Annotated in this window: 55 protein-coding genes and 2 pseudogenes (1 of these 57 only partly in view); 20 read left to right on the top strand and 37 right to left on the bottom strand. The window is 66.7% G+C overall.

The genetic code is table 11. The features are described from left to right. From modB to moaA, 18 genes are all read right to left on the bottom strand, one after another. Positions 1-74: the 5' portion of a molybdate ABC transporter permease subunit gene (modB, locus tag ACTXG9_RS00285; protein WP_021204216.1), read on the bottom strand. Its footprint begins 610 nt before the window's first position; 74 of the gene's 684 nt are visible here — the first part of the coding sequence; it begins with the start codon at positions 72-74; the stop codon falls past the left edge of the window. A gap of 3 nt (positions 75-77) precedes the next feature. Then, a complete protein-coding gene (gene modA / locus ACTXG9_RS00280; RefSeq protein WP_329866582.1) occupies positions 78-821 on the bottom strand; it encodes a molybdate ABC transporter substrate-binding protein in 744 nt (247 codons plus the stop codon). A 19-nt stretch (positions 822-840) separates the two neighbouring features. Further along, complete coding sequence (locus ACTXG9_RS00275) at positions 841-1,617, bottom strand: helix-turn-helix domain-containing protein (RefSeq protein WP_005416832.1); 777 nt, start codon at positions 1,615-1,617, stop codon at positions 841-843. Between the two features lie 11 nt (positions 1,618-1,628). Then, entirely contained in the window at positions 1,629-2,843 is a 1,215-nt protein-coding gene (locus tag ACTXG9_RS00270) for an oxygen-independent coproporphyrinogen III oxidase (RefSeq protein ID WP_111098107.1), read from the bottom strand. 195 nt (positions 2,844-3,038) lie between these two features. After that, positions 3,039-4,370 (bottom strand): MFS transporter, encoded by a 1,332-nt coding sequence (locus ACTXG9_RS00265; protein WP_456115698.1) that lies wholly within the window; start codon positions 4,368-4,370, stop codon positions 3,039-3,041. Positions 4,371-4,393: 23 nt separating this feature from the next. After that, on the bottom strand, positions 4,394-5,293 hold the full coding sequence (locus ACTXG9_RS00260) for a peptidylprolyl isomerase (RefSeq protein WP_005416838.1): 900 nt from the start codon (positions 5,291-5,293) through the stop codon (positions 4,394-4,396). Between the two features lie 3 nt (positions 5,294-5,296). Continuing rightward, positions 5,297-6,004 carry a respiratory nitrate reductase subunit gamma gene (gene narI / locus ACTXG9_RS00255; protein WP_005416840.1) on the bottom strand — a complete coding sequence of 236 codons (708 nt, stop codon included), beginning with the start codon at positions 6,002-6,004 and terminating at the stop codon, positions 5,297-5,299. After that, complete coding sequence (narJ, locus tag ACTXG9_RS00250) at positions 6,001-6,681, bottom strand: nitrate reductase molybdenum cofactor assembly chaperone (protein ID WP_005416842.1); 681 nt, start codon at positions 6,679-6,681, stop codon at positions 6,001-6,003. Before narJ ends, narI begins: the two co-directional genes overlap by 4 nt. Then, the gene (narH, locus tag ACTXG9_RS00245; RefSeq protein WP_005416844.1) at positions 6,681-8,225 is read right to left on the bottom strand and encodes a nitrate reductase subunit beta; all 1,545 of its coding nucleotides are present in this window, start codon (positions 8,223-8,225) and stop codon (positions 6,681-6,683) included. Before narH ends, narJ begins: the two co-directional genes overlap by 1 nt. After that, positions 8,225-11,968 carry a nitrate reductase subunit alpha gene (locus tag ACTXG9_RS00240; protein ID WP_111098106.1) on the bottom strand — a complete coding sequence of 1,248 codons (3,744 nt, stop codon included), beginning with the start codon at positions 11,966-11,968 and terminating at the stop codon, positions 8,225-8,227. Before ACTXG9_RS00240 ends, narH begins: the two co-directional genes overlap by 1 nt. 72 nt (positions 11,969-12,040) lie before the next feature. Further along, a complete protein-coding gene (locus tag ACTXG9_RS00235; RefSeq protein ID WP_329866578.1) occupies positions 12,041-13,459 on the bottom strand; it encodes a NarK family nitrate/nitrite MFS transporter in 1,419 nt (472 codons plus the stop codon). 144 nt (positions 13,460-13,603) lie between these two features. Continuing rightward, a complete protein-coding gene (locus ACTXG9_RS00230) occupies positions 13,604-13,969 on the bottom strand; it encodes a hypothetical protein (protein ID WP_053499740.1) in 366 nt (121 codons plus the stop codon). Next, positions 13,966-14,508: a molybdenum cofactor guanylyltransferase gene (gene mobA / locus ACTXG9_RS00225; RefSeq protein ID WP_069138367.1), complete on the bottom strand. Its 543-nt coding sequence runs from the start codon at positions 14,506-14,508 to the stop codon at positions 13,966-13,968. Before mobA ends, ACTXG9_RS00230 begins: the two co-directional genes overlap by 4 nt. Before the next feature lie 36 nt (positions 14,509-14,544). Further along, a complete protein-coding gene (locus ACTXG9_RS00220) occupies positions 14,545-15,045 on the bottom strand; it encodes a molybdenum cofactor biosynthesis protein MoaE (protein WP_005416853.1) in 501 nt (166 codons plus the stop codon). A 3-nt stretch (positions 15,046-15,048) separates the two neighbouring features. Then, the gene (locus ACTXG9_RS00215) at positions 15,049-15,309 is read right to left on the bottom strand and encodes a MoaD/ThiS family protein (RefSeq protein WP_005416856.1); all 261 of its coding nucleotides are present in this window, start codon (positions 15,307-15,309) and stop codon (positions 15,049-15,051) included. Next, positions 15,309-16,562, bottom strand: a complete 1,254-nt coding sequence (locus ACTXG9_RS00210) for a molybdopterin molybdotransferase MoeA (protein ID WP_111098104.1) — start codon at positions 16,560-16,562, stop codon at positions 15,309-15,311. Before ACTXG9_RS00210 ends, ACTXG9_RS00215 begins: the two co-directional genes overlap by 1 nt. Continuing rightward, on the bottom strand, positions 16,562-17,557 hold the full coding sequence (gene moaCB, locus ACTXG9_RS00205) for a bifunctional molybdenum cofactor biosynthesis protein MoaC/MoaB (RefSeq protein ID WP_111098103.1): 996 nt from the start codon (positions 17,555-17,557) through the stop codon (positions 16,562-16,564). The genes ACTXG9_RS00210 and moaCB overlap by 1 nt, the downstream gene beginning before the upstream one ends. A gap of 8 nt (positions 17,558-17,565) precedes the next feature. Then, on the bottom strand, positions 17,566-18,546 hold the full coding sequence (moaA, locus tag ACTXG9_RS00200) for a GTP 3',8-cyclase MoaA (protein WP_111098102.1): 981 nt from the start codon (positions 18,544-18,546) through the stop codon (positions 17,566-17,568). Between the two features lie 194 nt (positions 18,547-18,740). On the opposite strand from moaA, the gene ACTXG9_RS00195 reads away from it, so the two are divergent. Next, positions 18,741-19,145 carry a hypothetical protein gene (locus ACTXG9_RS00195; RefSeq protein ID WP_032954242.1) on the top strand — a complete coding sequence of 135 codons (405 nt, stop codon included), beginning with the start codon at positions 18,741-18,743 and terminating at the stop codon, positions 19,143-19,145. On the opposite strand, the gene ACTXG9_RS00190 is transcribed toward ACTXG9_RS00195, so the two are convergent. Beyond that, positions 19,139-19,468, bottom strand: a complete 330-nt coding sequence (locus tag ACTXG9_RS00190) for a hypothetical protein (protein WP_005416862.1) — start codon at positions 19,466-19,468, stop codon at positions 19,139-19,141. The two genes, ACTXG9_RS00195 and ACTXG9_RS00190, sit on opposite strands and share 7 nt — an antisense overlap. A gap of 573 nt (positions 19,469-20,041) precedes the next feature. On the opposite strand from ACTXG9_RS00190, the gene ACTXG9_RS00185 reads away from it, so the two are divergent. Next, positions 20,042-20,416, top strand: coding sequence for a hypothetical protein (locus ACTXG9_RS00185; protein ID WP_188250255.1), 375 nt, complete (start codon positions 20,042-20,044; stop codon positions 20,414-20,416). Between the two features lie 19 nt (positions 20,417-20,435). Here the strand turns inward: ACTXG9_RS00185 and ACTXG9_RS00180 are convergent, their stop codons facing one another. The 6 genes and pseudogenes from ACTXG9_RS00180 to ACTXG9_RS00155 form a co-directional block, all read right to left on the bottom strand. Further along, entirely contained in the window at positions 20,436-20,822 is a 387-nt protein-coding gene (locus ACTXG9_RS00180) for a hypothetical protein (protein WP_188250254.1), read from the bottom strand. 241 nt (positions 20,823-21,063) lie between these two features. After that, the gene (locus ACTXG9_RS00175) at positions 21,064-21,453 is read right to left on the bottom strand and encodes a hypothetical protein (protein ID WP_329859125.1); all 390 of its coding nucleotides are present in this window, start codon (positions 21,451-21,453) and stop codon (positions 21,064-21,066) included. Between the two features lie 487 nt (positions 21,454-21,940). Next, positions 21,941-22,264: a hypothetical protein gene (locus ACTXG9_RS00170; RefSeq protein WP_188250252.1), complete on the bottom strand. Its 324-nt coding sequence runs from the start codon at positions 22,262-22,264 to the stop codon at positions 21,941-21,943. Positions 22,265-22,582: 318 nt separating this feature from the next. Then, the gene (locus ACTXG9_RS00165) at positions 22,583-23,023 is read right to left on the bottom strand and encodes a hypothetical protein (RefSeq protein WP_188250251.1); all 441 of its coding nucleotides are present in this window, start codon (positions 23,021-23,023) and stop codon (positions 22,583-22,585) included. A 175-nt stretch (positions 23,024-23,198) separates the two neighbouring features. Beyond that, positions 23,199-23,819 (bottom strand): annotated as a pseudogene (locus ACTXG9_RS00160) (RHS repeat-associated core domain-containing protein); the annotation flags it as partial. A 42-nt stretch (positions 23,820-23,861) separates the two neighbouring features. After that, a complete protein-coding gene (locus ACTXG9_RS00155; RefSeq protein WP_134955521.1) occupies positions 23,862-24,248 on the bottom strand; it encodes a hypothetical protein in 387 nt (128 codons plus the stop codon). Positions 24,249-24,394: 146 nt separating this feature from the next. Here ACTXG9_RS00155 and ACTXG9_RS00150 point away from each other — a divergent pair, with 146 nt between their 5' ends. Then, positions 24,395-25,216 carry an alpha/beta fold hydrolase gene (locus ACTXG9_RS00150; protein WP_188250250.1) on the top strand — a complete coding sequence of 274 codons (822 nt, stop codon included), beginning with the start codon at positions 24,395-24,397 and terminating at the stop codon, positions 25,214-25,216. 35 nt (positions 25,217-25,251) lie between these two features. Here ACTXG9_RS00150 and ACTXG9_RS00145 read toward each other — a convergent pair whose 3' ends face one another. After that, on the bottom strand, positions 25,252-26,046 hold the full coding sequence (locus tag ACTXG9_RS00145) for an AraC family transcriptional regulator (protein WP_188250261.1): 795 nt from the start codon (positions 26,044-26,046) through the stop codon (positions 25,252-25,254). A gap of 166 nt (positions 26,047-26,212) precedes the next feature. On the opposite strand from ACTXG9_RS00145, the gene ACTXG9_RS00140 reads away from it, so the two are divergent. The 11 genes and pseudogenes from ACTXG9_RS00140 to ACTXG9_RS00090 all read left to right on the top strand — a co-directional run bounded on the left by ACTXG9_RS00140 (position 26,213) and on the right by ACTXG9_RS00090 (position 36,127). After that, entirely contained in the window at positions 26,213-28,087 is a 1,875-nt protein-coding gene (locus ACTXG9_RS00140; protein WP_457654772.1) for an FUSC family protein, read from the top strand. 4 nt (positions 28,088-28,091) lie between these two features. Next, positions 28,092-28,301 (top strand): DUF1656 domain-containing protein, encoded by a 210-nt coding sequence (locus ACTXG9_RS00135; RefSeq protein WP_111098097.1) that lies wholly within the window; start codon positions 28,092-28,094, stop codon positions 28,299-28,301. Position 28,302: 1 nt separating this feature from the next. Then, positions 28,303-29,187 carry an efflux RND transporter periplasmic adaptor subunit gene (locus tag ACTXG9_RS00130; protein ID WP_021204233.1) on the top strand — a complete coding sequence of 295 codons (885 nt, stop codon included), beginning with the start codon at positions 28,303-28,305 and terminating at the stop codon, positions 29,185-29,187. Continuing rightward, a complete protein-coding gene (locus tag ACTXG9_RS00125) occupies positions 29,184-30,620 on the top strand; it encodes an efflux transporter outer membrane subunit (protein WP_456115696.1) in 1,437 nt (478 codons plus the stop codon). Before ACTXG9_RS00130 ends, ACTXG9_RS00125 begins: the two co-directional genes overlap by 4 nt. Before the next feature lie 134 nt (positions 30,621-30,754). Continuing rightward, entirely contained in the window at positions 30,755-31,102 is a 348-nt protein-coding gene (locus ACTXG9_RS00120) for an RcnB family protein (protein ID WP_021204235.1), read from the top strand. A 72-nt stretch (positions 31,103-31,174) separates the two neighbouring features. After that, positions 31,175-31,396 (top strand): annotated as a pseudogene (locus ACTXG9_RS00115) (nuclear transport factor 2 family protein); the annotation flags it as partial. 117 nt (positions 31,397-31,513) lie between these two features. Continuing rightward, positions 31,514-32,188: a response regulator transcription factor gene (locus ACTXG9_RS00110; protein ID WP_019659910.1), complete on the top strand. Its 675-nt coding sequence runs from the start codon at positions 31,514-31,516 to the stop codon at positions 32,186-32,188. Beyond that, positions 32,185-33,417: a HAMP domain-containing sensor histidine kinase gene (locus tag ACTXG9_RS00105; protein ID WP_021204237.1), complete on the top strand. Its 1,233-nt coding sequence runs from the start codon at positions 32,185-32,187 to the stop codon at positions 33,415-33,417. Before ACTXG9_RS00110 ends, ACTXG9_RS00105 begins: the two co-directional genes overlap by 4 nt. A 59-nt stretch (positions 33,418-33,476) precedes the next feature. Further along, on the top strand, positions 33,477-33,863 hold the full coding sequence (locus ACTXG9_RS00100) for a diacylglycerol kinase (protein WP_021204238.1): 387 nt from the start codon (positions 33,477-33,479) through the stop codon (positions 33,861-33,863). Between the two features lie 73 nt (positions 33,864-33,936). Beyond that, positions 33,937-35,763 carry a phosphoethanolamine transferase EptA gene (gene eptA, locus ACTXG9_RS00095; protein ID WP_456115695.1) on the top strand — a complete coding sequence of 609 codons (1,827 nt, stop codon included), beginning with the start codon at positions 33,937-33,939 and terminating at the stop codon, positions 35,761-35,763. 61 nt (positions 35,764-35,824) lie between these two features. Next, positions 35,825-36,127, top strand: a complete 303-nt coding sequence (locus ACTXG9_RS00090; protein ID WP_227853028.1) for a hypothetical protein — start codon at positions 35,825-35,827, stop codon at positions 36,125-36,127. Between the two features lie 18 nt (positions 36,128-36,145). On the opposite strand, the gene ACTXG9_RS00085 is transcribed toward ACTXG9_RS00090, so the two are convergent. Continuing rightward, positions 36,146-37,066 (bottom strand): M14 family metallopeptidase, encoded by a 921-nt coding sequence (locus ACTXG9_RS00085; RefSeq protein WP_456115694.1) that lies wholly within the window; start codon positions 37,064-37,066, stop codon positions 36,146-36,148. A 146-nt stretch (positions 37,067-37,212) separates the two neighbouring features. On the opposite strand from ACTXG9_RS00085, the gene ACTXG9_RS00080 reads away from it, so the two are divergent. From ACTXG9_RS00080 to ACTXG9_RS00065, 4 genes are read left to right on the top strand one after another with little or no spacing between them, the layout of a single operon-like run. Then, a complete protein-coding gene (locus ACTXG9_RS00080; RefSeq protein ID WP_134732382.1) occupies positions 37,213-37,866 on the top strand; it encodes a DUF3348 family protein in 654 nt (217 codons plus the stop codon). Positions 37,867-37,876: 10 nt separating this feature from the next. Next, positions 37,877-40,141: a DUF802 domain-containing protein gene (locus ACTXG9_RS00075; RefSeq protein ID WP_456115693.1), complete on the top strand. Its 2,265-nt coding sequence runs from the start codon at positions 37,877-37,879 to the stop codon at positions 40,139-40,141. Next, a complete protein-coding gene (locus ACTXG9_RS00070) occupies positions 40,138-40,776 on the top strand; it encodes an OmpA family protein (RefSeq protein ID WP_019659917.1) in 639 nt (212 codons plus the stop codon). Before ACTXG9_RS00075 ends, ACTXG9_RS00070 begins: the two co-directional genes overlap by 4 nt. Then, positions 40,766-41,134, top strand: coding sequence for a DUF2894 domain-containing protein (locus ACTXG9_RS00065; protein ID WP_111102400.1), 369 nt, complete (start codon positions 40,766-40,768; stop codon positions 41,132-41,134). Before ACTXG9_RS00070 ends, ACTXG9_RS00065 begins: the two co-directional genes overlap by 11 nt. A 480-nt stretch (positions 41,135-41,614) precedes the next feature. Here the strand turns inward: ACTXG9_RS00065 and ACTXG9_RS00060 are convergent, their stop codons facing one another. From ACTXG9_RS00060 to ACTXG9_RS00015, 10 genes are all read right to left on the bottom strand, one after another. Next, positions 41,615-42,061 carry an REP-associated tyrosine transposase gene (locus ACTXG9_RS00060; protein ID WP_111102401.1) on the bottom strand — a complete coding sequence of 149 codons (447 nt, stop codon included), beginning with the start codon at positions 42,059-42,061 and terminating at the stop codon, positions 41,615-41,617. A gap of 169 nt (positions 42,062-42,230) precedes the next feature. Beyond that, positions 42,231-42,989: a 2,3-dihydro-2,3-dihydroxybenzoate dehydrogenase gene (locus tag ACTXG9_RS00055; RefSeq protein ID WP_206621426.1), complete on the bottom strand. Its 759-nt coding sequence runs from the start codon at positions 42,987-42,989 to the stop codon at positions 42,231-42,233. Further along, positions 42,980-46,870: an amino acid adenylation domain-containing protein gene (locus tag ACTXG9_RS00050; protein ID WP_456115692.1), complete on the bottom strand. Its 3,891-nt coding sequence runs from the start codon at positions 46,868-46,870 to the stop codon at positions 42,980-42,982. The genes ACTXG9_RS00055 and ACTXG9_RS00050 overlap by 10 nt, the downstream gene beginning before the upstream one ends. Further along, entirely contained in the window at positions 46,867-47,124 is a 258-nt protein-coding gene (locus ACTXG9_RS00045; protein ID WP_019659922.1) for a phosphopantetheine-binding protein, read from the bottom strand. Before ACTXG9_RS00045 ends, ACTXG9_RS00050 begins: the two co-directional genes overlap by 4 nt. Beyond that, entirely contained in the window at positions 47,124-47,756 is a 633-nt protein-coding gene (locus ACTXG9_RS00040; RefSeq protein ID WP_206621424.1) for an isochorismatase family protein, read from the bottom strand. Before ACTXG9_RS00040 ends, ACTXG9_RS00045 begins: the two co-directional genes overlap by 1 nt. After that, on the bottom strand, positions 47,756-49,408 hold the full coding sequence (locus ACTXG9_RS00035; RefSeq protein ID WP_206621423.1) for an AMP-binding protein: 1,653 nt from the start codon (positions 49,406-49,408) through the stop codon (positions 47,756-47,758). Before ACTXG9_RS00035 ends, ACTXG9_RS00040 begins: the two co-directional genes overlap by 1 nt. After that, on the bottom strand, positions 49,405-50,598 hold the full coding sequence (locus ACTXG9_RS00030) for an isochorismate synthase (RefSeq protein WP_206621422.1): 1,194 nt from the start codon (positions 50,596-50,598) through the stop codon (positions 49,405-49,407). The genes ACTXG9_RS00035 and ACTXG9_RS00030 overlap by 4 nt, the downstream gene beginning before the upstream one ends. Beyond that, positions 50,595-51,791: an MFS transporter gene (locus tag ACTXG9_RS00025; RefSeq protein WP_021204252.1), complete on the bottom strand. Its 1,197-nt coding sequence runs from the start codon at positions 51,789-51,791 to the stop codon at positions 50,595-50,597. Before ACTXG9_RS00025 ends, ACTXG9_RS00030 begins: the two co-directional genes overlap by 4 nt. Positions 51,792-51,945: 154 nt before the next feature. Next, entirely contained in the window at positions 51,946-52,257 is a 312-nt protein-coding gene (locus tag ACTXG9_RS00020; RefSeq protein WP_206621436.1) for a DUF3817 domain-containing protein, read from the bottom strand. A gap of 145 nt (positions 52,258-52,402) precedes the next feature. After that, positions 52,403-53,338 (bottom strand): TIGR03571 family LLM class oxidoreductase, encoded by a 936-nt coding sequence (locus tag ACTXG9_RS00015; protein ID WP_021204254.1) that lies wholly within the window; start codon positions 53,336-53,338, stop codon positions 52,403-52,405. A gap of 66 nt (positions 53,339-53,404) precedes the next feature. Here ACTXG9_RS00015 and ACTXG9_RS00010 point away from each other — a divergent pair, with 66 nt between their 5' ends. Both ACTXG9_RS00010 and ACTXG9_RS00005 read left to right on the top strand, forming a co-directional pair. Further along, entirely contained in the window at positions 53,405-53,854 is a 450-nt protein-coding gene (locus ACTXG9_RS00010) for a GNAT family N-acetyltransferase (protein ID WP_206621421.1), read from the top strand. Positions 53,855-53,973: 119 nt separating this feature from the next. Next, on the top strand, positions 53,974-55,494 hold the full coding sequence (locus ACTXG9_RS00005; RefSeq protein ID WP_111098082.1) for a thioredoxin family protein: 1,521 nt from the start codon (positions 53,974-53,976) through the stop codon (positions 55,492-55,494). Positions 55,495-55,725 lie beyond the last annotated feature (231 nt).

The following is a 55,725-nucleotide window of genomic DNA, read 5'->3' as shown; positions in this document are numbered from 1 at the left end:
AGCACCAGATTGATCGCGGTCGCCCAGCCGGCCACCTTCAGCGACAACCACAGCGCGCTCCAGTCTAGATCCATGCGTCAGGGCTTGCCGAATCCGTGTTTGGCCAGAATCGCCTGGCCCTGCGGCGAACGCACGAAGGCAGCGAAGCGCCGTGCCTCTGCCGGCTGCGTACTGCCCCTGGTCACCGCCAGCGGATACGCGATGCGCCCGGGCACCGGCACCGCGAAGGCACGGCGCACCCGGTCGGGCATTGCCTGTGCATCGGTGGCATAGACGAAGCCGGCATCCACTTCACCGCGCGCCACGTAATCCAGCGACTGGCGCACGTTCTGCGTCGTGATGATCCTGCCCTGCACCGACGGCCACAGGCCCGCCGCTTCCAGCGCACCCTTGGCATAGCGGCCGACCGGCACGCTGTCCGGGTTGCCCAGTGCGATGCGCTGCACACCGGCACCGGCCAGGTCCTTCAAGGTACGCGGCGCCGCCTTGGCCTGCGGCGGCACCACCACCCACAGCGCGTTCACTGCAAACACCTCGCGGGTGCCGGCCGCCAGCAGATCCTGCTGCTGGGCCTGGTCCATCGTGGTTTCGTCGGCCGAGGCGAACACATCCACCGGCGCACCGCGGCTGATCTGTTGCAGCAACACGCCGGACGCGGCGAAGTTGAAATCAATCTTGGTGCCCGGGTGTGCCTTCTCATAGGCATTGCCCAGTTCGCGGAAGCTCTCGGTCAGGCTCGATGCCGCCGAAACGGTCAGCGTGGCCGCCCAGGCCGGCACCGTGGCCAGCAGGCCCAGCAACAACAGTCCAGCTCGCTTCATCGTCGGCTCCCGGCCAGGTTCAGTTCGGATCGGATTCGTCGGCCACCGCCAGCGCGGCCAGGCGCTCGGGCTGCAGCAGCAGGATCTCACGCTGCTTCACCGCGATGATCCCATCATCGCTCAGGCGGCGCAGCACGCGGCTGGCGGTTTCCGGCGCCATCCGCAGGTAGTTGGCGATCTCGGTACGCGCCATCGTCAGGTTGAAGCGCGTGGCAGAAAAACCGCGCCGCGCGTAGCGCTCGGACATGTCCAGCAGGAATGCGGCCATGCGCTCTTCGGTACGGTGGTTGGCGGCCAGCGTGGCGACCTTGCCGATCTCCGCACTGAGCAGGCTGAACAGCTTGGCCTGCAGCCCGGGCATGCGCGTGGCCAGCGAGCTCAGCTTTGGGAACGAGATGCGGCACAGATGCACCGTATCCAGCGCCACCGCATTGCAGGGGAAGCGCGAACCGTGGATCGCATTCAGGCCGATCACTTCGCCCGGCAGGCTGAAGCCCAGCACCTGCTCGTTGCCCTGGCTGTCGTCGACGAAGGTCTTGACCATGCCGGCGCGCACCGCAGCAATCGAATCAAACGACTCGCCAGCGCGGAAGATGTAGTCACCCGCATGGAACGGACCGACGTGGTCGACCAGCACGTGCAGATCGCCCAATGCGGTCTTGTCGTAGCCCTGCGACATGCAGGCGTCGGAAAACGCGCAGGTGCTGCAGAAGTGCAGCGCGTCGCCGTCATCGGCGGCGGCGGGGTTCGGGGTGGCCTGTCCAAGGCGGCCGTGCGAAGGCGGATTCGAAGACATCTGGGCAAGACTCAAGCGATGGCGGCCGCCGGCCGGAAGCATGCGGCCATCATACGCCACAGCAGGCGCCCTTCTTCGGCCAGCCGCAGCACGCGCGCATCCCAGTGCGCCCAGCCGCGCGCCAGCAACGGTGCCAATGCTGGCAGCTGCCCGGCGAAGCATTCTTCGAACGGTTCATCGTTGCGCCATTCGAAGGCAACCGCATCGAGCGCGTGATCGCAGGCGATACTCTGCGCCACCTCGGCCGCCAGTCGCTCGTCTTCGGACAGGATCAATCCGGCAGACACACCCATATGCCCGGCCTGCAGCCGCGCACGCCATTCGCCCAGTTCGTCCTCCAGGCGGTAGAACACCTCGCCGATCTGGCTGCAGGCGGACAGGCCAAGCCCGATGAAATCGCTGCGGTCGCGGCGTGGCACGCCGGCCAGGTCACAATGACGCTGGCCATCGCCCGGGCCATGCGGGATCGGCAGGTCGCCGCGCTGGTAGTGGTCACCACCGATCGGTTCGTAGCCGGCTGCGCGCAGCAGGCGCCAACTCTGCAGCCATCGTGCCGCCGAGGGATGCTCTGGCAGCGCGCAAGGCGCCGGCAGCAGGATGCGCTCGGGCGCTTCGGCCAGCACCTCATGCAGTCGTTCGATGAAGCCGGTATCCGCGCTGCCGGGCACCCGCAACTGGTAGTAGCGCGCGGTAAAGCCCACCTGTCGCGCATGCGCCAGCAGCGTCGGCCCGGGTGCATCGGCGCGATCGATCACGTTCAGGCGGGTGCAGCCCACCGCACGCAGTTGTGCCGGCGCCAGCGCGCTGCCCGCGTCCAGCCGCACCTCCACCTGTGGCCGCGCCACGGTGCGCAAGTACTGCGGCACGGCATCCAGCAGCTGGCCCAGCTGTGGTGGCGGCAGCGTCTCGGCCAGCCCCAACTGCAGCACCATTGCCACCACCTCGCGATCTTCAGCCAGCGCGCCGGCCTGCAGGCGCAGCGCCAGCAGCAGGGTGTCCAGATACGCCTGCGGTGGCACGTCGCGCCCGCCACGACCCGCCTGGAAGCCGAGCGTCAAACCACGCGGGATCAGGTGCTCGTTGCTGGCGCGCACGGCGGCGCGCCACCCGCTTTCGCCAAAGCCGGTACTGAACTGGTCAGCCGGCGGAAACAGCACGTGCCGTGGCTGCCGCAGCAATGCCGCCTGCAGCGCAGTGTCCCCGCTCTCGTCAACGTGGAAGCTCATGGCAGACATCTTCGGGCGTTCCTCTTCGCGTGGCCCTGATTGAAATCAAGCGTGGCGCATCTGATGGTTCCTGCCGGCCAGCGGCCGGTACTACCCTTTCACCCACCACTCGGTCGTGCCGGCCGCTGGTCGGCATCACCCCTTCACCCGCCGCGTATCGTCCTGGTAGTGCCGGCCGCTGGCCGGCAGCACCCTTCACCCGCCGCGCACCCGCTCGGCGGCGGCCGCGTCGATGGCTTCGGGCAGGTCGGTTTCGCGGTCGATCTGCGGGAAGTGGCGACGTTCCATGCGGCGGATCGCGAAATGCATCCACGCCAGTGCAGCCGCCACCAGCACGAACAGCAGCATGAAGCAGCTGCTCCAGATGCCCACCGCATCGTTCAACGCGCCAAACACGATCGGCAGGACGAAGCCACCCAGGCCGCCGATCATGCCGACCACGCCGCCCACCGCGCCCACATGCCTGGGGTAATACACCGGAATGTGCTTGTAGACCGCGGCCTTGCCCAGCGACATGAAGAAGCCCAGCACGAACACCAGCACGGTGAACATCACCACGCCGATGGCCAGATGGAAATGGAGCGGGCCGTGGATACCCTTCACCACATACTCGGTATCCGGGTAGGCCAGCAGGAAGGTGCAGATGGCCGACACGCCGAAGGTCCAGTACATCACCCGGCGCGCGCCCATCCGGTCCGACATCCAGCCACCGACCACGCGGAACAGGCTGGCCGGGATCGAATAGCACGCCGCCAGCATGCCGGCGTGGCCCACGTCCATGCCATAGGCGCCAACCAGGTAGTGCGGCAGCCACAACGCCAGCGCCACGAAGCCGCCGAAGACGAAGAAGTAGTACAGCGAGAACCGCCATACCTGCAGGTTCTTCAGTGGTGCCATCTGCTCGGCGAACGGCACCGGCTTCACGCCTTCGCGGCGGCGCTGTTCCAGAGACGGGTCTTCCTTGCTGAAGAAGAAGAACAGCACCGCAGTGACCGCCAGCGCGACGGCCCAGACCTTGGCAACCATGGTCCAACCGGCCGCCACCATCACCAGCGGCGCCAGCAGCTTGGTCACCGCCGAACCGATGTTGCCCGCACCGAAGATGCCCAGCGCAGTGCCCTGCTTGCTGGCCGGGAACCACTTCGAGACGTAGGCCACGCCCACCGAGAAGTTGCCGCCGGCGATACCCACGCACAGCGCGGCAACCAGGAACTGGCTGTAGGTCTGTGCGTAGGTCAGCATCCAAGTAGCGACTGCACCACACAGCATCACCAGCACCATCACCTTGCGGCCACCGAACTGGTCGGACCAGATACCGAGGAAGACGCGGCTGACCGAGCCGGTCAGCACCGGCGTGGCGATCAACAGGCCGAACTGGGTGTCATTCAAGCCGAGCTGTTGACTGATCTGGATACCAATGATCGAGAAGATCATCCACACCGCAAAGCACACGGTGAAGGCGAACGTGCTCAGCCACAGCGCACGTTGCTGCTGCCCGGCACTGGCGGGGGCAAGGGCCTGGTTCATGAATTCTCCTCGTTCAAAGGGGTTCAGCCGATATCCGCTTCGGCTTCGATCTCATCCAGCCCGCGCACTGGGTAGCGTTCCTGCAACTGCAGCAGGTAGGCCTGCACCTCGCGCTGCCGCACCTGCAACTCCAGGTAGTCACGCAGCTGCGGCAGCACGGCCTCGAACGGCTGCGGCTGGCCTTCCTCGCGGGCATCGACGCAGACCACGTGGTAGCCCCAGCGCGATTCCACCGGGAAACCGGCCAGGCCTTCGCGCAGGCGGAACACCTGTCGGTCGAACTCCGGCGTGGTCTGCCCACGTTGCAGCCAGCCCAGGTCACCGCCTTCGCTGCTGGACGGGCAGCGTGAATGACGCAGGGCGAAATCGGCGAACAGGTGCGGCGACTCCTTCAGCAGTCCGACCAGCCGCTCGCCCTCGGTGCGTGCAGCGAAGCGCCCGGCCACGTCGTCGGCCGGTGCGGCCAGCAGGATATGGCGCAGGCGCACACGGTCGGGGGAGCGGAAGCGCTCCGGGTTCTGCTCGAAGTAGCGCCGGCAGTCTTCATCGGTCGGCACGCGGTCTTCGATCGCGTCTTCCAGCAGCTGCTGGATCAGCACTTCCTCGTCACTTACCCGGTTACCCTCCGGCGCCTGCAGGCCCAGCCGCTGCGCTTCCAGGCGCAGCAGTTCGCGCACCACCAGTGCACGTGCCGCTTCGGCACGTGACTGTTCCGGGCGCATCGCCCGGTGGTGCTGCATCTCGCGGGCGATGTCGGCCTCGCTGATCGCGGTCTCGTCCACGAACAGCCGGCACGGTGCCGGCTGCCCGAGCGAACGCGGCCCCTGCGCCGCCGCGTCATGGTGGTGCGAATGCGCCTCGGCGGGAACCGGTGCCGCGGAGTCGATCACGGTAATCGGCAGGAATTTCGGCAGGCTGCGCATGGTTTACTCCCGCGGCCCATAGCGCAGCGTGGCCTGACGGCGGCGCACCACCTGGTAGGGCCGCCACAGGTAACTGATCGGAATGCTCCATACGTGCACCAGGCGGGTGAACGGCGCGATCAGGAACAGGGTCAGGCCCAGGAAGATATGCATCTTGTAGACCCAGCTGACGCCCTCGATGTAATCAGCGGCACCGGCACGGAAGGTCACGATGTGCTGCGCCCACTCGGCCAGCTGCACCATCACCCCGCCGTCCAGGTGACCGGACGAGACGCGGATGCTGTACAGGCCCAGGCACAGCTGCGCGAACAGCAGCACCAGCACCAGGGTGTCACCGAAGCTGCCGGTAGCCCGAACACGCGCATTGAACAGGCGGCGTACCAGCAGGATGCTGATGCCGATGAAGCACAGTGCGCCGAACACACCACCGACCACCATCGCCAGCATCTGCTTCTGCGAGGAGGTGATGAAGTGCTCGTACACCGCGTGCGGCGTCAGCAGCCCGACCAGGTGGCCGCCGAGGATGGCCAGGATGCCGATGTGGAAGCAGTTGCTGCCGAGCCGCATGCCCTTGTCCGACAGCATCTGACTGGAGCCGGTGCGCCAGGTGTACATGGCCTTGTCATAGCGGGCCCAGCTGCCGATCAGCAGCACTGCCACGGCGATGTACGGGTAGTACTGGAAGGCGAATTGATGCAGGGAGTAACTCATGGCTGGACCTCACGATGCGAAGGACGGGCCGGCGAACGCACGGGCGGCTTGCAGTCTTCGGCAGGGGCTTCGGCGCCGAAGCGCACCGCCTCCTCCTCCCACAAGCGGTCCATGGCCTCGGCGGTATCGTCGCGGACTTCCTCGCTGGCACGCTGGCGCAGCGCCTGCAGATCGGCCTTGCCGTCACCGGCTTCGACCAGGATCTCGAACAGCACCCGGTGCGGCAGCTCACGCTCGGCGGCACGCGCGGCCAGCATCCCGGCGATATGGCCGATGTGGTGCAGCCACTCGCGGGCCTCGCTACCGGGGCGGTGGGCCAGGAACTCCAGCAGCAACGGCAGGTAATCCGGCAGCTCGCGGGCATCCAGTTCGAAGCCGTTGCGGCGGTAGGTTTCGACCAGATCGACCATGGCCTGGCCGCGGTCGCGCGACTCGCCATGGATGTGTTCGAAAAGCAACAGGCTCATCGAACGGCCGCGGTCGAAACTGGCCAGCCACGCCGCCTGTGCATCCAGCGCATCGGTGGCCAGCAGCTGCTGCACGAAGCTGCGCAGCTGCTGGCGGCGGGCGGGGTTCAGCGCCGGGTCGTCACAGGCGGCGAGCAGCTCCTCGCCGTGCTCCCACAGTTCCTCGCGGGGGTAGTCCAGCAACACCCCGACCAGCTTGAGCACGCTCATCACACCACCTCCTTGCGGCGCTGGTTCGGGCCCTTGTCCACCACGAAGGTGGTGGTCTTGCGCTGCCCGAACAGGTCCGCCGGGCTGTCACCATTGCAGCCGTTTCCGAAGGTGAAGCCGCAGCCGCCGCGCTCACCGAAGGCGTCGTTGGCGTACTCGCGGTGGCCGGTCGGAATCACGAAACGGTCCTCGTAGTTGGCAATGGCCAGATAGCGGTACATCTCTTCCACCTGGGCGATGCTCAGCCCGGTCTGTTCCAGCACGGCGGTGTCTTCCACGCCGTCCACGTTCTTGGCCCGGCGCCAGGCACGCATCGCCATCAGCCGCTCCAGCGCGCGTACCACCGGCGCCTCGTCACCGGCCGTCAGCAGGTTGGCCAAATAGCGCATCGGGATGCGCAGCGACGCCACGTCCGGCAGCTCGCCGCTCATGCCCACGCGGCCACGCTCGGCGGCGGACTGGATCGGCGACAGCGGCGGCACATACCAGACCATCGGCAGCGTGCGGTATTCCGGGTGCAGCGGCAGCGCCAGCTTCCAGTCGATCGCCAGCTTGTACACCGGCGACTGCTTGGCCGCATCCAGCCAGCTGTCCGGGATGCCTTCCTTGCGCGCGGCGGCGATCACTGCCGGATCGTTCGGGTCCAGGAAGATGTCCAGGTGGGCCTGGTACAGGTCCTTCTCGGCGGCTACCGAAGCGGCCTCGGCGATGCGGTCGGCGTCGTACAGCATCACGCCCAGGTAGCGGATGCGGCCCACGCAGGTTTCCGAGCACACGGTTGGCTCACCCATCTCGATGCGCGGGTAGCAGAAGATGCACTTCTCCGACTTGCCGCTCTTCCAGTTGTAGTAGATCTTCTTGTACGGGCACGCCGACACGCACATGCGCCAGCCGCGGCACTTGTCCTGGTCGATCAGCACGATGCCGTCTTCCTCGCGCTTGTAGATCGCGCCCGAGGGGCACGCCGAGACGCACGCCGGGTTCAGGCAGTGCTCGCAGAGGCGCGGCAGGTACATCATGAAGGTCTTTTCGAAGGCGCCGTAGATCTCCTTCTGCACCTGGTCGAAGTTGTAGTCGCGTGAGCGCTTGCTGAACTCCGAACCGAGGATCTCCTCCCAGTTCGGGCCCCACTCGATCTTCTGCATGCGCTCGCCACTGATCAGCGAACGCGGGCGTGCGGTGGGCTGGTGCTGGCTGTCCTTGGCGGTGTGCAGGTTCTGGTAGTCGAAATCGAACGGCTCGTAGTAGTCGTCGATCTGCGGCAGGTCCGGGTTGGCGAAGATCTTGGCCAGCATGCGCCAGCGGCCACCTGCGCGTGGCACCAGCTTGCCGGCGCGGCTGCGCACCCAGCCGCCGTTCCACTTGTCCTGGTTCTCCCATTCCTTCGGGTAGCCGATGCCCGGCTTGGTTTCCACGTTGTTGAACCAGGCGTACTCGACGCCCTCGCGCGAGGTCCAGACGTTCTTGCAGGTGATCGAGCAGGTATGGCAGCCGATGCACTTGTCCAGGTTCAGCACCATCGCGATCTGTGCACGGACCTTCATCACACCACCTCCTTTACAGCTGCAGGTACTGCCTCATCGTCCAGCCAATCGATCTTGTCCATCTTTCGCACGATCACGAACTCGTCGCGGTTGGTTCCGCAGGTGCCGTAGTAGTTGAAGCCATAGGCCAGCTGCGCGTAGCCGCCGATCATGTGGGTCGGCTTGAGCACGATGCGGGTCACCGAGTTGTGGATGCCGCCGCGGGTGCCGGAAATCTCCGAGCCCGGGACGTTGATGATGCGCTCCTGCGCGTGGTACATCATCGCCATGCCCGGCATCACGCGCTGGCTGACCACCGCACGCGCGGCGATCGCACCGTTGACGTTGAACAGCTCGATCCAGTCGTTGTCGACGATGCCGGCACTGCGCGCGTCGTCCTCGCTGATCCACACGATCGGACCACCGCGCGACAGCGTCTGCATGATCAGGTTGTCGCTGTAGGTGCTGTGGATGCCCCACTTCTGGTGCGGGGTGATCCAGTTCAGCACGATCTCCTTGTTGCCGTTCGGGCGCTGGTTCAGCAGCGGCTCCACCGTGCGCGTGTTGACGGGCGGGCGATAGCTCATGAAGGCCTCGCCGAAGTCGATCATCCATTCGTGGTCCTGGTAGAACTGCTGGCGACCGGTCACCGTGCGCCACGGAATCAGCTCGTGCACGTTGGTATAGCCGGCGTTGTAGCTGACGTTGTCGTCTTCCAGTCCCGACCAGATCGGCGAAGAGATGATCTTGCGCGGCTGCGCCTGGATGTCACGGAAGCGGATCGCCTCGTGCTCCTTGCCCACCGCCAGATGCGTATGCTCGCGACCGGTGAAGGCGCCCAGCGATTCCCAGGCCTTCACCGCCACATGGCCGTTGGTTTCCGGCGCCAGGTGCAGGATTACTTCGGCCGCGTCGATCGCGGTCGAGATGGCCGGGCGCCCCTGGCTTATGCCTTCTTCGTGCACGGTGTGGTTCAACTTGCCGAGGAACTCGACCTCGTGCTTCGTGTCCCAGCTCATGCCCTTGCCGCCGTTGCCCTGCGTGTCCAGCAGTGGGCCGAGCGAGGTGAACTTGCGGTACAGGTTCGGGTAGTCACGCTCCACCACCGTCATCGACGGCATGGTCTGGCCCGGAATGGCCTCGCACTCGCCCTTCTTCCAGTCGGCTACGCCGAACGGCATGCCCAGCTCGTTGGGGGTGTCGTGCAGGGTCGGCATCAGCACCAGGTCCTTCTCCACGCCCAGCACGCCCGGCGCCATCTCGCTCACGGTGCGGGCCACCTCCTTGAAGATGTCCCAGTCGCTGCGCGATTCCCACGCAGGGTCCACCGCCTTGGACAGCGGGTGGATGAACGGGTGCATGTCCGAGGTGTTGAGGTCGTCCTTCTCGTACCAGGTTGCCGTCGGCAGCACGATGTCCGAGTACAGCGCGGTGGTGCACATGCGGAAGTCGAGCGTGACCAGCAGGTCCAGCTTGCCTTCCGGCGCGTCGTCGCGCCACTTCACCTCCTGCGGCTTCACTGCGCCCATTTCGCCCAGGTCCTTGCCCTGCAGCCCGTGGCGCGTACCCAGCAGGTGCCGCAGCATGTACTCGTGGCCCTTGCCCGAGGAACCGAGCAGGTTCGAGCGCCAGATGAACATCATGCGCGGGTGGTTCTGGCTGGCGTCCGGGTCGGCGAAGGCGAAGTCCAGCGAGCCATCCTTGAACTTGCCCAGCGCGTAGTCCGCCGGGGCCACGCCGGCCGCTTCGGCCTCGCGTACCAGCTGCAGCGGGTTGCGGTCCAGCTGCGGGGTGCTCGGCAGCCAGCCCATGCGCACCGCGCGCAGGTTCAGGTCGGCCAGGCTGCCGCTGTACTTGCGGGCATCGGCCAGCGGCGACAGCAGCTCGTCCACCCGCAGCTTCTCGTAACGCCACTGCCCGGTGTTGAAATAGAAGAACGAGGTGCCGTTCATGTGGCGCGGCGGCTTGCTCCAGTCCAGGCCGAACGCGAGCGGCTGCCAGCCGGTCTGCGGGCGCAGCTTCTCCTGGCCCACGTAATGCGCCCAGCCGCCGCCGGTCTGGCCCACGCAACCACACATGATCAGCATGTTGATCAGGCCGCGGTAGTTCATGTCGTTGTGGAACCAGTGGTTCATGCCCGCGCCGACGATGATCATCGAGCGGCCGTGGGTCTTGTCGGCGGTACGCGCGAACTCGCGGGCGATCTCGATCACCTCGGCGCGCGACACGCCGGTGATGCGCTCCTGCCACGCCGGCGTGCCCGGCACCCTGTCATCGAAGCTCGATGCCACGTTGCCGCCGCCAAAGCCACGGTCCACGCCGTACTGGGCCAGCAGCAGATCGTAGACCGTGGCCACCAGCGTCTCGCCGCCGTCGACCGTGGCCAGGCGGCGCACCGGAATGTTGCGGTCCAGTACGTCTTCGGCCGGTGCGGCGGTCCAGCCGTCGCTTTCAATGCCACCGAAGTACGGGAAGCTCACCGCCTCGATGCCGTCGTTGGCGTCGGACAAGCTCAGGCGCAGGCGCGTGTCGGCGCCATTGCTGGCCTTCTCTTCGATGTTCCAGCGGCCCTTTTCACCCCAGCGGAAACCGATCGAGCCATTGGGCACCACGATCTGGCCGCTGTTCTCGTCGTAGGCCAGGGTCTTCCAGTCCGGGTTGTTGGCTTCACCCAGCCCGCCCAGCTCACTGGCGCGCAGGAAGCGGCCCGCCACCAGGCGGCCATCGTCGCGGCGCTCCAGGCGCACCAGCATCGGCATGTCCGAGTACTGGCGGCAGTAGTCCTGGAAATACTGCGAGGGCGAATCGACATGGAACTCACGCAGGATCACATGGCCGAACGCAAACGCCAGCGCAGCGTCGGTGCCCTGCTTGGGGTGCAGCCAGTGGTCGGTCAGCTTGGCCAGCTCGGAATAGTCCGGGCAGATCGCCACCGTCTTGGTGCCGTTGTAGCGCGCTTCGGTGAAGAAGTGCGCATCGGGCGTACGCGTCTGCGGCACGTTCGAGCCCCAGGCGATGATGTAGCGGCTGTTGTACCAGTCGGCCGATTCGGGCACGTCGGTCTGCTCGCCCCAGATCTGCGGCGAGGCCGGCGGCAGATCGCAGTACCAGTCGTAGAACGACAGGCAGGCGCCGCCCAGCAGCGACAGGTAACGCGCGCCGGCGGCGTAGGACACCATCGACATCGCCGGAATCGGCGAGAAGCCGACCACGCGGTCCGGGCCGTACTGCTTCACCGTGTACAGATTGGAAGCGGCGATGATCTCGTTGGCCTCTTCCCACTGCAGGCGCACGAAGCCGCCCATGCCGCGGCGGGTCTTGTACGAACGCGCCTTCTCCTTGTCTTCAACAATGCTGGCCCAGGCATCGACCGGGGCCTTGCTCCTGCGCGCTTCGCGCCACAGGCGCAGCAGCGTGCCGCGGATCAGCGGGTACTTCAGCCGGTTGGCGCTGTACAGGTACCAGGAGTAGCTGGCGCCACGCGGGCAGCCACGCGGTTCATGGTTGGGCAGGTCCGGACGCGTGCGCGGGTAATCGGTCTGCTGGGTTTCCCAGGTGACCAGGCCGTTCTTGACGTAGATCTTCCAGCTGCAGGAGCCGGTGCAGTTCACCCCATGGGTGGACCGCACGATCTTGTCGTACTGCCAGCGGGCGCGGTAACTGTTTTCCCAGTCGCGGCCCTCGCTCTTGGCAAATCCATGGCCATCGGCAAAGGTCTGGGGGTCACGCTTGAAGAACTGCAAGCGATCGAGGAAATAACTCATCGGGGATCTCCCTTTGCGGACATCGGCATCGTGGCTGTGTGTGTCATCTGGCTGCGGTGCGTTTTCATGTCGTCAGCAGGGTGTCTCGGCACCGCGCCGGTAGTACCACCACCAGGTCACCGCCAGGCAGGTGACATAGAAAACAACGAATCCGTACAGCGCCATGTCGGGGCTGCCGGTCAACGTAATGGACGAGCCGTAGCTCTTGGGAATGAAGAAGCCGCCGTAGGCGCCGATCGCACCGGAAAAGCCGACCACCGCAGCCGACTCGATGCTGGCCTGGTGCGCGGCGGTAGCCTTGCCCTCGGCGTTGTCGTTGGCCGACCAGCGCTCATGCAGCGTGCGGAAGATCACCGGGATCATGCGGAAGGTCGTGCCGTTGCCGATGCCACTGAGCACGAACAGCGCCATGAAGCTGAGCAGGAAGCCATGGAAGTTGCCGCCCTGGCCATCGCTGGGCAGGAAGTGCAACACACCGAACACCGCGGCGATCATCAGCGCGAATACCCAGAAGGTCAGGCGTGCGCCACCCCAGCGGTCGGCCATGCTGCCACCCACCGAGCGCATCAGTGCGCCCAGCAGCGGGCCGATGAAGGCGTAGGCCAGCGGGTCCACGTCCGGGAACTGGCTCTTCACCAGCATCGGGAAGCCGGCCGAGAAACCGATGTAGGAACCGAAGGTACCGATGTACAACCAGCACATCAGCCAGTTGTGCTTGCGGCGGAAGATCACCGCCTGCTCGGAGAACGACGAGCGGGCGCTGGTCAGGTCGTTCATGCCGAACCAGGCCGCGATGGCGCACAGCGCGATGGCCGGCACCCAGATGAAGCCGGCGTTCTGCAGGAACAGTGATGCCCCACCCTCCACCGTGGGCTGCGGTGCACCACCCAGCGCACCGAACACGCCTACGGTGATGACTAGCGGGATCACCGCCTGCGCCACCGACACGCCCACATTGCCCAGGCCAGCGTTCAGGCCCAGCGCCAGGCCCTGCTTCTGCTTGGGATAGAAGAAGGAGATGTTGGACATCGACGATGAGAAGTTCGCGCCACCGAAGCCGCACAGGATCGCGATGGCCACGAACACCCAGTACGGCGTGGCCGGGTCCTGCACCGCAAAGCCGAGCCAGAGCGTCGGCGCCAGCAGCGAGGCGGTCGACAGCGCGGTCCAGCGGCGGCCGCCGAAGATCGGGATCACGAACGAATAGAAGATGCGCAGGGTCGCGCCGGACAGGCTGGGCAGCGCCACCAGCCAGAACAGCTGGTCGGTGCTGAAGTTGAAGCCGATCTTCGGCAGGCTGATCGACACCGCCGAGAACAGCACCCAGACCGAGAAGGCCAGCAGCAGCGAGGGGATCGAGATGACCAGGTTGCGGGTGGCAACCCGCTTGCCGGTGCGCTCCCAATAGCCGGGGTCCTCCGGCGTCCAGTCGCTGATGACGCGACCCGGACGGGCAGTGCTGCGGACAACAGGATCGCTACCGACGGTCATACATGGCTCCAAGGCTGTGGAATGACGTGGGTATTGCTTTCAAGTTGTGACCCGTCGTCGTGCAGCCATTAGGCCGTGCGGCAACTACGACGGGGTTGATCTGGATCAATCAGGGGCCGGTTTTCACCCTGCCCCTGACAAATGTCAAACCGATGAAGCGGTATTGCGGCGCGTGACTCCGCGCTGGCGCACGCTGTCGCGCACGTCCACATCGAACTGCAGCTGAAGCCGGCTGCCATCTTCCAGGGCAATGTCGAATGGCAGGCCATCCCGGCACGGCAGCCGCGCCGCCAAGGCCTCAACCGCCGGGCGCGGCAGCACCAGGCGGCAGAAGGTGCCACCATCGAGCAGCACCGGCCGCTCGCCGCCATGCAGCGACACCGCCATGCCCCAACCCTCGATACCGCCGAAGCGGGTCATGTTCTCGACCGATTCACCGGCCAGCAGGCGCGCCAGTTCGGCCTCGTCCAGGCGAAGCCGTACCGATTGGTCCTGCAACTGCACTTTCATGACGCAACATCCTCCCATTGTTCGGGGGTATTGCAGTTGACCAGCCCGGCCTCGTCAATCGGCGCCAGGGCCACGGAATTCACGCCAAGACGGCGCTGCAGGGCCTGCAGCGAGCGCGGGCCGTCCGGGTCATCCAGCATCGATCCAAGTACGTTGCGGCAAGCATCGTCTATATCCACCAGCATGGGCAGGGGGTGGCCCGCAAAGATCGTGCATGGACCGCGATGGCCGTCACGCAATTGCTGTAGCAATCGCGGCGGCAGCAGCGGTGTATCCACCGGCACCACCCAGGCCGGGCCATCGGGCATGCGCGTCGCCACGCTGTAGAGCCCGCCCAGCGGCCCGCAACGTGCCACGCGGTCCGGTATGCCGCCGAACGCCGGGTAATTTCCGCTGACCCAGACCTCGCGTGCGCCAGCCTGCATCAACAGGCCCCGCATGTGTTCCAGCAGCGTGCGCCCCTGCCACGGCAGCAGCGCCTTGTCGCGGCCCATCCGGGTGGACAGCCCACCGGCCAGCACGATGCCGGTGATGCTCATCGCAGTAGAGCCACGCCATGCGTGGCTGCGCCGGCATCAATGTTGATGATCGTGCGCATGGTCATGGGCATGTGCAGGTTCACTGTCCGCGTGGCAGAGGCTGCAGCCCTCGCTCCACGCGCTGTCGCCGTCTTCGTAATGTTCCTGCTTCCAGATCGGGCACTGGTGCTTGACCACCTCGATCAATTGCCGGCAGGCCCGGAATGCCTCGTCACGGTGCGGGCTGCCGGCGGCCACCACCACCGCCACATCACCAATGCCCAACCGGCCCTTGGCATGGGCCACATACAGCTTCAGCTTCGGGCCAAACGTCGCCTCGACCTCGGCGGCCAACCGCTTGAACTCGTTCAACACCAGCGGCTCGAACAGGTCGTAGGTGATCCCGGTCACCGGCCGGCCGATGTTTACATCGCGCACCTTGCCGATGAACACATCGATGCCACCGAAGCCCGGATCGGAGACCGCCGCGATGCCCTCGGCCGGATCGATCGCCGCCTGCGCGCGGTCCACCACCTTGGCAATGATCGTCTCGCTCATCGCTCAGCCCCCGCTCACCGGCGGCAGGATCGCCACCCGGCCATCGTCGGGCAGCGCCTCGTGGTCGCGCAGCACGCGTTGCTGATCGGCGAATGCCGAGTAATCCAGCAGGCCGGCACGGAAACCCGGCCAACGCAGTGGCAGCAGCTCGCGCAGCGCCTGGCGCAGATCGGCCACGGTGCCACCGGCCACCTCCACGGCAATCTCGCGGCTGGCATCCAGATCGGAGAACGCACCGAACAACTGCAGATTTACCTGTTTCATCATGACTCCTGGCTCACCAGCTGCACCGGTTCGTGGTGACCCCAGCCCTGCACCCGCACATAGGTGCCCGCGCTGGCCAGGTCTCCCTCGGACTCCAACACCACCCAGGCGTTGGCCTGCAGCATGGACATCAAACGGAATGATTCCTGCCCGGACAGCACGCGCGCACTCAGGCGACCCTGCGCGTCCACTTCCACCCGCGCCCGCGCGTGGAAGCGCAGGCCCGGCGGCGTGCGCACGTCGGCCTGCAGCGGCAACGTCAGCACCGGCTCTGGTGCCAGCCCCAGCAGGCGGCGCAGCACCGGCTCGACGAAGAAGCGCTGGCCCACGGCAGCGGAGACCGGGTTGCCCGGCAGGCCGAAATACAGCGCGCCATTGGGCAGCACCGCGAACAGCAACGGCTTGCCGGGGCGGATCGCCACCTTGTGGAACACGATGCGCGCACCCCGGCCGCGCAGCGCGTCGGGAACGAAATCGTAGCGGCCGGCCGACACCGCGCCGGTGCTGATCAACAGCTGCGCACCCGCGTCCAGCGCTTCATCCAGCACGGCATTGAAGGCGGCCACGTCGTCGCCCACCGTGCCCTGCCAGACCACCTCGGCACCGGCGGCCTGCAGGCGGCCAACCAGGTACGGCCGGTTGCTGTCACGAATCTGCCCGGACGCCAGCGTCTGCGCCGCCTCGGTCACCAGCTCCTTGCCGGTGGCGATCACCGCGGCCCTTGGCCTTGCCACCACCGCCACCTCGCCCACGCCGATCGCATGCAGCAGGGTGCGCGCGTTGATATCCAGCACCTGCCCGGCCCGCAGCACGCGCTCGCCGTCGCTTACATCCTCGCCGCGCAGGCGCACGTTCTGGCCCGGCTTCACCAATGCCTTCAGGGCAATGCGGGTCGGGCGGCCGTCCTCGCTGGCGAGGATCTCCACGTTCTCGACCGGTACCACCGTATCCAACCCGGCCGGCATGCGCGCACCGGTCATGACTTCCCAGGCACCCTCGCCGCCTTCGGCGCCAGCATCGCCGGCCGCCTGCCAGCCCTGCACCCCGAATTCGGTACCGGCCTCGAACGTCGCGCCGTCGGCGCGCAGCGCGAAGCCGTCCATCGCCGAATTGTCGAACGGCGGCAACGACTGCCCACTGATGATGTCACTGGCCAGAGTGCGGCCGCCGGCCTCATGCAGCGGCAGATGTTCAGCCGGCAGCGGCATGGCCGCGTCCAGCAGGTTCTGCAAGGCTTCGCTATAGGCAATCATCAGTGGCCACCACCCTCGACCATTGCCAGTGCGTGGCCCAGTACCGGCGCCAGGATGTCCAGGCACTGCGCCGCCGCCTTCGGGCTGCCCGGCAATGCAAACACCAGCATGTTGCCCAGCTGCACCACCTCGGCGCGGCTCAGCCAGGCCATCGGCGTGTGCTGTGCACTCAGTGCACGCACCATCTGCGCCAGGCCATGCACCGGCCGCGCGTTCAAGGAACGCAACGCCTCCGGGGTCAGGTCTCGCGGGCCCAGCCCGGTCCCGCCGGTACACAGGCACAGGCGCACGCCCTCGGCGGCCAAGGCCTGCAGGCGGCCCGCCAACGGCTCGATGCCATCGGGCAGTACCTCGGCGGCTACCACCTCGCCCCCCAGCTTCTTCAGCCCGGTCACCAGGGTTGGGCCAGAGATATCCTCATAGGTGCCTTCGCTGGCGCGATCGCTCAGCGTGATCACCGCGCAGGCCGCCCCCTGCAGCCCCTTCGGCGCACGCGGCTTGAACCTCTCACGCTCGGCCTCGTCCATGCCATCCGGGTGCAACCAGACACCGCGCTTGCCGCCTTCCTTGAACAGCAGGCGGATACCTTCGATGCGCAGCGCCGGTTCCACCGGCTTGCTCAGGTCGTACAGGGTCAGCAGCGCGGCGTTGACGCCGGCCAGCGCCTCCATCTCCACACCGGTGCGCGCCTCGCTGGCGCACTCGCACCACACGCGGATCGCCTGCCGCTCCGGCACCGCCGCGCAGAACACCTGCACCAGTTCCAGCGGCAGCGGATGGCATAGCGGCATCAGCATCGACGCCATCTTGGCGCCCTGCAGGCCGGCAATCTCGGCCATCACCAGCGCATCACCCTTGGGCAGGCGGCGCTCGACGATCAGCGGATACGCCACCGGACCGGCATGCAACTCGCCCACCGCCACCGCACGGCGGCGGGTGATGCGCTTGTCACGGACATCGGCCATATGGAAGGCCGCATTCAATTCCCCACTCATCGTGTTGCTCATCCTCCGATGGAGGCCAGGTGCGGGGTCAGCCCGGTCTGGCCCTGGTGCAGTCCATGCCCGGCCGCTTTCAGGCCAAGCTGGGTGGTGATGCGTGCCAGCAGCGCGTCATGGTCATCGTCGCGCTGCAGCAGCGGGCGTAGCGGCACGCCGAACTCGCCAAACAGGCACAGCCGCAGGTCGCCCCTGGCGGTCACCCGCAGGCGGTTGCAGCCCTTGCAGAAGTCACGCGAATACGGCGCGATGATGCCGATGCTGCCGCGATGGTCGGGGTGGCCGAACTCGCGCGCCGGGCCGGCATCGGCCGCGCGCGGGCGCTCGTGCCAGCCCGCGACCAGCAGCTGCTCGATCACCCGATCGGCGCGCAGGTGGTGGCGCTGGAAATAAGCTTCGTTGTCGCCGGTGCGCATCAGCTCGATGAAGCGCACGCTGAAGGGGCGGTCGCGCAGGTAGTCCATCCACTGCGGCAGCTCGTCGTCGTTCAGGCCACGCAGCAGCACCGCGTTGAGCTTGATCGCCGGCAGGCCCAACGCCTGCGCCAGGGCCAGGCCCTGCTGGATCTCCGGCAGGCGGTCATGGCCGGTGATGGTCTTGAAGCGTTCGCGCTGCAGGCTGTCCATGCTCACGTTCAGCGCAGTCAGGCCTGCCCGGTGCCAGCCCGGCAGGCGCCGCGGCAGCAGCGTGCCGTTGGTAGTGATGGCCACCTTGCGGATGCCCGGCACCGCCGCCACGGTGGCGATGATCTCGTCCAGGTCCTTGCGCAGGCTGGGCTCACCGCCGGTCAGGCGGATCTTGCTCATCCCCAGCGCCGCAAAGGCCCGCACCAGGCGGCCGATCTCCTCCACCTGCAGGAAGCGCGGGCGGCCATCGGCCTGGTAACCGTCGGGCAGGCAGTAGCTGCACCGGAAGTTGCAGGCTTCGGTCAGCGACAGGCGCAGGTACGGAAAGCTGCGTCCGAAACCGTCGGTGAGTTGGCTCATGGCTGGTCCACCTTGTTGCTCCACCGTCTTGCCTGTGCCCGGAACGGCCCGGATACCCTCGCCTGCTGGAACGATTGCCAGAGTACGCGGCCTTCAGTTCCATCGGCATGACTTAAATCAATCGCGTTCGGCCCCGCGCGGCAGGCGTTGTGGCAGCATGCGGCTTTCCGTGCAGCGGGCGTGTGACAACCCTCATGATGATGAACGATTTCCAGCAACTGCTGCACGCCGCCGGCGAGCAGGCTGAACCGCAACGCCTGCTGTTCGTATTCGTGCGCGCCGAGCTGCCCGAATCGCCCACCAGCGACCAGCGCGACCGTCATGACCGCCGCGAGGGCGGCACCCTGTCGCCGGTGCTGTGCGTGGACAAGCTGCCGGCCGAGGTGCCCAGCTTCCAGGCGCTGGCGGCCGAATCGACCACCACCGGCATCGACTGGGACCTGGTGTTCGTAGCGGCGCTGGATGGCCGTGGCGGTTTCGCGCCGAACAGCGACGAAGCCGCGCGCCCGTTGCGGCTGATGGTCAACGCCATCCATGACGGTCAGATCGGCCGCTTCGCCGCCTTCGACCGTGGCGGCGAGCCCGTTCAGTTCTATTGAGCCACCAGCTGCAGGGTCAGGAAGAAGATCACCAGCACGGTGTTCAGCCCCCAGGCCACGGTCAGCCCGCGCGCCGCCACGCCCAGGTTGGGGTTGTGCGCGGTGGGCGCCGCCCGCCAGACCGCCGGGATGATCCAGCCGGTATAGAGCAGCAGCACGGCAAATACCCCCAGCAGCAGCGTGGTGCGCTGGTTGGCCAGCGCCCAGAGGGCCACCGCCCACAGAATGTTGCTGGGAATGACGCCCTGCAGCCAGAACACACTCCACAGGCGGGAACGGCCTTGGGTGTCGGGGGTGGGGTGCAGCGAAGCGGTGGCGGTCATAAGTCTCCTTCTGTTTAGGAAACGTGCTGAGCAAGCCTGCGCTTGGTGGCTGGGAACGTCAACCCGAGTCGCACGTCACGCTTTGGCACCCGTAGACGCGGGCCGAGCTCGACACAGGTCGCTCCCCGCAGAGCCTGTCGTCATCGCCCCTCCCCCCTTGTTCCCTAACGCCCCCCAACCTCGACATCTGTCGCAGATTGCACGGTGCGGGCGGACCGCCGCGCCAGCCAGCGCTGGCAGTGCTTAACAGCATGGGAGAATGCCGAAAGCGTCTCCAATCGAGTGATGTTTACAACTCTTCTGATTGGCATTGCACAGCGCCAGGGGCTCAGATGGCGTGCCACCGGAAAAGGGTGGCCGGGCTTCGAACACCCGAGTTGATGTTGATGTATGCGCTTGCCAGCCGGCGCCACCTCAGCGTGGCGCCGGCTGGCAATCCGTCTGCCGGCTATGGCGGGCGGTGCGTGGGGGCCTTCGGGCCCGCCGGACTGACATCAACCCGGTGTTCGAACCACGTACCGTCCGCCACTTTTATGGGTGGCGGCTACCGATTGCCCTGCACGGAGCCTTGCCATGAATGAATCGGACTTCCCGCATCTGCACGCCTACCGCGGCACCGCCGGCGACGACGGTTCGCCACAAGCTGCGCCCGCAGTAGACAGGAACACCTTCATTGCCAACCTCCACCGCATCGGCTCCGGTGCGGCGGCCGACGGGCAACCCTGGCCGGAGCGTCACCAGCTGCCCGGTCGCTGCCTGGCCCTCGCCGATGCCGATTGCGCGCTGAGCGGGTTGCGGGTGGTGCTGGAAATGCTGCTGGCGGCGGAGCGCACCCGGCAGAATGGCGAACCCGGGCAGTACGTGGGCGACCGGGTGATGGAGGGGTTGGTCATGGCCTGCCAGTCGTTGTGCGCGCAGGCGGTGGGGCGCTTGCAGCCCGAAGGGTGAATGTCATGTGCAACGCCCTTCAGCGAGAACCGCCTTCCACCCGACATGCCAGCGGCGTAGCGCCCTTCGCCGAGGGAATCGCGAGTACATTCCAGCGCTCGGCCAAGGTGCGTTCGACGCGGAAAGAAAATGACCGTGCCTCGGCGGGCATCTTCCCTTCAGAGAAGCCGATGGCTATCTCGAAACGATCCAATCCGAGGTTCCCCGCCTCCAGTCCTGAGCCATCTTCCCGCTTCACTCCGACGTAGACGACAGGGCGCTTCACGTCCACCTTTGCCCTGGCAAGCTGGCGATCCAATTCAGCGCTGCCATCGAAGTACTGCATTCCTTCGTCCTTGGCGATAGAGCTGAGGGTCTGCTTGAACCGATTCACGCCCTCCTGGTCATGCACGCAGAACTGGATCATCTTAAAGGGCCGCTTTCCTACAGCCCATGCGCCGCCAGAGAATCCAAGTCCGACTCCAATCAGAAGTAGTGCTGTCAGGATCCTCATCATCAAGGCCCCAATTTGCAGAGTGTGGCAGCCAACGTCGCCGCAGGGCCAAAAATCATGACCCCAAGGACATCTCCGCTCGGTCTTCTCAGGCGCCTTCCGCCGGATGAGGGAGACCTTGTCGGGGGTGAGGAATCTGGGCACGGAATGTCCTTCAGGGCACTGCACCCGCCATCGGCAGATGCTCGATCCGCCATGTCCTGGCGTAGATGAGAATTACGCTTCCGGTCGAGGTGGTCTCGATACGGAAACATTTCAGGCCGGACAACGGATCGCCGACCGCCTTCCAACGATCAAGAAGATGAGCAAGCCCCGGCTCCTCGTCATCGACCCTGGCGAACTCTATTCCCTCCTCCCCCAGTACGCCGAAGTTCATGAGCGCCGAGCACCCGTAGGCTTCCGAGAAGTAGACGGTTGCCTGCCGGCCGTCCGGCCAGCGCACGTGGACCCTTACCTCGTCGCATACGCCAGGTTTGCTCCTGTCAATGTTGATGGCCAGCAACGTGGCGTCACACCATTCGAGGGAGTTGAAATCTTGGTTCATCTACTGGAATCCACCAGATGCATACCACGGTGGTGCGACCTCGTCCGCCCCTTCCTCTCTCTCACCACTCCTGAAGCTCCCCAAGGTTGAGATGCCGAGCATAGGAGCGCCGACTACTGATCAGCACCCGCTTGGATGCGAACCTCCGGCCGTCCCTGCATTCAACGGCGAATTGGTAGCTCTGGGGTTCCGGCCCTGCAACGACCATCATGGGGACCGAGAATGTGCTTCCAACCGGTTTCGACGAAACTACACCTTCGCCCTCCCCGAGCATGCTCAGCTCACAATCCAGAGCGCGAACGTCACCCTGACCTGGCGGCACGCTTCCCGAGACGCGCACGATCATATCGCCACCCAATGTTGCACAGCCGGCCAGAACCAGACCGGCCATGACAGCTGCGGCACACCTCACCTTTGGCATCCCCGAATCCTCAGTACGCACTGCGACGTCTCACGCCGATAGCCATTCAGGGACGCATCAATCTCATCAATAGATACCCGCCATGATACGAATATAGTCGTCGAGCGAATCCACCCGCCGATCGACTGCAATACCACGTTCTTTTGCGAGCGATTGGAGCTCGAATATCAACACCCCATACCCCGAGTCCCAACCATGAGCTTCACCAGGCGACAGTTCCTTCGAAAATCGATCTCCAGGACGGAGCTTCCCAGAGGGCAAACGAAGCTCGTCTGCAACATGCTCCAGCAGCTCCACTACGGTTTCCTGATCCAGGCCACTGTCCGCATAGTATCGGTCATAGAAGCCAGTTGGCGACAGCGCCTCTCTTTCTCTCAGGCTTTCCTTCATTTCCATTCGCCTCCATCCACCGCCTGCGCTGCAGCCACAATAGAGCATGGAGCCGATATCCCATAGGTCCTCCCGCACAGTCGTCACCGCGGCCCAGCAATCTTCCTGCCGAACGCCAGGGTGCTTAAAGCTTGCCGGACCATCCGATCTTCTTACACGGCCCTCCCATTCGTGAACACGGACCAGTGGCAAGGTCGATTTGACACATACCCGAACCCACACGACGCTCGGCCGGAAAGTGCCGAATCAGGCACCGGGAAAGGAGACCGCCACGTGCCACTCACGCATTTCGCTTACTGGGTGAGACCGCCCAGCCAACTATAATTTTATTCCGCTGTAAACAAGGCCCAGCTCTTCATCGCGCATGACCCAGCGGCCAACATTTCCCTCCGGACACAGATAGAACTTGCCGCCATAGCTTGACGCTCGCGACCACGCGTTGCGGGCAAACTGAGGAAATCTCCGCATGACTCGCGCGTCGGACATCTCCGGCCTGCTCACCAGCCTACATTCTTCGGGCAAAGTAAGAGCCCCGCTGGTCAGGCGGAAAACCAGCCACGACTCATTTGTGTCCATGTCGTGCGACTCGCGTATGTTGACTGCGTCCTCAGGCAACCATGAAGGCAACCATTTCGATTCACCGATTGCTTGCCTTGAGACGGCTTGATTGCGGTCTGCATACTCGGTGCTGGCAACTTCCATGCAACCAGAAAGTGCGATTGACAGCGTCACGATTGGGAGCAGCTTGGGGGCGTACATCTGAGGCATCCGAGTCATCAGCAAGGGAAGTTTCCACCGGGTCGATAGCTCCCGCACATCTGCGAGCAACTCCGCGTACGGCTCATTTGTCCAGATGATCGTCCGAGGCGGTTTGCCAGCTGATCCGCAGCGGAGTCAGCGGTGGAGTCGCCCTTGGTGTTTTGATCGAACCACTATAGTTGTAGAACCACCCGCTCGCATCCGTGGCCTGCTGGCCCGGGAAGCGCAACGCCAGCTCGAACACCACACCATCGCCATCTGGATCGGCACTCGGAAGCTGGTTGCCGAATACCTCGCTCTTGTTGCTCCACTCCCAGATCGCCACATCGCGCACCGGATCGATCACCACGTGCGGTGTGCCCAGATGATCCGGCTGCACGTAGGCCAGCTCCGGCACGCCGGTAGCCGGCACATTGATCAGCGCCACCGGGTAGTTGTCCAGCCAGATGGCCAGCTGCTCCGCCTGGCCGGTGGCCGAGTAGTTGCCCAGCCACTGCCCTGCTTCGTCGTACAGGGTGATCTGCGCCGCGCCACCGGCCGGGGTGCGCAGCACGCGCTCACCGCGATGGTTGTAACCGTAGCTTTCCAGCACGGCATCACCCTGCCTCACCGCGTTCATGCGGTTCGCATCGTTGTAGATGAACGTCTTGCTGCCGATGCTGGTGGTATTCCCCGCTGCGTCATGGTTGCGCACCTCGCCATCCACCGCAGCCAGGCGATGGCTGGTTGGGGGATAGGTGTAGCTGGCGGTGCCTGCCGAAGTGGTCAGCGGGGTGCGATTACCGGTGGAGTCAAAATTCTCAAGCCCCCTCTTCGAAGAGGGGGCTGAGAAGGCACGCTACTCTTGTGATCCACCAGCCAAATGCTGCTTTCTCCTCAAGGCAACGAGAAAGAAGGCTGTCGCAGCTAGCAACGCGCCACACGCATCCCAGATTCGGTCAAGCCACAGCATCAAAGTGAAAATGGCCAGCCACATTACAGATAGTGCAAGAAACCATCCGCGCGTCAGCTTCATAGGGCTCAATACACAGTTTGAATTCCAACCATAGCGCAGACGATACCCAATGCAACCTAATAGATTGCCGGCATCCCTTCCTCCAACTGCTGCGACGCCGGCGACAAAGGGCAAAAGCAGCGTCAGATCCGACGCACCAGATGCCGGCAAGGTCAGCCGCGTTGATAGGGGGGGGCGGAAGAACCCGCAGCGCAGGCGCAGCGACCTCATGCACCATGACTTCCTGCACAGGGAGTAGGTGTTATACCTCACTACATTACCAGCACGACCCGTCGCGAGGTCGGCAGGCTGTGGCACTCCGCTGCAGACCTGACCCATCGGAAGGGCTGGCACGCGCACGGCCCAGGGGAACGGCAATGAAGAGCAGCCGAGTGACGTTGTGGGCGCTGGCCGCGATGATGGCCGCAGTGGGCACCGCGCACGCAGGGGAAATCCAGGTGGATCGAGGCGCTTACGCACTGCAGGCCGAAGAAACGGGGTCAGGCCCGATCACCGTGGTCTTTGAATCCGGTTTCGGCCAGGGCGCGGGCGCCTGGAAGGAGGTGGTCGCGGGTCTGGGGCGCAACTATCACAGCATCACCTACGCCCGTGCAGGACTCGGCAAGTCCGGCAGCGACGGTCACCCCAAGCGCATCGATGCGCATCTGGCCGACCTCACGGCCGTGATCGATACGCTCGCTCCCGGTCGCCGCGTGGTGCTGGTGGGTCATTCCTATGGCGGCCTGCTGGCCACTGAGTTTGCACGCCGCCATCCGGAGCGCCTGCAGGGCCTGGTGCTGGTGGACCCGGCCACGATGGGTCAGCGCCATGCGTTTAAGCAGGCCGACAGTGCCCGCGTGCAGGCAGACGATGCCCAGTTGCGGGCGATGCTGCCGCCGGCCATGGCCGCCGACTACGCCGTGCTGACCGAACAACTGGATGCACCCGGTGCGGAGACCCCGCGCACAATGCCGGACGTGCCGGTGGCGCTGCTGACTGCAACCCAGCTGGCTGCCGAACCGCTGTTCTTCGAGGAAACGGCGGCAGGCAAGTCGCTCTGGAAGGCGCAGCACGCCCTGCTCTTCTCGGGGTTCACGCGTGGCACACACCGCTATCTGGCAACCGGCCACACCCTCCAGCGCGAGGATCCTGCTGCGGTGGTGGCCGCGATTCAATCGGTCTCCGACACCTCGAAGTAGCCGTTCCAGGCAACGGCTTCCCCCTTTGTTCCCCGCTACTGCCCGCGCAGGCGCACCGCGAAGTACCGCGCCGGGGAAAGGCCAAGCGCCTTCTTGAACATCGTGATGAAGGCCGTCACCGACTCATAGCCCAGCGTCTCGGAAACGCGTTGTACCGGTGCGCCCGTGGCAAGTTCCCGAATGGCGATGAGCAGGTGCAGCTGCTGCCGCCAGCGCCCGAAGGACAAGCCCGTTTCCCGTTCGATGAGCCGGGTCAATGTGCGCTCGCCCAGGGCCAGGCGCACCGCCCACTGGCTGATGGTGCTGCGATCTGCCGGATCCGCCGACAGCGCCGCCGCCAACGCCCGCACCTTCGGGTGATGGCTGACCGGCAGCGACAGATGCTCGGCCGGCATCTGCACCAGTTCGTCCAGCAGCACCCGCGCCAACCGGTCGGTGTGGCTGCCATGCGGGTAGTCCAGCGGCGCGTCGGCCAGGTGCAGGATCATTTCGCGCAGCATCGAGGAGATCGCCAGCGTGACGCACTGCGCCGGCAGGTCGACGATGCCGGGTTCGACGAACAGATAGCACAGGCGCGCGTTGGCGGTGGCGCGGTTGCTGTGGGGCATGCCGCCCGGAATCCAGACGCCACACTGGGGCGGCACGATCCACAACGCGTTGGCCACTTCGCAGGTCACCGCCCCATGCAGCGCAAGAATCAGTTGGCCCTTGCGGTGCTCATGCACGGGAATTTCCGCGTCGTGCTCGGCCACCTGCAGGCGGCTGGCGACCGCCGGGCGATCGGTCTCGTCCGGGTCGAGGTCAAAGCCGGGGAGCGAAATGCGAGCCATTCTCACATTGACCGGTTTTAGCGATTGATTGTCATTGTAGCGAAATTCGCCATGGCGGCCGATCACTAGCATGAGCCGCATGCCCTCCCCTACCCCTTTCCGTCCCCATGTGTTCCAGGCATTCGCCCGGTTGAAAAGCCCTGCCCTCAGGACCGACCAGGAAGCAGTGCTGTTCTCGCTCAAATGCCTGCTCGCCGCGTCGCTGGGGCTGTATGTCTCTCTGCGGATCGGCCTGAATCGCCCGTTCTGGGTGATCGGCACGGTCTATCTGGTGTCGCAGCCCCTTTCCGGGGCAACACTGAGCCGCGGCCTGTTTCGCCTGCTCGGCACCCTGGGCGGGGCCGTCGCCACCGTCGCCCTGGTGCCACGCTTCGCCAATGCACCCCTGGTGCTGAGCGCCGCACTCGCCACCTGGATGGCGCTGTGCCTGTACCTGGCGATGCTCGACCGCACGCCACGTGCCTATGCGTTCCTGCTGGCCGGCTATACCACCAGCCTGATCGGGTTTCCTGCGGTGATGGTGCCGGCAGACGTGTTCACCATTGCCATCACGCGGGTGCAGGAAATCGCCATCGGCATCCTGGCCGCCACGCTGGTCCATGGGCTGGTGCTGCCGCGCCGGGTTTCGATGCGCGTGCACGCACGGGTCGCTGCCGTGCTGGATGACGCGGAACGATGGACACGGGACATGCGCGCCGGCGCATCGGACACGGTGCTGGCGACGGACCGCTCGAAAGTGGCGGCCGACCTGCTCGAGCTGCATGTGCTGTCGATCCACCTGCCCTTCGACAGCGCCCACGGCGTGGCCCAGGTGCAGATCCTGCGTGCCCTGCATGACCGGATGCTGGACGTGCTGATGCTGTCCAGCGCGGTGGAAGATTCCATCGACCGGCTGCGTTCACCACAGGCCGGCGCGATGGATGCAACGGGCTGGCGCGATCTGCTGCAGGCCGGCCTCGCCGCGCAACAGACCGAGCTCGACCTCGCCCACGCCGATTGCCGCGTACTGCAAGCGGAGCTGCACACTGCCCGGCCCGACTGGCGCCGGCATGTACCTGCCCGCCTTGCACGACATGTGCGGGGTGCGGTACTTCACCGGGATCATCGGCTTGCCCTGCGCAGCGCGCTGGGCGCGTTCGTCGGCATCCTGCTGAGCTGCGTTCTATGGATCGCTACCGGCTGGTCGGAGGGCGCCACGGCGGTGTCCATCATCGGCACGGCGTGCGTGCTGTTCGGCACGATCGAAGCGCCGGCACCGCATGTCATGCGCTACCTGGTGGGATCGTGCATCGGCGTGGCCGTCGGCCTGCTCTACGGTCTGCTGATCTTCCCCGCGTTGTCCGATATCACCGGCCTGATTACCGCGCTCGCGCCGGTGCTGCTGCTGTGCGGATCGTTCCTGGCCCGGCCGCCCTTCATCATGGCCGCCCTGGGCGTGGTACTGACCTTCCCGATCATCGCAGGCCTGGGCGCGACCAATTCGGTCAACATCGTCGGCGCACTCAACAACAGCGTTGCGCTGTTCGTGGGTACGACGGTGGCACTGTGCAGCATGCAGCTGTTCCAGACCGCCGACGCGGGCCGCAACCGCGCACGGTTGGAGCATTCGATCCGTCGGGATATCGCACGACACGCCGCCGGACGAGGTGATGTGACCCGCGCCTGGCTCAGCCGCATGCTGGATCGAATCGGGCTGCTCGCTCCCAGGTTGCAGGGCCGTTCCAGCGCCGCGCACGACCTGCGGGCATTGTTTGCGGACGTGCGTGTGGCACGAGCATCCAGCCAACTCCGCGCGCTGGAAAAGCGGCTGCACAACCCGCAGGTTCGGACGCTTCATGCGGCGCTGGTCGAACGCATCGCTGCACATTTCGGGGTTCGCGTCCACGCGCCACGCAGTGTCGATGCCCATCTTCTGAAGTTGTTGGACTGCATGCGCGAGGCCGCAACAGCCATCGCCGCGGCCGATCGAGGGTATCTGCTGCACCTGCTCAGCGGGTTGCGCCGCGACCTGCTCGTACCTCCGCTCACCCACCGGCGCTGACCTCATGCTTCCTGATCTTTCGATTGATGGCGTGCTGATTCCCGGCCTGCTTGCGGTGGCCATCGCCGCGCTGGCGCTGTCGGTACTGACCTCACGTTTCCTCGCCAGCCTCGGTCTGTACCGGTTGTTCGCCGCGTGGCCACTGGTGGGCCTGTCCCTGTTCGTAATCCTGGCGGAGCTGATGATCCGGCTCTCGCCCCTGCTCGAGAAATGAAATGAAAGACCTGCTTGCTGTCATCGGGCGCTGGAGCGCAACGCTGGGCGTGTGTGCGCTTGCCGCCATTGCCGCGTTCTCCCTCTGGAATCGTTACGAAACACGCCCGTGGACGCGTGATGGACGGGTGCGCGCCGATGTGGTGCGCGTTGCGTCGGACATGGGGGGGCTGGTCACCCAAGTGCTCGTGCACGACAACCAGCGGGTCAGTGCCGGCCAGCTGCTGCTGGTGCTCGATCAGCCACGCTTCGCCGCCACGCTGGAGAAGGCAGACGCGGCGGTCAGGAGCGCGCATGCCACGCTGGCGCTGGCTCGCCGCGAATCGGCGCGGGACAACGCACTTGGCAACCTGGTCGCTTCGGAAACCCGCGAACGCAATGCCGCCAAGGTCGATACCGAGCTGGCCGCGCTGGCGCAGGCACGGGCCGAACAGCGCGTTGCCCAGCTCAACGTGCAACGCACCGAGGTGCGCGCAACCACCGATGGCATCATCACCAACCTCGACCTGCACGCGGGCGACTACCTGCAGCCGGGGGCACAGGCGCTGGCGCTGATCGACACCCGCAGCCTGCGCATCGAGGGCTATTTCGAGGAAACCAAGCTGGGCTGCATCACCGAGGGCGATGCCGCCGTGGCCCGGCTGATGGGCGACAACCACGACGTGCGCGGGCACGTGGAAACCATCGCCGCCGGCATTGCCGACGATCAGCGCTCAAGCACACACAACCTGCTGCCCGCCGTGGCGCCAACTTACACCTGGGTGAGGCTGGCGCAGCGCATCCCGGTACGCATCCGCATCGATGATGCGCCGTCGGACACCCGCCTGATCGTGGGTCGCACTGCGAGCGTGACCATCGCGCCCTCGGCAGCGGGAGCCTGCAAGTGAGCCTGCGAACACTACGCGGTGGGCTGATTGCCCTGCTGCTGCCGATGACGGCCTGCGTCTCCGGCCCCGACTATCACCTGCCTGCGAATGCCGTCGCGGCCTCCCCCCAGGCGGCGCGGCCGTTCGTCTCAGGCCAGGACGCATCGTTCAGTCACGACGTGCCACCGGATCGGTGGTGGCAACTGTATGGCGACCCCCAGCTTGACGCCTACGTACGCGAAGCACTGGCGGCCAATACCGACCTGCGCGCCGCCGATGCCAACCTTCGGCGCGCCAGCGCTACGGTGCTGGAGTACCGTGCGCGCGGTGCCGTGCAGGCCGACGTGGATGCATCGGGCACGCTCGCCCATGCCGGTGGTTACACCCAGGCGTCGGCCGCGCCGCAGTCCTATGCGCTGGGCCTTCACCTCTCCTATCCACTGGATCTTGCAGGCGGTATCCGCCGCGGCATCGAAGCCGCGAACGCGGACGCCGAGGCCGTCGCTGCGGCGCGGGACCAGGTCCGCGTGGTCGTCGCTGCGGCCGTCACCCGTGCCTATCTCCAGGTATGCACCCGAAATCACACGCTCGCTGCAACCCGGCAGGTGCTGGCGGTGCAGCGCGCCACCCTGGAGGCAACCCGACACCTGGCTGCCGGAGGGCGTGGAACGGACTTCGATGTCAGCCGTGCCGGTGCCGCCGTCAACCGCAGCGCGGCGGGGATACCGCACCTGCTGGCGGAACGCCAGGCCGCACTGTTCGAACTGGCCGCATTGATGGGCAGGCTCCCGGCGGACTATCCCAGGGAGGCCGAAGCCTGCCCAGGCCCCCCGGAGCTGGAGCAGGCGCTGCCGGTCGGTGATGGTTGGCAACTGCTCCAGCGGCGCCCCGACGTACGCGCAGCCGAACGCAGCCTGGCCGCCGCGACTGCAATGATCGGTGTCGAGACGGCGGGTCTTTATCCGCAGATCACCTTGGGCGCCTCTTCGGGCGTGGCCGGCACACCGGCGCATCTGCTGTCGGCCGACGGCTTCGGTGCGAGCATCGGTCCCGTGCTGTCATGGCACTGGCCCAACCGCCGCGTGGCCAAGGCCCGCATCGCGGCGGCCGGCGCCAATGCAGATACCGCGCTCGCGTCCTTTGACGGCGTCGTGCTGCAGGCACTGCGCCAGACCGAGACCGCGCTTTCTGCCTGCACGCAGGAGCTTGAACGCGAGCGCAGCCTGGCGCAGGCGCGTGGGGATGCAGCGCGGGCCGCCGGGCAGGCGCAGCAGCTCTACCGTTTCGGCAGGATCGATTTTCTCGACCTGCTTTCGGCCCAGGCCGCGCTGGCAGATGCGGAGTCGGCATTGGCCGTCTCGCGCGCGGAGCGCATTGACCGGCAGATGGATCTTTTCCTGTCGTTGGGTGGAGGCTGGGCTGCAACAGATTCAGCCCCGGCCGGGGTCCAGTGATCCGTTGCCTGGCAGCGGCTGCAGGCCGCGCCGTCTGTTCAGAAAAGTTCCGCCCAAACCCGTATTCATTCACACTGACTGCCCTATATTCCCGCCACAGCGCCGCATGCTGCGGCCATGACGGAGGCACTTCCATGAAGACCACACGTTTGCTTGCCATCGCTTTGACCACCGCCACCGCGTTGGCTGCGGCCCCCGCCTTCGCTGACCCGCCGCATCACGCCCGCGGCAACGGCCCGCCGCCGCATGCCGGCGGCCCGCACAACCGTGATGCGCCGCCGCCCGGCTGGCAGAAGAAGGCCTGGCGTCGTGGCGACCGCCTGCCCTGGGCCGAAGTGGACCGCCGCTACTGGGTGGACGATTACGCGCGTTATGACCTGCGCAATCCGGGTCGCGGCCAGCGCTGGGTGCGCCAGTCCGACACCGAGTACCTGTTGGTGGAGATCGCGACCGGCTTGATCATCGACGCGCTGCATCGTTGAATGCGGAGCGCGCTGGGGCCCTGTAGCCGTGGCCCCGGCGGCGCTTCCACCCTACGAAGGCCGTCATGAACGATGCGAACCACCGGAATCCAGAACGCGCTTCTCGCTGCGTGCCTCGCCGCAGGCCTGCCGGCCCATGCAAGCCAGCGCCCATCATCGGCTGATGTGAATGCCATCGAACAGGTGGTCGAATCGTTCCGCACCTCGTTGATCAACAAGGACAAGCCGACCTACATGAGCCTGTTCTTTTCGGACAGACCGGAAGATATCGGCTGGCAGTTCGTTTCCGAAGATGCCGGCCGATTGAACGTCGCTTGACGCGGCCGAACCCAGGCCGCGAACCATTCAGCATGCGCATTGGCAATCAGTCAGGGATCGGGCACAGTTCGGCCACGCGCAAGGACGCACGCCATGACCCGCCTGCTGATCATCGAAGACAACCCCGAGCTCGTAGCCAACCTGTACGCTTTCTTTGAGCCTATCGGCTACGTGCTGGACGACGCCCGCGACGGTGCCAGCGGCCTGCGCCGGGCCACGCAGCACGACTACGACGCCATCCTGCTGGACCTGATGCTCCCGCGCCTGGATGGCATGACGCTGTGCCGAAAGCTGCGCCGGGAATTCCAGAACCCGGTGCCGATCCTGATGCTGACCGCGCGCGATCCGGTCGAGGACCGCGTGCAGGGCCTCGCTCTCGGCGCCGATGACTACCTGGTCAAACCGTTCTCGCTGAAGGAACTGGATGCGCGGATCAAGGCCCTGGTGCGACGCGCCCAGGGCCGTCAGGTCGACAGCGTACTGGCGTGGAAGGACTTGCAGGTAGATACGCGCTCGCCGCAGGCCTGGCGACAGGGGCGCTGCATCGCGCTGACGCCTACGTCGCACAAACTGCTGATGTGCCTGGTACGCGCGGCCCCGGCCGTGGTGCGCAAGCAGGAGATGGAATACCTGGTCTGGGGCGACGAGCCACCGGACAGCGGCGCGCTGCGTACCCACATCCATGAGCTGCGCCTGCAGGTGGACCGCAGCTTCGACACCACGTTGATCGCCACGGTGCACAGCGTCGGCTGGCGCATGCCGGCGTGACCCCTGCCGCTCTCTACCGCCGCCTGGCCCTGCGTACCCGCATCACGATTTCGTTCGTGCTGCTGATGGCCGGCGCGATGGGCTTCATCGTCCTGGCCGAACAGGTGGACTACGACCAGGTCAGGGCCGCGGTCATCGCCCGGACCCAGGACAGTGCCGTGCACAAGCTGCAGGCAGCGCTGGCCCGTGGCGAGCGCCCCGCCCTGCCCCCGGGCAGCCAGCTGTACGACAGCCATAGCGTGCCGATGGTGCTGCGCCAGTACGGCCTGGGCTACCACGGCGAAGCAGGACCCGACGAGTGGCACCTGCGTGTGTTCGACAGTGGCGGCCAGCGCTACTACCTGCTGCAGGACGCTGCACCCTATGGCTACCTGGAACACCTGATCAATGCCTTTGCCGCGGTGGTCATTTCGATCTGCGTGCTCGGCGCCTTCCTGATCGGTCGCAGGGTGGCATCGCACGTCATCGCGCCCATCACGCAGTTGGCCGATGCCGTGCAGAGCGGGCGGAAGCCCTTTCCCTGTCAGGACGCCCGCGACGAGATCGGTGTACTCGCCCGTGCCTTCGCCCGGCACAGTGATGAGCTCGAACGGTTCCTGCATCGCGAGCAATGCTTCAGCGGCGATGCCAGCCATGAGCTGCGCACGCCCTTGGCCATCATCGGCGGCGCTGCGGAAACCCTTGCCTGCCAGCTTCCGTCCGACAGCCACCTGGTCCCCAGCGCGGAGCGTATCCTGCGCACTACCCAGGAGATGCAGCGCCAGCTGTCCTGCCTGCTGCTGCTCTCACGTACCCCCGGCTCCGTGCCGCGCAACAAGGTGGCCCTGCGCCCATTGATCGAATCCTGCATGGAGCGCTGCCAACCGTGGATTTCCGGCAAGCCGGTGATCGTTGCGTTTGATGCCCGGCATGACGCCGTGCTGGACACCAACGCAGATCTGGCGCACAGCGTGATCTGGAACCTGCTGCGCAACGCCTGCCAGTACACCGAAAGGGGCGAAGTGAGGATCACCCTCCACGACACCGCACTCACCGTCGCCGACACCGGACCCGGCCTGCCCTCCAGTATCGACCCACAGCAGTTCCAGCGCTTCGTGCCCGGCAGCCCGCACAATGGCGAGGGACTGGGGCTGTCCATCGTGCAGCGCATCGTCGAGCACCTGGGCTGGAGGATGACGGTGCACTCCTCGCAGCAGGGATGCCGGTTCAGCCTGGAATGGCCCGCCTGACGGTTTCCTGACACGCGCGTGCACATGCTGGGGATTGCTCACTTCACGGCGGAAACGGCATGCAGCACCCCAAGGACAGCGGCAAGTACCCGCATGGCAAGACCGGCCTGGGCCGCATCTTCCACACCCTGATCCATTCGCGAGACGGATTCATCGCTACCTTTCGTGGCGAGGCTGCTTTTCGCCAGCTGCTGCTCCTGCACGCGCTGTTGATCACTGCAGCGTTCGTACTGGACATCAGCGCGGTCGAGCGCGCATTGGTGTTGGCGGTCTGCTTCATCAGCCTGCTGGTGGAACTGCTCAACTCGGCGATTGAAGCCGTGGTTGATCGCATTTCGCTGGAGCAGCATCCGCTGTCCAAGAACGCCAAGGACATGGGCAGTGCCGCGCAGACCACCGCACTGTTGATGGTCGGCGCAGTGTGGGGCGTGATCCTGCTGGGCTAGCCCGGCAAGGCTGACAACTTCCTGATAAAGCCGTTTCGATACTGCGCGCACTCCTGTTCCGCGGGACCTGCTCGTGCGCCAATGCCTCCGTTTTCCACGGCCCCATCCGATCATCCTGGTCTGGGCCGCAGCGTTTTTCTTCACCACGATTGGAAACATCGCCCTCTGGAAGTCGCTGTGGGGGCTGATCGACCTCAACAGCCTGCGCAGCGTGCTGTTCCTGGCCAGCTTGCCGGTGGTGCTCTTCTGCCTGTTCAACCTGATGCTGACGCCACTGCTGGCACTGCCGTTCCTGCGCAGGCCGCTGCTGGTGCTGCTCGTTGTCGTCAGCGCCGCCTGCAGCTACTTCATGCTGCACTACAACGTGCTGATCGATCGCAGCATGGTGCAGAACGTGTTCGAGACCAACCAGGCCGAACTGAACGCCTATCTGTCGCTGCCACTGCTGTTGACCTTGCTGGCGCTGGGCGTGCTGCCCGCTGCCGGGCTGGCCCTGGTGCGCACCACCAGCGGGGCCGGTTCGATACGTTCGCTGCTGGTGTGGCCAGTCAGCGTTCTGGCGTCATTGCTGGTACTGCTGGCAATCGGCTTCGCGTTCTACAAGGACTATTCCTCACTGCTGCGCAACAACCGCCACATCCGCGACCAGGTGCTGCCGTTGAACGTGGTGCGGCATACCCACGGTTATCTGAAAGGTCTCTACAGCACCCGCCAGCAACCGCTGCGCGCGATTGGCATGGACGCACAGCGCGCGCCGGGCCCGCGCCGGAAGCTGGTGATCCTGGTCGTCGGCGAGACCGCGCGATCACAGAACTTCCAGCTCAACGGCTACCCACGCGCGACCAATCCCCGGCTCTCGCGCAAGGAAGGGGTCATCAGCTTCAATGATGTCTCCTCATGCGGGACCGCCACGGCCATCTCGGTGCCGTGCATGTTCTCGCAGATGACCCGAGGCCAGTACGACGACGTGCGCGCCGCAACCGAGGAGAACGTGCTCGACATCCTGCAGCGCACCGGCATCAGCGTGCTCTGGCGCAACAACAACAACGGCGGCTGCAAGGGCGTGTGCGAACGCGTACCGACCGAGGACATGCCTGCGCTGAAGGTGGCCGGCCAGTGCGTCAACGCCGACGGCACCTGCTACGACGGCGTGCTGCTGCACCAGTTGGGCGCACGCATCGATGCCATCAACGGCGACGCCCTGATCGTGCTGCATCAGCTCGGCAGTCATGGGCCGACCTACTGTGAACGGTATCCCGCAGCGTCGCGGGCTTTCAGCCCGACCTGCGACAGCAATCAGATCCAGCACTGCAGCAACGAGGCACTGGTCAACACCTACGACAACACTCTGGTCCACACCGACCACCTGCTGGGCAAGGCCATCGACCTGCTGCAGGGCTATGCGGACCAGCGTGATGTCGCACTGATCTATGTGTCCGACCATGGCGAGTCGCTGGGCGAACGCGGGATGTACCTGCACGGCACGCCCTACTTCATCGCCCCGCGCGAGCAGACCCAGGTGCCGATGGTGATGTGGTTCTCAACGGAGTTCAGCCACAACGCGGGCCTGGACCTGGCCTGCATGCGTGGGAATGCGCTGCACCGCGCGTACAGCCATGACAACGTCTTCCACTCGTTGCTGGGCCTGTTCGGGGTCAGCAGCACGGTATACCAGCGCGATCTGGATGTGTTCGCCGGTTGCCGCACGGGAACGGCCCAGAGGACTACCGGGCCCGCGGTTGTCAGCGCGCCTGTTGCCGCGCTGCCAGCGAGGACCCGGCGTTGCTGGGCCAGGCTGAGCCTCGTCAGAAGTCCGCAGCTGCGGCGACGCGATGCTCTGGGCTGCTGGCGAGGCGTCGCCTTCGGATGGGTTCGCGGCACCGCTGGGCGCGGGGGGTGATCACCTTGATGACGTTGATCATCTTGATGCACCTGGCGGGCGCTGCTAAGGTCCCGGCAGAGTGCTGCTCCTGATCGGCCGCTTGGCGCATTTCCGGCACCGGTCTACTGGCAACAGGGCAAAGGATATGGCCGACAGAAAGTACTGGTTTACAGCGCGCAGTCACGGATGGGGCTGGGGACTGCCCTGCGCGTGGCAGGGCTGGGTGGTCTATGCGATCGCCTTTGCGCTTCTGCTCGGCGGTCCGTTCCTGTTCTCACCCTTTCGCAACCCTGTTGCCTTCCAGATCTACACTTGGACAATCGTAGTCGCGCTTGTGCTGGTCTGCTGGCGCAAGGGCGCGCCCCCCGGCCCGATGTGGTGAGGGCGGCGCTGCCGGATCTTAGTTGGCCAGGGCGAAATCCAGGCCCGCACACACCGCCGCCACCTGGGCGTCGTTGCATTCCTGCGGATTGGTGCGCGGGCTGTCCGGGTAGACCTCGGTGGTGGTGGCAAAGCGCGCATCGGTGAAGCCAGCGCAGGCGCCGATCGAACGGGATTCGCCCCAGACCACGCCCGGCGACTGCAACGGCAGGCCGACCAGATTGCCTTCGGCGTCGGCCGGGGCGATGTGGGTGATGGGCGCCACTGCGGCGATCAGTGCCTTCTGGAACTCGGCCTGCGGATCTTCACTGTTGCCGATCACGTAGAAGCCATCCGGAATGGTGTCGCGCTCGAACGGCTTGCCGTCGCGGGCGCAGCGCGCCGGATCGAACTCGTTCAGGTCGCTGTCGGTGGTCTCGTGCAGGTCCAGGTGCACCAGCAGGTTCGGCTTGCGCTCGGCCACCCAGGCCATCAGGGCGGCGGCTTCCACGATCTGGCCGCCGTCACGGAAGCTGCGGTTGGGGTCGATCGCGTCCGGGTTCCAGCGCTGGATGCGCTCATAGCCCCACGGGCTGACGCAGGGCGCGACGATCAGGTTCATCCGGGCCAGGTAACGCTCGGCCTCCTGTTCCAGGAACTGCAGGGCGCCGTGCACGCCGCTGGTCTCGTAGCCATGCACGCCGCCGGTGATCAGCGCGGTCGGCAGCGCCGGGTTCCAGTCGTGGTTGACCACCGCGAACAGCGGGTAATGGTCCGGTGCATAGTCCAGCTGGCCGTACTGGATCACGTCGAAAACGCTGTCGTCCAGGCGCTCAAGGGCGGCCACCACGTCATCATGGTAGCTGCGCTGGCGCTGCTGGCGGGCCCGCCACTGTGCGCGTTCCGCGTCGCCCCAGGGCTGTCCGGGGGTGCCGATCGGGTAGAACTGCGCAACAGTCATGGGGGTACTCCAAGGATCGAACGGGTGGATGCAGCCGGACATTCTAAGCCTTGTCGCGCCTGCGGGTACCGCCCCCCAGGCCCCGCCTTCATCCAGCCGGGGTCATCTGGTTGTAAAATCAACGGTTTTTGGCCCCTCACCCCTTGATGGCGAACGCAGCGCAGCCGGTCCTGGGTGGACCGGAGTTCCTCCGCCTGCTCGCCCGTCTCAGCGACGGCGCGATGCCGGCCAGCAGTCCCGCCCTGACCGATCGCCTCGGCCAGTGGGTGGACTGGAGCCGTGCCGTGGCCCTGTCCGGGGCGCTCGGAGGACGCCTGCCCGAGCCCGGTGAAGCCGTCGAAGCGGTCGAGGATGTGCTGGCCGACTGCGCCCAGGCGCACGCCAGCCTGCGCGCCTCGATCAGTGAGGACGCCGAGGCCGAGCGCCTGCTGGACCTGGCCGAGGCCGCTGCCGCACCCAACTTCGCCTCGCTGCGCCAGCGCTACCGGGTGTTGCAGCAGGCCATCCAGACCGCCACCGGGCGCCTGCGCGGCCGCCTGCGCGACCAGCTGGTACAGGTCTCGCCGGAGCTGGCGCGGCTGGCCGAGGTCGATGCAGTGATGGAACAGACCCTCACCCCGCGCGAGCACAGCCTGCTGGCCACGGCGCCGGCAGTGCTCGGCGCCCGTTTCGACCGCGTGCACGGCCAGCCCGGCTGGCGCGCGGCCTTCCGCCATGACATGCGCACCCTGCTGCTCGCCGAGCTGCAGCTGCGCTTCCACCCGATCGAAGGGCTGCAAGACGCCCTGCGCTCCCACTGACCGGAACACCATGTCCAGAACTGCTTTCCATGTCGTTGTTTTCCTTGTCGGCCTGCTGGCCGTGTGCTGGATCGGCATTGGCTATGTTTCGGTGCATCCGCTGGGTGCAGCGGTGGCGGCGATCATCGCGGCCTGCTACATCGCCGGTGGCGTGGAGCTGTACCGCTACCGCCAGGCCAGCAACGGCCTGCGCGCCGCACTGAATGACCTGTCCAGCGCGAAGGAAAGCCTCGCCCCATGGCTGGAGCGCGTGCCGGTAGGCCTGCGCAACGCCGTGCGCCTGCGCGTGGAAGGCGAGCGCACCGCCCTGCCCGCACCGGTGCTGACCCCGTACCTGGTCGGCCTGCTGGTGCTGCTGGGCATGCTCGGTACCCTGCTGGGCATGATGGACACGCTGCGTGGCACCGGCCTGGCCCTGCAAAGCGCCACCGACATGGCCGCCATCCGCGGCTCGCTGGCCTCGCCGGTGCAGGGCCTGGCGGTGGCCTTCGGTACCTCGATCGCGGGCGTGGCCAGCTCGGCCATGCTCGGCCTGCTGGCGGCGCTGCTGCGTCGTGACCGCCTGCTGGCCGTGCAGCAGCTGGACCGCGCCATTGCCGGCGACCTGCACCCGTATTCGCAGGCCTGGCAGCGCGCCGAATCGCTGCGCCTGCTGCAGGCACAGTCCGCAGCGCTGCCGGCGCTGGTCGACCGCCTGCAGGCGATGACCAGCACCTTTGAACAGCACAGTGCGGCCGCCAATGAGCGCCTGCTGGCCGGCCAGGCCGAGTTCCTGACCCAGAGCCAGGCCCTGCAGGAACGCCTGGCCCTGTCGCTGCAGCAGTCGCTGCGCGAAGGTGCCGAAGCCAGTGCCGCGGCCATCGGTGGCGCGCTGCAGCCGATGGCTGAAACCACCCTGGCCGGTCTGGCTCACCATGGCGAAGCGTTGCATGCCCGTGTTGAACGGGCCGTGCAACAGCAGCTGGCGGGCCTGAGCGATGGTTTCGAACGCAGCCGGGTCGCCACCGAAGCCAGCTGGGCCAAGGTGGTGAGTGAACAGACCCAGGCGCAGCAGGCGCTGGTGAGTGATCTGCGCCAGCACCTGCAGGCCTTCAGCGATGGCCAGGGCACGCACGCCGAAGCACTCGTCGCGCGTATCGGCGAGCGCCTGCAGGCCGATGCACAGAGCAATGCAGACGCCTTGCGTGCCGCCGCCGAGCAGCAGCAGGCCCTCAACAGCGCGCTTGCCGAGCGCCAGCAGCAGGCGTTGATCGCCGCCAGCGAACATCTGGATGCGCGTGCGCAGGCGCTGCTGCAGGCACTGGAACAGCAGCACAGCGCCAACCAGTCACTGCTGCAGGATCATGAAGCGCAGCGCTCGCAGCAGTGGCAGGCCGCGCAGGCCGCCGCCGCGACTGCGCACGCCGAACTGCAGGCCAACCTGGACAGCCGCGAGCAGCAGCGCCAGGCGCGCTGGGACGCGGTCAGCGCCGAGTTGCAGCAGGCCCACGCCGCCCTGCAGGCGCAACTGCAGGCTGGCGACGAACAGCGCCTGCGGCGCTGGAGCGATGCCCTGCAGCATGTTTCCACCGAGCTGGCCGAGCGCCTGCAGGCCAATGGCGAACGCCTGGCTGCACAGCAGCAACAGGTCTGCGACGCGCTGGCGGCCACCGCACAGCAGATCGGCGAGAACGGTCGCGCGCAGGCCAGTGCCACGCTGGCCGAGGTGTCTACCCTGCTGCAGACCGCCGCGGCCGCGCCAAAGGCTGCCGCCGATGTCATCAACGAGCTGCGCAGCACGCTGTCCGAGAGCCTGGTACGCGACAACGCAATGCTGGAAGAACGCGGCCGCCTGCTGGCCACCGTGCAGACGCTGCTCGATGCGGTCAACCATGCGTCGCACGAACAGCGCACCGCCGTGGACGCGCTGGTTGGCGGTTCGGCCGAGCTGCTGGAGCGCGTTGGCAATCGCTTTACCGACCATATCGCCGCCGAGACCGGGAAGCTGGACGGCATCGCCGCAGCGCTCCACGGCAGCGCCGGTGAAGTGGGCCAGTTGGCCAGCACCTTTGGTGAAGCAGTCGCGCAGTTCGGCAGTGCCGCCACCGCGCTTTCCGGCCGCCTGGAACAGATTGGCGGCGCACTGGACGCCTCGCTGGCCCGCAGCGATGAGCAGCTGGCGTACTACGTGGCACAGGCGCGCGAGGTGGTCGACCTCAGCCTGCTGTCGCAGAAGCAAGTGATGGAAGAACTGCAGCAGCTGGCCACGCGCCGCGGCAAGGCCGGCAGCGCATGAGCGACGAGCTGGAGGTCGATGGCGGCTCGCATGCCCCGATCTGGGCCGCCTTCGGCGACCTGATGTCGGTGCTGCTGGGCGCGTTCGTGCTGATCCTGGTCGGCGTAGTTGCCGTGCAGCTGGAACTGTCGCAGCGGCTGGACCAGGAAGTGAAGCAGCGCCAGGCCGAAGCCAAGCGCCTGCAGACGCTCGAACAGGCACTGGCTGGCCCGCTGGCTGCCGGTCGCGTGACGCTGGTCGACGGCCGCATCGGCATCAGCGGCAGCGTGCTGTTCGCACTGAATTCCGACCAATTGCAGCCGGAAGGCCAGGAGCTGCTGCGCAGCCTGGCGGCACCGCTGGCCGCCTACCTGGGCAGCCGCGAGGAGATCCTGATGGTCAGCGGCTTCACCGACGATGCGCCCGTGCGCGAAGGCAACCGCCGCTTTGCCGACAACTGGGAGCTGTCCGCGCAGCGCTCGCTGACCGTGACCCGCACCCTGATCGCCGATGGCGTACCGGCCGACGCCGTGTTCGCCGCCGCGTTCGGCAGCGAGCAGCCGGTCAGTTCAAATGCCAATGAGGAAGGCCGCGCACGCAACCGTCGCGTGGAGATCGCGCCGATTCCCAAGCCCAAGGGCCCGGATGCCAAGTAAGCCGCCAGCGCTGGAGGGCCTGCGCGCATTGGTGCGTGACCTCGATGCGGGGTCGCGCTCGCTGCCGCACTACCCGCAGGTGCCGATGCTGCAACAGGTGCAGCGCGAATGGTCGGAGCTGCGCAGCGAACTGCAGGTGCGCCGCTCGCTGCGCGCCGAGGCCCCGGCTGACGGCGGCCCGCTGAACTCGGCGGTGCTGGTGCAGCGCATGCTGGACACGATGCAGGCCACCAGCCCCGGCTACCTGCGCCACTTCATCGACTATGTGGACACCTTGTCCTGGCTGCAGGCGCTGCAGGATGGCGCCGCCAGCGGCGGTGAGACCGCAAAGCCGAAACGGACACGCAAGCCGCGCTGACCATTGATTGGTAGTGCCGGCCGCTGGCCGGCAGCTACGCACCTCCGCGCGGGTCATGTCGTTGCTGGCCAGCGGCCGGCACTACCATCGCGGGTGATCTGCGCGCCGAAACGAAATCTGCGCGGCGCTTCGGTTCTGCTGTGGTAGTGCCGGCCGCTGGCCGGCATCACATCCAGGCTGACCACGGCCGAAGCGCGCACGCGGCGCTGAACAACGAATGGCCGTGCCGAACATTGATTGGTAGTGCCGGCCGCTGGCCGGCATCACATCCAGGCCGACCACGCCCAAAGCGCGCGCAAGCGCCGCTGAACAGCGAATGGCCGCGCTGAACACTGAATGGCAGCGCCGGCCGCTGGCCGGCAGCTACGCATCTCCTCGCGGGTTCCTGCGGTTGCCGGCCAGCGGCCGGCACTACCCTTACGGATGCTCTGTGCACCGGAACGGGATCTGCGCTGTGGTAGTGTCGGCCGCTGGCCGGCATCACCCCCAGGCCGACCACGCATACGGATACTCGCCAATCTGCCCAGCAAGACCGGCGCGTACCGGATTCCCCAGGATGTACAGCGCCTGCCGCGCCAGCGACTCTTCGGTCCTCACTGCATGATCGAAGTAGCCGGGCTGCCACACCGTACATCGACGGCCCGCCAGGCGATTCAGGGAAAGGGCGCTTGACGATTTCATCCGGCGCGCGATGTCGGGAAGGTCAGCTGCACGTAGCTCGAACATCCAGTGGACGTGATCCGGCATGACGACCCATGCGTGTGACCGTACGAGCCCGCGCTGTTCGATGTAGTGGAACTGGTCGATTACACATGCTGCTGCAGCTTCGCTTTCAAGGAGCCGGCTGCGCTGGTGTGTCGTGGTTGTCAGAACGTAGACCTGGCCGATGATCGAGTGACGGCCCAGGCGAAGGCGATGGCTGCTCATGCCCCATGGTGGGTCGATCATTGCGCGTTGGCTGTCGGGCCATGGCTCGACAGTGGTTGGGAGATGTCTGAAGGTGAATGAGGTTGCCGGCCAGCGGCCGGCACTACCGGGGCTGTGGGTTGCCGGCCAGCGGCCGGCACTACCACTGCCGGCCCGCGGCCGTCGGACCTCAGCCGCGCAGGGTGGCGCCACCGTCCACGTACAGGTCGCTCATCGCTACGTGCCCGGCCTGCTCGGAGAGCAGGAACATCACCGACTGCGCGATGTCTTCCGGCGTAGCGAGTTTGCGCAGTGGAATGCCGGCCTTGTAGGTCTCAAGGCTGCCGACGATCACCCGTTCGGCGCCGTGCTCGTCCTGCCACATGCCGGTCTGCATCGGGGTCAGCGTGGACCCCGGGGCGACGATGTTGCAGCGGATGCCCAACGGCGCCAGCTCCAGCCCGAGGCAGCGGGTGAACATCGTGGCGGCGGCCTTGGACGCGGCATACGCCGCCATGCCGTGCCGCGGCACGCCAGCCGCATTCGAGCTGACGGTAACGATTGCGCCCTGCCGGCGCGGTGACATCACCCGCGCCAGCGCACGACCGACATGGAACACGCCATCGGCATTGACCGCGAATACACGGCGCCAGTCGTCGTCGCCCGTCTCGGTGACACCGCCCACATGTAGTACGCCGGCCACGCTGGCGGCCAACATGATCGGTCCGATGCTGGACTCGACCTGGTCCACCAGGGCGTCCACCGCGGCGCTGTCGGTTACATCGAGTGCAAACGACGTCACCCGGGTATCTGACACGCGCGGCGCGTCGCGATCGGTCGCCACCACGGTGCAACCGGCCACGGCCAGAAACCGTACCAGTGCCTTGCCGATGCCGCCGGCAGCACCGGTCACCAACGCCACGCGGCCTTCAAAACCGGTCAACTGCATGTTGCAATCTCCTGCTGCTCGTCCCATTGGCGCAACCGCGCCGACAACCACGGCGCCAGCTGCGCCACCGCATCGCGGCCGGTCAGTTCTGCATGCAGAAACGGCAGTTCCAACGACTGCACCCTGCGCGCGTGTGCCCGCCACAACGCCGACTGCAACTGTGGCCGCGCCTGGTGATCCCGGCCCGCACGCACATGCACCAGCGTGCCATCGAACGGCCGGTGGATATGTTCACGGATCAGTCGATTGGTGCCGGTCACTGCGCGCACCACGCCATCGAGCACCACATCCGGCAAGCTGCCGAGTGCACTGCCACCACGTCGCAGGAACGCGAGAATGCGTTCCCGGCTGTCCAGTTCCGGATGCGCATCCGGGTCATGACCGGCAATCGCCAGCAGTGCCCGCAATGCAGCGATGGCATCGGGTTCCGGCTCGGCCCGCCAGCACTCGCTGGGATAGGCGTCCAGCAGCACCAGCTCTCCGACGTCGCGGCCGATCTCATGCAGCCGCACCGCCATCGCCTGGGCCAGGATGCCGCCCACCGACCAGCCCAGCAGATGCACCGGCCCCTTCGGCTGTAGTGCGACCACGCGCTGTACGTAATCGTTGGCCATCGCCTCGATGCTGCTCGGCAGTGGCAGCCGTGCGTCCAGTGCCGGCGACTGCAGGCCATACACCGGGCGGGCTGGTTGCAGTGCCCGGGCCAGGGTGCGGTAGTTCCAGGCGATGCCACCGGCCGGGTGCAGCACGAACAGCGGCGTGGACCCGGCCGCTTCGGTCGCGGCCAGCGCGATTACCGGCCCCAGTGCGTGATCGGCCAGCGCGGGCGGCTCGGCAATGCGAACTGCCAGCGCGGCCACGGTGGGCTGGGCAAACAAGGCACCCAGACCCAGATCACAGCGCCAGCGCTGCTCGATGGCCAGCAGCAGGTGCACCGCCGACAGCGAGTCACCGCCGAGACTGAAGAAGTCCGCATCCACCACCACCGGCGCCTCACGCCCAAGCGCCTGTGCGAACAGCAACGCCAGCTCCTCTTCCAACGGCGTGCGCGGCGCCAAGCCGGCAACTTCAAGTTGCGGTGGCTTCGGCAATGCGTTGCGGTCGAGCTTGCCGTTGGCGGTCACCGGCCAGTAGTCCACGCCGACAAACGCCGAAGGCACCATGTAATCCGGCACGCGCGTGGCCAGGTGGCTGCGCAGCATGACGGGGTCGGCAAGCGCGCTTGGCACATAGGCCACCAGCCGGGCATCGCCGGGCGCGTCCTGGCGCAGCAGTACTTCCACGCGCTCCATGCCAGGCAGCTCGCGCAGTGCCGCCTCGATCTCGCCCAGCTCGATGCGCAGGCCGCGCAGTTTCACCTGATGGTCGCTGCGGCCCAGGTACTCGACCGCGCCATCGGCGCGCCAGCGCGCCACGTCGCCGGTGCGATAGATGCGTTCGCCAGGCAGGAACGGATCGGCGAGGAAGCGCTCGGCGGTCAGGTCCTCGCGACCGAGATAGCCGCGCGCCAGCTGCACACCGCCCAGATAAAGGTCACCGGCCACACCGACCGGCACCGGCTGCATCCGCGCGTCCAGCACGTAAAGTCGGGTATTCCAGACCGGGAAGCCGATCGGCACCGGCCGCGATCGATCCTGCGCCGGCGCCGGCCAGTAGCTGACGTCCACCGCGGCTTCGGTCGGGCCATACAGGTTGTGCAGCTCGGCGTGCATGCGCGCGTGGAAGCGGTCGCGCAACGCGGCGTCCAGCGCCTCGCCACTGGTGAATACCCGTCGCAGCTGCAGGCCTTCGGAGGCCGGTGCAGCGAGGAAGGCATCGAGCATCGACGGCACGAAATGCGCCGTGGTGATGCCATGGCCACGGATCAAGCGGGCCAGTTCAGTGGGGTCGCGATGCGCATCGGGCCCGGCAATCACCAGCGTTGCTCCGCACAGCAACGGCAGGAAGAACTCCCAGACCGACACATCGAAGGTTGCCGGGGTCTTCTGCAGCACGCGGTCATCGGCGCGAATGCCGTAGTGCTCGCGCATCCACAGCAGGCGGTTGACGATGGCACGATGTTCGATGACCACGCCCTTCGGCTCGCCGGTCGAACCGGAGGTGTAGATCACATAGGCCGCATCGCTGGGCGCCGGATCGGCCCACGGTGCGGCAAAACTCAGCGCAGTCCACTGCTCCGGCGCGAGCACGGGTACGCCGACCATGCGCGCCGAAACCTCGGACGCAGCCATTACGCACACCGGCTGTGCCGAGGCGAGAATACGCGCCAGGCGCTCGTCCGGATGAGCAAGGTCCAACGGCAGGTAGGCGGCTCCGGCACGCAGCACCGCCAGCAGCGCGATCACCAGCTCCAGCGAGCGCGGCAATGCCACCGCCACCACGCTGCCCGGGCCGACATCCATCGCCCGCAGCTGTGCCGCCAGCGCGAAACTGCGCGCTTCCAGCGTTACGTAGTCCAGCGTAGTGTCGCCGAACACCAGCGCTGGAGTGTGCGGATCCCGATCCATGCCCTGCTGCAGCAATTCAACCAGTGTGGTCTCAGGAAGCGCGTGCGCAGTGGCATTGAAACCGTGCAGCACCTGCTGCACCTCGTCGGTCGTCGCCAGAGGTACGGCTGCGATATCGTCAGCCTGCAGTGCCGACGACACGAAATGCAGCAACCGTGCCGCGTGTGCCTCGACATCCTCGCGACTGTACAGCGCGGGATTGGCCTCGATCTCCAGATCCAGCAGACGCTGGCCATCGCCACGGAAGCCCAGCGTCAGGTCATCCACCGGCCCGGTGCAGAGCACCTCCAGCGTCGCCTGCACGCCCGTCAGCGCCAGCGGCTTGTAGAACGGCTGCACATTCACCATGGGACCGTGCAGGCGCTGCTGCGCGCCCACCAGGCCCAGATCCCGGCGCAGTTGCTCGCCTCGGTAACGGCCGTGCTTGCGCCCTTGGCTGAGCTGCCGGCCCAGGCTGCGGGTAAAGGATTCGACGCTGCCCTCGCCGGCGGCCACGCGCAGCGGCAACACATTCATCACCATCGCCGGTACCCGTGCCGACGCGTTGCCGAGCCGGCCCATGTAGGGCACGCCCAGCACCACTTCATCGGCCGCGCTCATCCGCCGCAGGTACTCGGCCGACAACGCGGCCAGCACGTCTGGCCAGGGCTGCAACCAACGTACCGATGCCTGCAGCAACTGCTCACGGAATGCCGCATCGAGCGGCTGCACCCAGCGCAGCGCGTCGTCACTGGCCGCGAGCGTACCGGCCAGGCCCATGCCCGCCGGTGCACCCTGCATGTGCTCGCGCCACCATTGCCCGGCCTGCGTGCGGCGCGGGTCGGCACGATAAGCAGCATCGTCGGCCAGCACCCCCGCCAGCCCCGGCAGAGGCTCACCCGTACGACCGGCATACAACGCGCACACGCGATCAGTGAACAGCGCCATGCCGTAACCATCGGCCGCCAGGTGATGCACGCGCAGGTACCAGACCCAACGCTGCCCGCCCAGTTCAAGCAGCACCTGCTGGCTGATCCGGTCCCGGGTGGGATCGACCGGGCTCAGCCGGTCGGCGTGCATCAGGTTGCGTGCCGCAGCGGCGGGATCCGCCTCGGTAGAAACATCGCGCACCGAAAGCAACGGCACGTGTGCCGTGTCATGCCACTGCAGCGGCTGGCCATCGGCACCTTCGGCAAAGCGCAATGCGAAGGCCTCGGCCTCGCAGGCAGCCTGGTCTGCGGCTGCGACGAACGCGGCCACGTCCAGCGGGCCGTCGATCCATACCGCGTGCGCGGTATTGAATGACGGATTGTCCGGTGCCAGCCGCTGTGCGAACCACAGCCCGGCCTGGGCCTCGGTCAACGCCACCGGCGTGGCCAGCGCTGCGGCGTTCATGCGTTCTGCGCGGCCTGCAGTTGCTGCACCACACCCCACCACTGGCGCAGCGTGGTGTGCTCGGCCAACTGCGAGAACTCGAGCGGAAGGCCGGTGTTGCCCCAGGCCAGGACCAGGCCGAGCATGCGCATTGAATCCAGGTCCAGGTCGATCAGGTTGTCGTCGTCACCGATCTCGGCCGGCGTGCACTCCAGCACGCGCGCTACGTCGGCGCGCATCCGCTCCAGATCCAGCGCCTCACCCATGGCAGCCATCACAGCACCTCCAGCAGCTGATCGGTGGTCATCGGCACACCACAGGTGCGCGCGATCCAGTGCAGCGCCTGATCGTGATCGGCACGCGAGAAGTCCGCCACCGCATCGGCGGCGATGAAGGCCTCGATGTCACGCTGGAAGGCCTCGACCACGGTCGCGGTGCAGCCGATATGGGCGTACACGCCCGTCACCAGCAGCTGGTCACGGCCGCGCACCCGCATCAGCGTTTCAAGGTTGCTGCGCTGGAACGCGCTGTAGCGGTGCTTCACCAGCACGTGCTCCCCTGGCTGCGGTGCCAGTGCTTCGATGATGGGTTCGTGATCGGCGCTGCGGCGCATGCCCGGCCCCCACAGGTCAGCCTGAAGGCCACGGTCACGGCGGTCCTGGTCGCCATGCTGAGCGGTGTAGAACACCGGAATGCCGTGCGCGCGGCAATGCGCCAGCAGCCGTGCGATGTTGTACACGGCCGGCCGTAGCGGTGCATTGCCGGCGTCGAAGGCGGCCAGGAAGTAACGCTGCATGTCGTGCACCAACAGCGCGACACGATCGCGCTGCGGGCGCCACGGGCCACGCGCCTGCGGCAGTTCGGCGGCAGTCGGCAAGGGATAATCGGTGATACGGGGCAGCGCCATCAGCGCGTTCCTCCTGTCTGTTGCAGATGACGCGCACGCAATTGCGCGCGCAGTTCGCGGCGGCTGATCTTGCCGACCGCAGTGGTATCGAAACTGTCGACGAACACGACCTGGTCGGGCACCTTGAACGCCGCCAGGCCGCGCCCGCGCATCCAGGCCTTCAGTGCCGGGGCCTTGAACGGCTCGCCCTGCGCGATCACGAAGGCACAGCTGCGCTCGCCCAGATACTCATCGGGAATGGAGACCACGGCGGCGTCAAACACGCCGGGGTGCGCCAGCAGATGATCTTCGATCTCTTCGGCGGAGATCTTCTCGCCAGCGCGGTTGATGTGGTCACCCGCACGGCCCTGCACCACCAGGTAGCCTCCGGGCAGCTGCTGCACACGGTCGCCGGTACGATAGAAGCCGTCGTCGGTGAACGAGCGCGCATTGGCCACCGCATCGTTGTGGTAGCCACGGATGGTGTACGGGCCACGGGTGAGCAGGTGCCCCACCTCGCCTTCGGCCACCGGCTGGTCATGGTCATCGACCACGCGCACCTCGTCATCCGGGCTGATCGGTCGCCCCTGGCAGGCCACGATCAGTTCTTCCGGGTCATCCAGCCGTGTGTAGTTGACCAGGCCTTCGGCCATGCCGAACACCTGCTGCAGCGTGCAGCCAAGGCCATCGATCACCCGTCGTGCGGCTTCCGGCACCAGTTTGGCGCCGCCTACCTGCAATACCTGCAGGCTGGTCAGGTCATGCTTGCTGGTGGCGGCGGCCTGTGCCCACAGCAACGCCAGCGGCGGCACCAGCCCGCAGCAGGTCACCTGCTCGCGAGCGATCAGCGGGAAGGCCGCATCCGGTCCGGGGCCGGGGCTGAGCACCACGCGGGCGCCGGCGTACAACGCGCCGAAGAAACCGGGCGAGCTCATCGGGAAATTGTGCGCGGCCGGCAGCGCGACCAGATAGACGCTGTCGCGGTCGATGCCGCAGATTTGATTGCTGGCACGGAACGAATAGATGTAGTCGTCGTGCGTGCGTGGAATCAGCTTGGACAGCCCAGTGCTGCCTCCGGAAATCTGCAGGAACGCCACCGACTGCGGGTCCGGATCGGACGGCAGCTGGCTGCGATCGCCCTGCAGTGCCTCCAGCGCGATGAACTCCGCCGCATCGCCGTCGATCACCACATGGCGAACCGCCGGCACTTCGGCCTGCAGCGCCCTTGCCAACCCGCGATGATCGAAGCCATCGTGCAGTGCGCTGGTGATGTAGGCACTGGCTTCGGCCTTGTTGGCGAAGTGCACCAGCTCGGTGATGCGGTGCGCCGGCAACGCATACACCGGCACCAGCCCGGCACGGAACAGGCCGCAGACCGTGGCGATGAAGCCTGCCGTGTTGCCCAGCTGCACCAGCACCCGCCCCCCTGGCTGCAGGCCCAGCGCCAACAGGCCGGCGCCGATCCGCCCGGCCTCGTGCCACAGCTGTGCATAGCTCAGGCGGACGTCGCCGGCGACCACCGCGATGTCATCGGCATAGCGTTCTGCACGCTCGCGCAGGAAACCCGGGAAGGTCTCGCCACGCCAGTGACCGGCTTCGCGATAGCGCGCCACCAGCGTGTCGGGCCACACCTGCTGCAGCGGCAGGCGGGAAGCGTCAGTGGAGGTACTCATGCGGCAGGCTCGATGGCGGGCGCGGATTCATGGACACCCAGCGCGTTCAACAGGGCAGCGAACTTCGCTGCGGTTTCGGCCACCTCGGCCTCGGGGTGTGACTCGGCGACGATGCCGGCACCGGCATACAGGCGCAGCTGCGTGCCCTGCAGGCGCGCGCAGCGGATCGCCACGTACCAGTCGCCGTCACCCTGCGCGTCCAACCAACCCACGGCGCCGGCATAGAAGCCACGCGGCACCGGTTCCAGCTCGCGGATGCGCTGCAGCGCCGCCAACCGCGGCGTACCGCAGACCGCCGGCGTAGGGTGCAGCTGCGCCAGCAGTTCGGCGGCTGACGTCTGCGGATCCTTCAGCGTGGCGTGGATGCGGGTGCCGAGGTGCCACATGCTGGCGGTGGCATGCAGCACCGGGCGCGGCTGTGCATCGATGTGGCTGCAGTACGGTGCCAGGCCTTCGACGATGGCTTCGACCACGTGGCGGTGCTCGTCGTGGTCCTTGGTCGAGGCCAGCAGCGCCTGCGCCGCATGCTCGTCCTCGGCGGCATCGGCACTGCGCCGCGCGGAACCGGCCAGCGGATGCGACAACAGTTCGGCGCCTCGCTTGCGCAGCAGCAGTTCCGGCGTCGCGCCCACCAGCCAGGCCGGCGCCTGGCCCAGCTCCACCGGAAGCGGCACCGCGTAGGTCGCCACCGACGGATCCGCGCCCAGGCGTGCCAGCAGCACGTCCGGAGAAAGCGCCTCGCGGGTGCGTGCCAGCAGGCTGCGCGCCAGCACCACCTTGTGCAGGTTCTGCTCGGGCGCACGCAAGGCCTGCACTGCCGCAGCGACTGCAGCGGCATAGTCCTGCGGCACAGGTTCGGCCCGCAGGGCGCCGTCCAGCGGCGGTGCGGCCTGCGGCTGCAGTGCCAGCGCCGGCAGCAGGCGCTCGGGCTGGTACAGCGCATCGTCGGCACGCGGCTCGAACGGCACCGCGCCAACCAGCAGGCCCGGGCCGCCACGCTGCTGGGCAAAGAACGCCGAAACGCGTTCTGCCAACGTCGCCAGTGCACCGGCTGGCAACGTGGCGCGGCAACCGCGGGCGTGCACGTGCTGGCCGGCATGCTGCAGCAGGAACAGCGACGCGTCGTCGGTGCTCTGCTGTGGTGCTGGCGCAGCCTCCGGCCACGCGCCCTGCATCAGGGAATCGTTCATGGGGTCTCCTTCATCCGATGCGCTGCAGCCAGCGCGCACAGCAACAGCAGCAGCGCGCCCACCAGCAGGTAAGGCAGGCTTGGCCCGCCGCGATACAACAGCGTGCCGAGCATCGGCCCGGCCACCATGCCCAGCCCTTGCGCGGCCGCCACGGTGCCTGCGGCGGCGCCCTGCTCGTGCGCCTCTACCGCATCGGCGGCCAGCGCCTGGAACGAGGGGAATACGAAGCCCATGCCGAACGCAGCCAGCGCATACGCCGCAGGCAATTGCCAGGCCTGCTGCACGCCCGCCACCGAAGTGAAGCCGATGCCGGAAATGAGAGCGCCGAGGACGATCCAGCGACGTGGATGCACCTCCAGCTTCATCACCAGCGCCTGCGCCAGGATCAGGCCGACGCCAACGGCGGTGAGTGCAATGCCGGCCATGCGCGCGCCGGTCGCCGCATCCAGACCCAGGCGATCAATTGCGAAGAAGCCGACCGTGACCTGCGCGATGGTCACCGAGACCATGGCGATGAACGCTGCCAGCTGCGGCAGGCACAGGCGCGCGTCGAGGCGGCTCATCGGCGTGCGGCGCTGTGCGGACGCGCCCACCACGGGCGGTGTAGCCGGCAGGCGCCAGGCCAGCAATGCCAGTGCCAGCAACGGAAGCAGCGCGGCCACGTACAGCGCCAGCGACAGGTTCGTATAGGCCAGCCAGCCCGCGGCGGCCGGGCCGAGCACCATGCCCAGCGCGTTGGCACTGCCCAGGCGGGCGAGGAATTTTGCACGCTGTCCGGTGGGTGCCCTGTCGGCGATCAGCGCCGCTGCGGTAGGAGGCACAGCCGCGTAGAACAGGCCGATCAGGCCACGCGCACCGACCAGCACCAGCACTGACACCAGCACCGGCGGCACTGCCTGCAGGGCGACATCGATGAACACCGCCAGCGCGATATAGACCACGGTGTAGGCGCTCATCGCCAGCATCAGCACGCGTTTGCGGCCGATGCGGTCGCTGAGCTGGCCCCAGGGGCGCGCGGCCAGCATCCACAACACGCCCGCGGCGGTGACCGACAGTCCGGCATGCCACTCGGACAGCCCGAGCATGCGGACCACCGGACCGATCACAGCGACGAAGGACATCATCGCCATGGTGCCGATCAGGGCAGCCAACACCAGCGCCGGCAAGCCGGGAACGACGGGACGTGCGTGCATGAAACACCAGCCGTAACAGGAAAGGATTGGCCGGGCGCGTCTGCACGCCCCGCCCGGCACCCGCCCCACTCAGGACCGGATGCCACCCTCAAATGATAACGGCTCGTATTTGCATTTGATACCCATTCTCTTGAATGAGCATGCAACAGTGGGTTCAGCGCATTGCACGCAGGCCCAGCAGGCCACGGCGCTTGAACCACCACTCCAGCGGCAGCGTCACCAACGGCGGGATGGCCGCCAGCAGGGCCAAGGCACTGGCCCACCACGGCCAGCGCAGGCGCACCGCCGCAAACAGCGTGACCGCCACGTACACCAGGAAGGCCACGCCGTGCAGGGGCCCGAACAGCTTCACCAGCGCCACGTTGGTCATGGGGCCATACTTCATCCACATGCCGATGAGCAGGCCGGTCCAGGTTACGGCCTCGATGAAAGCGACCGCTGCGAACAGGCGTCCGGTCGGGTGCATGGGGGAACGTTGGGTCACAAGGGACTCCGGCATCGGGATATCAAATGCAAATGATACGCAGATGCACGCCGCGGCAGGTAGCGCCGGGCCATGCCCGGCGGGCGCACCGTCATCAGCAACACGGCGTGTCCACCAAGGTGGACACCTACCGAAGCACATCCGGCAGCACCTGCTCTCCAATTTCGCGCAGCACCGCGTCCATCGGCCTCCCGTTGTCGACCAGGTTGAACATCACGTGCCCCACGCCCTGCGCATGCACGCGCAGCAGGTAGTCACGCAAGCCGTCGCGGCCGACCTTCAGGCCCAGTGGCAGCGGCTCGGGCGGTGCGTGCGGATCGGCCTGCAGATCCAGCAGCATCGACTGCACGAACGGCTTGCCTGGCCCAGCGCCTTGCGCCTGCGCCTGTTGCCACAGGCCGATGCGCCCTTCCTGCGCGGCCTCTTCGCGGTGATAGGTGGCCCAGCCTTCGGCTTCGCGTGCGATCCACTGCAGGCTCTGCCGCGCAGTGCCCACCACCAGCATCGGAATGCGCGTGGCCGGGGCCGGCAGTACGTCGAAGCCACCGGTGGCTTGCACTACCGCGACCCTTTCTTCAGCCTCCGGTGACAACGCCGCGCGCAACAAGGTCCAGCGCTCACGGAACGTCGCCGCCCTGCCCTCCAGGTATTCGCCGAATGCCGCGAACTCTTCCGGCCGATCGCCAGACCCGAGGCCCAGCACGAAGCGGCCGTCGCTGATCCGGTCCAGGCTCAAGGCCGACTTCGCCACCTGCAGCGGATGGCGCAATGGCAGCACGATGGCCGCGCTGCCGACCACGATGCGCTCGGTCGCCGCAGCCAGCATGCCCAGCCACAGGAACGGGTCGTCCAACGCGCTCGTTGTCGCGTCCGGACCCTGCGGCACCATCAGCGGCACGTCGCGCGTCCACAACGCGGCAAAGCCCAGGTCATCGGCCAGTCGCGCGATACGTCGCGCCTCACGCGGATCGGCCAGCCCATGCGCCGCAACGGGCGTCATCAGGCCCAGGCTCAGTCCCTGTTGCGGAAACAACGAATCGTAGGCGAGATTGAATTCACTCATGGGACCAGCTTAGCGTGCAGGCAACCGGCGACGATGACACGCCACACGCCACAGGAAAAACGCTGCATGCCGAGGATCCGCCCCGCCCACATCGATGACCTGCCCGCGATGAGCGCGGTATGCCTGGCCGCATTCACTGCGGCCGTCGCGCCCTCGCTCAGCGCGGCCGGCATTGCTACGTTCGGCGGTGTCGCCGCCGCCGATGCGTTCGCTGCACGCCTGCAGGGTGACAACCACATCCTGGTGGCGGAGCAGGATGGCCGCATCGTCGGCGTGGTAGAGCTGAAGGAAGGCCGCCACCTGGCGATGCTGTTCGTCGATCCCAGCTACCAGGGCCAAGGCATCGGCCATGCTTTGTTCGACGCGGTGCTCCCGCAGGTGCGCGAGCCGGTGCTGACCGTGCGCGCCTCACTCAATGCAGTGCCAACCTACCTGCGCTATGGCTTCGTGCTGGACGGCGACGTCGGCGAGTTCAATGGGCTGGTGTATCAGCAGATGGTGCGGGCAGCGGCCTGAAGGCATCCGCCGGCCAATACCCGGCGTGCGTCATGCCCTGCGGCACGCCCGTCATGAGCAAACTGAATCAGCAGGCTCCCCGGCCGTTCCTACAATGGCCTGTCACCCTGCCCTTCGAGATGCTGCCGATGCGCGTCGCGCTTTCTATGTTGCTGCTGGCTTCGGCGTTGAGCGCCTGCACCCCGGCCCCGGTTTCCATCGCCAACTCCGCCGAGGTGCCCGCGCCGGCCAAGGCAATCGCCTGGCGCCAGGGCGATGTCGATGATGCCTTCGCCGAGGCCGCCGACAGCGGCAAGCCGGTGCTGCTGTACTGGGGCGCCGTCTGGTGCCCACCGTGCAACCAGCTCAAGGCGGGCCTGTTCAAGGACCCGGCCTTCATCGCGCTGACCAGCAAATTCGTTCCCGTCTACCTGGATGGCGACGAGGAAGGTGCGCAAGCCTGGGGTGAGCGCTTCGGCGTACGCGGCTATCCGACCCTGATCGTGCTGGACCCAAAGCGCAACGAAATCACCCGCGTGGCCGGCGGCAATGATGCCACCGAACTGACCCGGGCACTGACCGTCGCCGCAGGCCGCCGCAGTGCTGTTGCCGCCACCTTGGCCACCGCGTTGGCAACGCCGGACCGACTGGCCGCAGAAGACTGGCAGGTGCTGGGCGACTACGGCTGGGAAGTGGACGCCAACCGCCTGGCCGGCGAGCGCAGCAGCGAGGATGTGCTGCGCCAGTTGTCCAAGGCCGCACCCGACGCTGCCCTGCAGCGCCGCTTCGCCCTGCTGGCCTTGGCAACGGCCGAAAAGCCCGATGCCTCGCCCACCGAAGTACGCGAGCTGCTGCAGGCCGTGCTGGCGCAGCCCGCCGAAGTCCGCCGCAACCGTGAGTTGCTGGGCTATGCAGGCGTGCAGCTGGTCAAGCAGGCCAGTGCCGGGCCGGCCACCAGCAACACGCTGGGACAGCAGCTGCTGGTGGCATTGGAGCGGGCAGACGCCGAGCGCGGCGACCGCGCCGACGACGCATTGTCGCGTGCGTTGACCGAAGTGTCGCTGGCCCGCCAGCAGCAGCCGAAGGGCGCATTGCCCGCGGCCCTGGTTGATCGGGTCAAGCAGCGCGTGGCTGCTGCCGACGCTGCCGCCACCGATGCGCATGCGCGCCAGGCCACGATCAGCAGCGCGGTCTACGCACTACGCCAGGTCGGCGACGACGCAGGCGCCGAGTCGCTGTTGCTGGCGGAACTGAAGCGCAGCGAACAGCCGTACTACTACATGCCCGAGCTGGCCGAACTGGCCGAGCAGCGCGGCGACACCGCCGGTGCGCTGGAGTGGTTGAAGCGTGCCTACGACGGTGCGCAGGGCCCGGCCACCCGCGTGCAGTGGGGCGTGCTGTATGTGGAAGGCCTGCTGAAGCTGGCACCGGACGATGCACCACGCATCGAGCAGGCGACCGCCTCGCTGATCGCCGAGCTGGAGGCACAGCCGTCGGGCTACCACCAGCGCACCCGCCAACGCTTCGAGCGCTTGGCCGGGCAGTTGAAGGCGTGGAGCGGCAAGCACCAGGGCGCGGAGACGCTGGCGCGGTTGCAGCAGCGGATGCAGCAGGCGTGCGGGGAGCAGGTGGATGGCGCCTGCAAGGATTGGTTGAGTTGAGTTGATGAAAACGCCGGCGGCTGGTTCGCCTGCCGGCGCCTTTGTTGATACCGGTTGTGGCGGGGGAAGGGGCTGGCCGGGACACGCCGTAATCCCATCCTTGGGGGCTCGATGGCGCCATCCATGGCGCCAACGGTCCCGGCCAGCCCCTCCCCCCCGCCACCGGACCGTTTCCTGCGAGCGCGGGCAGCACTTCAGCGCGCCGGTGAGGTTCGAAAAGCGGGTTCTGGT

This window comes from Stenotrophomonas maltophilia group sp. LNF247 (assembly GCF_054083135.1).
This window is presented reverse-complemented; position numbering and strand designations above follow the sequence as displayed.

Bases quoted from the DNA above. Each gene is read 5' to 3' on its own strand.
- ACTXG9_RS00190 (WP_005416862.1), bottom strand. From the start codon at position 19,468: ATGACCGCCACCGCTTCGCTGCACCCCACCCCCGACACCCAAGGCCGT.
- ACTXG9_RS00235 (WP_329866578.1), bottom strand. From the start codon at position 13,459: ATGACCGTCGGTAGCGATCCTGTTGTCCGCAGCACTGCCCGTCCGGGT.
- ACTXG9_RS00110 (WP_019659910.1), top strand. From the start codon at position 31,514: ATGACCCGCCTGCTGATCATCGAAGACAACCCCGAGCTCGTAGCCAAC.
- ACTXG9_RS00130 (WP_021204233.1), top strand. From the start codon at position 28,303: ATGAAAGACCTGCTTGCTGTCATCGGGCGCTGGAGCGCAACGCTGGGC.
- ACTXG9_RS00215 (WP_005416856.1), bottom strand. From the start codon at position 15,309: ATGAAACAGGTAAATCTGCAGTTGTTCGGTGCGTTCTCCGATCTGGAT.
- narH (WP_005416844.1), bottom strand. From the start codon at position 8,225: ATGAAGGTCCGTGCACAGATCGCGATGGTGCTGAACCTGGACAAGTGC.
- narI (WP_005416840.1), bottom strand. From the start codon at position 6,004: ATGAGTTACTCCCTGCATCAATTCGCCTTCCAGTACTACCCGTACATC.
- ACTXG9_RS00030 (WP_206621422.1), bottom strand. From the start codon at position 50,598: ATGAACGATTCCCTGATGCAGGGCGCGTGGCCGGAGGCTGCGCCAGCA.
- ACTXG9_RS00085 (WP_456115694.1), bottom strand. From the start codon at position 37,066: ATGACTGTTGCGCAGTTCTACCCGATCGGCACCCCCGGACAGCCCTGG.
- ACTXG9_RS00060 (WP_111102401.1), bottom strand. From the start codon at position 42,061: ATGAGCAGCCATCGCCTTCGCCTGGGCCGTCACTCGATCATCGGCCAG.
- narJ (WP_005416842.1), bottom strand. From the start codon at position 6,681: ATGAGCGTGCTCAAGCTGGTCGGGGTGTTGCTGGACTACCCCCGCGAG.
- ACTXG9_RS00165 (WP_188250251.1), bottom strand. From the start codon at position 23,023: ATGTACGCCCCCAAGCTGCTCCCAATCGTGACGCTGTCAATCGCACTT.
- ACTXG9_RS00220 (WP_005416853.1), bottom strand. From the start codon at position 15,045: ATGAGCGAGACGATCATTGCCAAGGTGGTGGACCGCGCGCAGGCGGCG.
- ACTXG9_RS00070 (WP_019659917.1), top strand. From the start codon at position 40,138: ATGAGCGACGAGCTGGAGGTCGATGGCGGCTCGCATGCCCCGATCTGG.
- ACTXG9_RS00185 (WP_188250255.1), top strand. From the start codon at position 20,042: ATGAATGAATCGGACTTCCCGCATCTGCACGCCTACCGCGGCACCGCC.
- ACTXG9_RS00005 (WP_111098082.1), top strand. From the start codon at position 53,974: ATGCTGCCGATGCGCGTCGCGCTTTCTATGTTGCTGCTGGCTTCGGCG.
- ACTXG9_RS00240 (WP_111098106.1), bottom strand. From the start codon at position 11,968: ATGAGTTATTTCCTCGATCGCTTGCAGTTCTTCAAGCGTGACCCCCAG.
- ACTXG9_RS00145 (WP_188250261.1), bottom strand. From the start codon at position 26,046: ATGGCTCGCATTTCGCTCCCCGGCTTTGACCTCGACCCGGACGAGACC.
- ACTXG9_RS00050 (WP_456115692.1), bottom strand. From the start codon at position 46,870: ATGAACGCCGCAGCGCTGGCCACGCCGGTGGCGTTGACCGAGGCCCAG.
- ACTXG9_RS00045 (WP_019659922.1), bottom strand. From the start codon at position 47,124: ATGGCTGCCATGGGTGAGGCGCTGGATCTGGAGCGGATGCGCGCCGAC.
- moaCB (WP_111098103.1), bottom strand. From the start codon at position 17,557: ATGAGTGGGGAATTGAATGCGGCCTTCCATATGGCCGATGTCCGTGAC.
- ACTXG9_RS00170 (WP_188250252.1), bottom strand. From the start codon at position 22,264: ATGAAGGAAAGCCTGAGAGAAAGAGAGGCGCTGTCGCCAACTGGCTTC.
- mobA (WP_069138367.1), bottom strand. From the start codon at position 14,508: ATGAGCATCACCGGCATCGTGCTGGCCGGTGGGCTGTCCACCCGGATG.
- ACTXG9_RS00015 (WP_021204254.1), bottom strand. From the start codon at position 53,338: ATGAGTGAATTCAATCTCGCCTACGATTCGTTGTTTCCGCAACAGGGA.
- ACTXG9_RS00265 (WP_456115698.1), bottom strand. From the start codon at position 4,370: ATGAACCAGGCCCTTGCCCCCGCCAGTGCCGGGCAGCAGCAACGTGCG.
- ACTXG9_RS00075 (WP_456115693.1), top strand. From the start codon at position 37,877: ATGTCCAGAACTGCTTTCCATGTCGTTGTTTTCCTTGTCGGCCTGCTG.
- ACTXG9_RS00035 (WP_206621423.1), bottom strand. From the start codon at position 49,408: ATGAGTACCTCCACTGACGCTTCCCGCCTGCCGCTGCAGCAGGTGTGG.
- ACTXG9_RS00080 (WP_134732382.1), top strand. From the start codon at position 37,213: ATGGCGAACGCAGCGCAGCCGGTCCTGGGTGGACCGGAGTTCCTCCGC.
- ACTXG9_RS00270 (WP_111098107.1), bottom strand. From the start codon at position 2,843: ATGAGCTTCCACGTTGACGAGAGCGGGGACACTGCGCTGCAGGCGGCA.
- moaA (WP_111098102.1), bottom strand. From the start codon at position 18,546: ATGAGCCAACTCACCGACGGTTTCGGACGCAGCTTTCCGTACCTGCGC.
- ACTXG9_RS00175 (WP_329859125.1), bottom strand. From the start codon at position 21,453: ATGAACCAAGATTTCAACTCCCTCGAATGGTGTGACGCCACGTTGCTG.
- ACTXG9_RS00065 (WP_111102400.1), top strand. From the start codon at position 40,766: ATGCCAAGTAAGCCGCCAGCGCTGGAGGGCCTGCGCGCATTGGTGCGT.
- modA (WP_329866582.1), bottom strand. From the start codon at position 821: ATGAAGCGAGCTGGACTGTTGTTGCTGGGCCTGCTGGCCACGGTGCCG.
- ACTXG9_RS00275 (WP_005416832.1), bottom strand. From the start codon at position 1,617: ATGTCTTCGAATCCGCCTTCGCACGGCCGCCTTGGACAGGCCACCCCG.
- ACTXG9_RS00120 (WP_021204235.1), top strand. From the start codon at position 30,755: ATGAAGACCACACGTTTGCTTGCCATCGCTTTGACCACCGCCACCGCG.
- ACTXG9_RS00135 (WP_111098097.1), top strand. From the start codon at position 28,092: ATGCTTCCTGATCTTTCGATTGATGGCGTGCTGATTCCCGGCCTGCTT.
- ACTXG9_RS00100 (WP_021204238.1), top strand. From the start codon at position 33,477: ATGCAGCACCCCAAGGACAGCGGCAAGTACCCGCATGGCAAGACCGGC.
- ACTXG9_RS00025 (WP_021204252.1), bottom strand. From the start codon at position 51,791: ATGCACGCACGTCCCGTCGTTCCCGGCTTGCCGGCGCTGGTGTTGGCT.
- ACTXG9_RS00260 (WP_005416838.1), bottom strand. From the start codon at position 5,293: ATGCGCAGCCTGCCGAAATTCCTGCCGATTACCGTGATCGACTCCGCG.
- ACTXG9_RS00010 (WP_206621421.1), top strand. From the start codon at position 53,405: ATGCCGAGGATCCGCCCCGCCCACATCGATGACCTGCCCGCGATGAGC.
- ACTXG9_RS00055 (WP_206621426.1), bottom strand. From the start codon at position 42,989: ATGCAGTTGACCGGTTTTGAAGGCCGCGTGGCGTTGGTGACCGGTGCT.
- ACTXG9_RS00020 (WP_206621436.1), bottom strand. From the start codon at position 52,257: ATGCACCCGACCGGACGCCTGTTCGCAGCGGTCGCTTTCATCGAGGCC.
- ACTXG9_RS00040 (WP_206621424.1), bottom strand. From the start codon at position 47,756: ATGGCGCTGCCCCGTATCACCGATTATCCCTTGCCGACTGCCGCCGAA.
- ACTXG9_RS00150 (WP_188250250.1), top strand. From the start codon at position 24,395: ATGAAGAGCAGCCGAGTGACGTTGTGGGCGCTGGCCGCGATGATGGCC.
- ACTXG9_RS00210 (WP_111098104.1), bottom strand. From the start codon at position 16,562: ATGATTGCCTATAGCGAAGCCTTGCAGAACCTGCTGGACGCGGCCATG.
- ACTXG9_RS00230 (WP_053499740.1), bottom strand. From the start codon at position 13,969: ATGAAAGTGCAGTTGCAGGACCAATCGGTACGGCTTCGCCTGGACGAG.
- ACTXG9_RS00180 (WP_188250254.1), bottom strand. From the start codon at position 20,822: ATGATCCAGTTCTGCGTGCATGACCAGGAGGGCGTGAATCGGTTCAAG.
- ACTXG9_RS00195 (WP_032954242.1), top strand. From the start codon at position 18,741: ATGATGATGAACGATTTCCAGCAACTGCTGCACGCCGCCGGCGAGCAG.
- ACTXG9_RS00155 (WP_134955521.1), bottom strand. From the start codon at position 24,248: ATGAGGTCGCTGCGCCTGCGCTGCGGGTTCTTCCGCCCCCCCCTATCA.